Source organism: Dryocola boscaweniae (assembly GCF_025215095.1).
GTDB lineage: Bacteria > Pseudomonadota > Gammaproteobacteria > Enterobacterales > Enterobacteriaceae > Dryocola > Dryocola boscaweniae.
Window position 1 is genome coordinate 1 of sequence record NZ_JALHAP010000064.1, and the last position, 57671, is coordinate 57671.

The following is a 57671-nucleotide window of genomic DNA, read 5'->3' on the forward strand; positions in this document are numbered from 1 at the left end:
CGCTGCCCGAAGGGCGAGTCCTCCGGACGAGTCAATCCCTCCCTCACCGCCATATTTCATAGGAAAGCCTGAACTCACGTTCGGGCTTTTTTTCGTTCTGAATCTCTTATCGCTCAAGGCTTAACCGAACACGCCGTAATGTAAAAATTACGCTTGACCGAATGGGGCTGACTCCCTATAGTAGCGCCCCGTTGCCCCCGTAAGTGGGTGACAAGAAACAATACGGTGAGGTGTCCGAGTGGCTGAAGGAGCACGCCTGGAAAGTGTGTATACGGCAACGTATCGAGGGTTCGAACCCCTCTCTCACCGCCACATTTAAGAAGAGCTCGCATGCAAATGCGGGCTTTTTTTTCGTCTGTTATCCGTGCGCCAACGCTGTAGCAATAAAAAAACCTGAATCTGCATTCAGGCTTTTCTTTGCTTTAAAAAAATCCCGCTATAAATCTTTAAAAGATCCTAAACGATACCCGCGCTCTGCAATCGCATACTTCAGGGATGAAGACGTCAGCACGTCGAGCTCGGTCAGCCGTGGATAGCAGTATTTGCTCGCCAGAATGGTGTTATCGATAAAAGAAGGATGGCACATGACTTCAAGCGACTGCTCCTCACGCGCCATGGCGTTATCCAGCGTATCCAGGAACAGCGTTTGTGTAATGGCATCGCCATAGAAGCCGCTGTCGAATCCCTGGGTGCTGCGCGCCCCACGCAACTCAAGCTCTTCCTTTTTTACCTCATCACGGTCAATGCGCATGGCTATGTCTTTTTCCACCGCAAAGGCTGCAACGAAGGGAAAAATCTGCGGGATCATATGGACATGATGGTGGCTGTCAATATGGGTTGGCGGACGGCCAAAGAGTTCGATAAAGCGCGCAAACTGGCACGCTAACTCCCGGTGGATCTCTTCAAGCGGCAGCGTGCCCGCTTCCGCCATTTCCCAAATCCATTTTCCCAGCTCGCCATTTTCACGCACCAGGCCCGGCATTGCAGAAAGCGGCTTCCCAAGCGTCAGTACAAAATGCATGCCGACGGCAAGTTTTGGGTGAGTCGCGCTTAACGCTGCCGCATGCTCAATGCCCGCCGCGTTAACCATCGCCGTGGTCGACGTCACGACGCCATTATTGAATGCCTCGATAATGCCGTAGTTTTGCGCCTTACACAGCCCAAAATCATCGGCGTTAACTATTAATAATCTTTCCATAAGCGCTCCTTTTAAAGGCCTTCCTCAAAAGAGGAAGGCCTGCGGGTTATTTCAGAGCAGCAATCGTCTGTGCAAAATTAGGCAGCAACGCCTCATGCGCCAGCAGCATATCGCGCGCAAGTTTTTCCGCATCTTTATCGGAGTGAATGAGCGGGCTCAGGTTTAGCGCCAGCAGCACATCGTTAAGCTTGCCGCTTAAAGCGGCTTCACTTGCGGCAATTTCAAACCCTTTGATGGTGTAAATCAGGCCGAGGACTTTTTCATCGAAGTGTTTGATACGCGGATGCGGCGTTGCCCCGTCGCGGCCGATGGTGCAGGTCATCTCGATAGCCCAGTCTGCCGGGATATTATCAATGTGGCCTTTGTGCGGGAAGTTAACGTAATGCTCGGTCTGCTTGTCGTTGTAGATTGCGCTGATGACTTCGCAGGCCGCGTCTGAATAATAGGCCCCGCCGCGCAGCTCAAGCTCTTTTGGTTTCACGTCCAGTTCGGGATTTTTGTACAGTTCGAAGAGCTGCTTCTCTACTTTCTGCACTACGGTTGCGCGCGCACCGCCTTTATAGAATTCACCCATTTCTATAGCCAGCATCTCTTTAGGCTTAAAGTAATAAAGCAGATAGGAACACGGAATTAAATTCAGTGAACGCAGCAGCCCTTCGCTGAACGGCAAATCGAAGATGTTTTTCACACCGCTCGCCTTCAGCGTGCCCGAGGCAACGCCGTCAAGCAGTTCAGCAAAGCGTGACTCGCCGTTAACCAATACATCTTTGATGAACACCATATGGTTCAGACCAAAAAGATCGATCGATAAGTCGTCCTGCGGCTGAACCTTCAGCACGTCCTGGATGAACATTTTCATGCCAACCGGGATGTTGCACACGCCGATGAATTTCTTAAATTTGGTATGGCGGAATACCGCCTCGGTCACCATGCCGGCTGGATTGGTGAAGTTTATCACCCAGGCGTTCGGGCAAATCTCTTCCACATCTTTGATGATGTCGAAAATCACCGGAATGGTGCGCAGCCCTTTGAACAACCCGCCCGCCCCGTTGGTTTCCTGGCCCAGATAGCCGTGGCTCAGAGGAATACGCTCATCAAGCTCACGCGCTTTTAACTGGCCCACTCGCAGTTGAGTGGTGACGAAATCCGCGTCAACCAAAGCTTCGCGGCGATCCAGCGTTTTGTAGAGCGTAATCGGCACGCCTGCACGCTCAACCATCCGCAGGCAGAGATCGAAAATAATATCCTGCTTCTCTTTACCGGCTTCAACGTCTACCAGCCATAATTCCGTTACAGGCAATTCATCATAACGTTTAATAAAGCCTTCGAGTAATTCTGGGGTATAGCTACTTCCGCCACCGATGGTGACGACCTTCAGTTTTTTGCTCATAGGAACTCCCGTACAATCTCATTGCACTGCAAATTAAAGACAGCGATATAAATGAATGAGTGGAGATTAATTTGTAAAATCCACATTCATTCACATACAGGCTAATTGATGCTACACAATTGTTTTCTGTAATGTTTCGGTGTGAATGAAGTTAACTTTTTAAAGTTCTTAATAAACATACTCGGGCTGCTGTATCCTGACTCAAAAGCAATATCCGTGACCGAATAGTTAGTGATTTCCAACTGTTTTTTGGCAAAATCAATACGTATTTCATTGATGATTTGCATGGGCGTTTTCCCATAGTGACGCTGCGTTGCGCGGGTTAAATACTCCTGCGACTTGCCGGACAACGCCACCATATTAGACAACGCTTTGTCGCCAAAACGAGCTTTATCGTGCATCTTTTCCACGGTAACCTTTAGCCAGACCGGGATATCCGTTATCACTTCTGATTCCCGATGGTGGCGCAGCCGGTTGACGATATAAAAAGTCACCACTTCAAGAAATTCGTTAAATTCACCATTTCTGAAATTCAGCGAGGCAATCACAGATTCAATATAAGCCATAAACTCATTTTTGATTTGATACACCTGTGATGCGACAAAGCGCTGCGGTAGCAAAGGTAAATAGTGCTGTTCAAAAAAAGCTTTGCTGATACCTACATTTAATATTCGGGTAGCGCCAAATTCATAAAAACTTTGATGATGGGAACCCAGAGGTATAAAAACAAAATCTCCGCGTTCTAACAGCACACGTTTACCGTTAATATCCTGATAATACCGCCCGGTAAGTACCACGGTAAATTCGTAGTAATCATGCTCATGCAGCCCGGAAATACTTTCTACTTTGTTGTAGATAAAAACGTGGAAATTTTGACCATCGAAGAGTTGATTTTCTCGTGCTGTCTTGATTTCCATGCTCAATACCGGTGGCTGCATTATGGCTTCCTACGTTATTTTATTTTTTCGTGTAGCTCAATGAGTTCTGTCACGAGTTCTCGTGCAAGCATCGAGGTCATCAGGTGGTCCTGCGCGTGTACCAGTACCAGACTGACTTTGGTTTTGCCTTCGCCCTGGTCGCCTTCAATCAGTTTGGTTTGCACCAGATGTGCTTCATTTAGCGCTAAACGAGATTTGGACATCAGGTCGTGGGCCTGTTCAAAATCACCTTCTTTCGCCTTTTTCAGCGCGGCATACGCCAGGCTGCGGGCCTGTCCTGAGTTAATGATCAGCCCCATTACCACTTCTTCAAGGTCCTGCGCTTCTTGTGTTTCGACAACGTTGTCTAAATCAAACATCCTTATCTCCTGTCATTAAGCAGTTAGCGCCGGAGAGACTGTTCTCTCCCCGGCAGCCTTGCAGATTAGAATTTCAGTGCGTTAGCAATATCTTCTTCGGTTTCTTCTTCTTCAATGACGCTCTGCGCCTTGTTGGAGATGGCAACGAAAGGCAGATAGACCAGCGTTGCAATGCCCAGGTTGAACAGGGCCAGCAGCAGTGCGGCAATGCTGCCGTTGGTGTTAAAGAAGGCGCCAAGGCCGGTAGGCATTGTCCACGGTGCGATGTTGGTAATCGGCGGGATAATGCCCAGGTAGTAAGCCACAAGCGTAATCGCGGCCAGAATCGGTTGAATCAGCACGAACGGGATGAACATCACCGGGTTCATGATAATTGGCAGGCCGAACAGAATAGGTTCGTTAATCTGGAAGATGCCGGAAGGCAGCGCCAGTTTTGCCACTTGTCGATGATCGGCACGGCGTGAACCAATAAAAATAGCGATGATTAAGCCAAGCGTTGCGCCGGTGCCGCCGAGGAAGATGTACGAATCAAGCATTGGTTTCGCCCAGACATGGAACGTCTTACCGGCTTCAAGCGCCGCATCCACGGAGCCGTACTGCGTGAAGATGGCTACGTTTTCTAACGCCCACGGGGTCATGATGCCGCTGTCCAGCGCCGCTAACGCCAGCGAACCGTGCACGCCGAAGAACCACAGTAAAGAGGTGAAGATTACGTACGCCCAACCCACTACCGCCCCCATCGACGCAAGCGGCGTTGAGATAGAGTCCATAATAATCTGGTGGAAGTTGCTGCCAAATGACGCCAGCGCCCAGGAAATAATCCCGAAGATAGACAAAATAATAAAGCCTGGAATTAACGCAGAGAAGGAGCGTGATACCGAAGCAGGAACGCTGTCAGGTAAAGTAATGACCCAGTTTCGTCTGATAACAAACGTGAACATTTCAGCGACGACTAAGCCGATAATAATACCTGAGATAATATTTGCGCCGCCTAACCAATTAGCGCCTACGGCATAAGCTTCGCCTACGCTATAAGGCGTGACGGTCATAAAAGCGGCAACGGATAATAAACCTGCGGCGAGCGAATCAACTTTACGCTCTTCGGCCAAAGCCATCCCGATAAAAAAGGGAGCCATCAGAGACATAATGCCCAACGTACCGTTGTACACATTGCCGCCGATAGCTTTTAGCCCATTCAGGGTTTCAATGGTCGAGGGATCTAAACGAATACCTAATGAATAAAAGAAAGATCCTGCGCCAAAACTTAAAAATACGTTATTGATAAGAACAAACATTGCCCCCGTCAGGGTTAACGGCATTAACTTGATAAAACCATTTTTAATTGCGTTAACGTGCGGCTGCTTTCCTATTTTGACGGCAAAAGGAAGGAGTACCTTTTCAAGTGAATCAATGACTTTACTCATTTGCATTTTCCTTTAATGCCGCCAGTGGGCGGCCAGGGTGTGTAAGGTCGTTCTTTGACGGAAAAATAAAACAATAATTAAAATTAACTGTTTGCTGCTTTTTTGATCGACGCAACGGCCGCTTTTAGCACGCCCAGCCCATCAATTTTGCCGTACATGGCGGAATCAATCACTTCCACCGGCTTGCCTGGTAATATTTTTTGAATCTCTGGCAGCATGTAGGCAATTTGTGGCCCGAGCAAAATAAGATCCGCCACGCCGCCCTTTTCGCCCGCCAGGGTTTCAGGAAATGCTTCAATAATGACCGGAACTTCATATTTCGCAGCCTGGGCTTTCATTTTAGAAACCAGCAGCGATGTGGACATTCCAGCGGAACAAAACAGGTAGATGACTTTCTTTTCCATAACGAAATCCTCATATTCCAGATAGGCTTCAGGTTAGACAAAGGTCCTTTTTGTCTGATGTGTTGACGGGCCAATAGCCGAAAAATAAAAAAGTACTGCTTGTCTTTGTCTGAAACGAGTATACGGCATGACATTAGGCGGAGATAATTCTGAAGCAGGCAAAATTGTCTCTCCTTGACCAAGCCTTATGACCCCCTTCACATTTCGGGCAAATAATTCGCGCAAAGAAAAAAGCCCAAACAAGGTTTGGGCTTTTAAAATTATTTACACCAGGAATCAGTCGTAAGCGTTTAACGTCCGCTGGCAAAGGGCCGAACGAACACAATCCTGTTTGCCAAAACGCACCACACCAACCATTTCATCTTCTTCGAAACGCGCCAGCGCATCGCTTAAACCAGACTGCACGCCCGCAGGCAAATCACACTGCGTAATGTCGCCGTTTACGATAACCGTCACGTTTTCCCCAAGGCGCGTCAGGAACATTTTCATCTGCGCTGCGGTAACATTCTGCGCCTCATCAAGAATCACTACCGCATTTTCAAAAGTGCGTCCGCGCATATAGGCGAACGGCGCAATTTCCACTTTACCGATTTCGGGCCGCAGGCAGTACTGCATAAAAGACGAACCCAGTCGTCGCACCAGGATGTCATACACAGGGCGGAAATACGGCGCGAACTTTTCCGAAATATCACCGGGCAAGAAGCCGAGATCTTCGTCAGCTTGCAGGACCGGACGGGTAACAATTATCCTGTCGACATCCTTATGTATCAGGGCCTCAGCGGCTTTCGCCGCGCTGATCCAGGTTTTACCGCACCCCGCTTCCCCGGTGGCGAATATCAACTGCTTTTTCTCTATGGCGTTAAGATAGTGCTCCTGAGCTTCGTTTCGCGCAGCTATTGGTGAGTTGTCGCGGCAATCCCTCGCCATACCAATAGATTCTACGCCGCTCATCTGCACAAGCGTGGTGACCGATTCCTCTTCCCGTTGCCGATGGCTCCGCGAATCTCGTCTCAGCACACGTTTTGCTTCACGACGAGCTTTGATCACTGCTTTCTGTCTTCCCATGGATGGCACCTTACAGTTGGTTTCATTCCCCGCGTCACAAGGTTGGACGCGATTATGCTTACTAACGGATGAGGTTTGGCTTCCTTGTAAGCCATGAACTGCCGGTTGAGATGATGCGCCAGTCAGGCGACAAACGCCGCTTAGCGCAACGTTGACACGTTGAGGTGTTGTGGTATCAGGAAATTTAGCGGTGAAGATAGCGAAGCCGGAGGATATGCCTCCGCGCTGGTTTGTGCGGGTAAGATGTTTTTTGAGCCGTCCAGTACAGGACCCTACCATTCGCGATCTCCATTGTGATTGAACTTCACAGCCGGGAACTACCGCTCGTGCTTTAAGTACATCAAAAATTATCTAAAATGCAACATGGATTTTACTTTAAATCAACATTTACGTTTCGTTCGGTGACTAAAAACGTTATGTCACACTAATATTACATTTTTATATCAACGGGATGCTCATAAGGAATACTGATGTATGACTTTTCTCTCTAATTGTTAGCAAATGAAAAATTAGCGGAGGAAGGATATTATTTAACGAGCGGCGCAGCACTTCGTAGGGCGGGTAAGCGTCAACGTCACCCGACGAATCCGGTGGATAGCGCATTCGCTTATCCACCCTACAAAACCGAACGATGCCGCATTTTCTGTAGCGGATATCCGTTTCAGGCCTCGATCAGCCCCTGCCCCAGATAGCGTTGCTTATCCACCGCGCCCGGCAATGCGAAGAAATATCCGCCGCCGATTGGCTTCACATACTCCTCCAGCGCTTCCCCGTTAAGGCGTTTTTGTACGGCGAGAAAACCTTTCTCAAGGTCGTGCTGGTAGCAAACGAACAGCAGGCCCATATCCAGTTGCCCGGATTTAGTTACGCCCAGCGAATAGCTATAACCACGACGCATCATCAGGTTCGACTGGGTTTCTTTAGTACGCGGGTTGGCCAGACGGATATGAGCATCCAGCGCAATCACGTTGCCATCGGGATCGGCGGCGTAGTCAGGCTCATCGTGCTCGTTTTTCATGCCCAGCGGAGCACCGCTGTGCTTCTCGCGGCCAAAAATCGTTTGCTGCTCTTTAAGCGGGGTACGATCCCAGAATTCCACGTGGAACTGAATGATGCGAATCGCCTGATAGCTGCCGCCAACGCTCCACGCCGGTTCGCCCTGCTCTTTTGTCACCCACACGACATCATTCATAAGCCCGACATTGCTGCTGTCCGGGTTGGCGGTGCCATCTTTAAACCCAAGCAGGTTGATCGGCGTTTCCTTGCCGCGGCTGCGCGCAGCATGATTCGAAATAAAACCTTCGCGTTTCCAGCGCACGCTTAACAGATCCGGCGTGTGCTTGATGATGTCACGCAGGGCGTGAATAACCGTATCGGCGGTATTGGCGCAAATCTGCAACAGCAAATCCCCGTGGCACAGGCTGGCGTCAAGGGAATCGTTAGCAAAACGCTCCATTTTTTGCAGCTTTTTCGGCTTCTGCTCCTGCAGACCAAAACGCTCGTCAAACAGCGTGACGCCTGCCGACAGAGTGATGGTCAGGTTATCAGGGAAAATCTCCGCGCCGAGAATGCCGGAATCCATCGGCGGCATCCGCGGGTTCGGCGTTTCCGGCGCCGCGCCGCCGGTCGTGAGAAAGTCGAAACGCGCCGTCAACAGACGAAACAGCCGTTCAAGATCGGCTTTATCGGAAGCCAGCACGTCAAAGGCCACCAGCATCATCGATGCCTGCTGCGGCGTGAGAATGCCCGGCTGATGCAGCCCGTAGAACGGCTGCTTTTCCATGCGCGCATCGGGAGGAAGCGTGCCCGGCGAGGTTTCCGATTTTGCCGCATGAGCAACCGGGCAGCCGCCAGTAACGGCAAAGGCGCCCCCGAGGGCGCCCAGCGTTTTCAGTAATTGACGGCGTGCAGGTTGATGCACGCCTGATTTGGTTTTCTCTTGCATAGTACTTAGTCCAGACCCAGCACACCACGCAACTGCGACAGATCTTCTGCCAGCGCAGTCACCGGCCCTTTCAGGGCGTTGCGGTCAGCTTCGGTCAGTTTGTCATAGGTTTCATAGCCGTCTTTAGTACGGTATTTCGCGAGGATGGTGTCCACTTTTTTAAAGTTGGCATCAACTTTTGCCAGTAAAGGCGCATTCTCTTTGCTCAACAACGGACGAAGCAGGTTAACGATTTTCTGCGCGCCATCGACGTTTGCCTGGAAGTCCCACAGGTCCGTATGGCTGTAACGGTCTTCTTCACCGCTGATTTTACTGGCTGCAACTTCTTCAATCAGCCCTGCTGCGCCGCCGACAACTTTGCTGGGCGGGAAGGCCAGCTCAGAGATGCGCGTTTGCAGATCCAGTACGTCGGTGTTTAGCTGCTCGGCGTATTTTTCCATGCCTTTAGTGGTGTTGTCGCCAAACAGCGCTTTCTCCAGGCGGTGGAAACCGGTGAATTTCGGATCGTTTGCTTTCTGCTCGTAATCGTCTTCACGGGCATCGATGCTGCCGTCCAGGTCGGAGAACAGCTCAGCAATAGGTTCGATGCGCTCATAGTGCTGACGAGTCGGCGCGTACAGCGACTTCGCTTTTTCGATATCCCCGGCTTTTACCGCATCGGTAAAGGCTTTGGTACCTTTAACCAGCTCGGCTACTTCAGCCGTTACGTAAGCTTTGTATTCGGTAATCGGCCCGGTCAGCGCCATCAGATCGTTCTTCGGCGCCGCCTGCTCGCCGGAGGCTTTCACTACCAGCTTGCCTTTCGGATTGCTAAGCAGGCCGCAGGTCATGTCGTATTCACCCGCCTGCAGATTAGCCGTCATTTTCTGAGTGAAACCCGGCGCGATATTTTCACGCTCTTCAACCACCATTACGCCCTTGAGAATCTCCCACTCCAGCGCTTTTTGGCTGTTGTTCTGAATGATGAACTGCGTCTTACCCGCGTTTACCGTAATGTTCATCGGCTCACACTGCTTGTCGGTGACGGTGACTTTTACCTGGGGAACATCCGCGGCCTGCGCCGCAAACGCGCAGGAGACAAGCGCAAACAGCGCAACGTGCAAAGCCTTACGACGAAAATGTGTAGTCATGGCCAATCCCTTTCAAACATTAGTATGTTGTAACTAAGTGGCAGTATCCCCGCCACAAGCAGATTAACGAACGCTATTTGTCGCCTGATTGTTCAGGCGCGGTGGTATGGCGAACAGCACCAGAGCCGGAACCAGATAGATAAAGTACATCGCCACTTCGCTGACGGTTGGCGCTTCCTGGTAGCCGAAGATCCCTTCCAGCAGCGTTCCGGTGAGGGAATGCGTGGAAAGCACGTTGCTCAGGTCAAACGCAATATCCTGGAAGTGGTTCCACAGCCCCGCTTCGTGAAAGGCGCGAATCGCCCCTGCGGCAAGGCCTGCCGCTACGAGCAAAATAAACAGGCTCGTCCATTTGAAGAAGGCGCCCAGGTTCAAACGAATTCCGCCCCAGTAAATCAGGAAGCCAAGCACGATGGCGGTTGCCAGGCCAAGCATGGCGCCGAGCGGCGGCATCATCCCTACGTCCTGCTGGAAGGCGGCGAGCAGGAAGAACACCGACTCAAGTCCTTCGCGCGCCACCGCGAAAAAGACCATCAGAATCAATGCCCAGCCGTGGCTACCTTTGCTGTGCAGGGCGTTATCTACCGCCTGCTCAAGCTGAACTTTCACGTTGCGTGAGACTTTGCGCATCCAGAACACCATCCAGGTGAGGATCACCACGGCGATAACCGCCACGATGCCTTCAAACAGCTCCTGTTCTTTTTGCGGAAACTCGCCGGTGGTTTCGTTGATGAAAATCCCAAGCGCCAGACAAAGCGCGGCGGCTGCCACCACACCAATCCACATTACGCCAATCCATTGACCGCGCTGGGTGCGCTTTAAGTAGCTGGCAATCAGGCTGACAATCAGCGCTGCTTCCAGGCCTTCGCGTAACATGATGAGAAACGGAACAAACATTCCTGACACCTCAATTGTGAAATCAGGTCAACCGACGTAAAGAAAAGTAAACCAGAACGATAGTGATTATCATTACCGTAAAAAGAAACACAAGAGGATTGTTTAGTTATTTATATCGGGATGTAAAAAAGGCCGGGGAAACCGGCCTTACAGAAAACATATTTGCCCGTGATTAGGGGAAACCCGGGGTCAGGTTCCCGGAGGGACGCCTCACTTCAGGGCCGCCCCGGGTATCTCGGGTTACCCTTGCTCTTTATTCAGCCTGCAACTTAGAAGGTGCTGGCGTGTTGTAGATCTCGTCCGCATCCGCAAAACGCTTGCTCATCTCCGGGGATGGCGCTTTACCTGCCAGGCTAACCACCACAATTCCGATGCTGGCGAAGACGAATCCTGGGATGATTTCGTACAGGCCCAGCCACGCGAACTGTTTCCAGACGATGACCGTCACCGCTCCAATAACCATACCGGCAAGCGCGCCGTTACGGGTCATACGAGACCACATCACAGAGAACAGCACAACCGGGCCAAACGCCGCGCCAAAGCCCGCCCACGCATAGCTCACCAGGCCCAGCACGCGGTTTTCCGGATTAGCGGCCAGAGCAATGGCCACCAGCGCCACCGCCAGCACCATAAAGCGCCCTACCCAAACCAGCTCTTTCTGACCGGCGCCTTTACGGAAGAAGGCCTTGTACAAATCTTCGGTTATCGCGCTGGAGCAAACCAGCAATTGACAGCTCAGCGTCGACATCACCGCCGCCAGAATGGCGGAAAGCAGTACGCCGGCAACCCATGGGTTAAACAGAATCTGCGCCAGTTCGATAAACACACGCTCACCGTTCTGGGTAACCGCCCCAGCCTGCGCCGGGTTATTAGAGAAGTACGCGATCCCGAAGAAACCAACCGCGCACGCCCCTGCCAGGCAGAGGATCATCCAGGTCATACTGATGCGACGCGCATTGACGATGGTATGGTGAGAATCCGCCGCCATAAAACGCGCCAGAATATGCGGCTGACCGAAGTAGCCAAGGCCCCAGCCCATCAGCGAAATGATAGCGACAAAGTTAAGACCCTTGAGCATATCGACGTTTTCGATGCTTTTCTGTTTGATAACCAGCAGGGAGTCATCCAGGCCGCCAACGGCCATGATCACCATGACCGGCGTGAGGATCAGCGCGAAAATCATCAGGCTTGCCTGCACGGTATCGGTCCAGCTTACGGCCAGGAACCCGCCGACAAAAGTATAAAGGATGGTTGCAGCAGCACCCGCCCACAGCGCGGTTTCATAGCTCATGCCGAAAGTGCTTTCGAACAGACGAGCCCCCGCCACAATGCCGGATGCGCAATAAATGGTGAAGAACAGCAGAATGACCACCGCCGAGATAATACGCAGCAGACGGCTTTTATCTTCAAAACGGCCGGTGAAATAATCCGGCAGCGTTAAGGCGTTATTGTTCACCTCGGTATGAACACGCAAACGGCCGGCGACCAGTTTCCAGTTAATATAAGCGCCAACGGTTAAACCAATCGCAATCCAGCTTTCGGAAATGCCGGAAATAAATATCGCACCGGGTAAGCCCATTAATAACCAGCCGCTCATATCAGAAGCACCGGCGGATAACGCCGTGACCAGGCTCCCCAGACTGCGGCCGCCGAGAATATAGTCATCGAAGTTTTTGGTTGAGCGCCAGGCGATAAACCCTATCAATATCATGCCAAAGATATAAACAAGGAAAGTCACCAGCATTGGTGTACTCATGGTCATGCAAGTTCTCCAGATTGTTTACCGGTTTTTTTTTATATGAAATAAACCGTTATCGCCTCACCGGAACGCAGTGCGGCTTGTTGTGGTGTCAGTTCGCGACCGTATCCTGCAGGAAGCTAGTTTTATTCACAAACGATTTAACACGGCATTCACAAGAAATTCACCCCACAAAAAATACCTTTTTCACGGAGGTTGCACTTGCTCACGCTTTTCGAGGTTGCACCTTACGAAAGTGTTAACTATGTCCGTAAATTCCCCCAGTCTGCAATTAATTAGCCAGATCGCTTTCTTATTTTAAATTTAACAAATTGACTCTTTTCCCGGCCTGTTATCTGGCTCACATTTAACACGGTTGCACAAAGTTGCAACATGGTAGATATTGCCGGGTAACTTTTTGCTGTCACTCATTTTAAATCTTGCACAAGGGAGTCTTTGGCATGGGCACCACCACCATGGGCGTTAAACTCGACGAAGCGACTCGCGAGCGAATTAAGCACGCCGCTTCACGTATTGACCGCACGCCGCACTGGCTAATTAAACAGGCGATTTTTAACTATCTTGAACGCCTGGAAAATAACGACGAACTGCCAGAATTACCTGCGTTGCTTGCGGGCGCCGCTAACGAAAACGAAGAGTCCGCGCCGGCCGTAGAAGAAACGCATCAGCCTTTCCTCGACTTTGCCGAACAAATTCTGCCGCAGTCCGTTAGCCGTGCCGCTATTACCGCAGCCTGGCGCCGTCCGGAAACCGACGCCGTTCCCATGATCCTTGAACAAGCGCGCCTGCCGCAGCCTCTTGCCGAGCAAACCCACAAACTCGCATACCAACTGGCCGAAAAGCTGCGCAATCAAAAGAGCGCTTCTGGCCGGGCGGGCATGGTACAAGGTTTACTGCAGGAATTCTCCCTTTCCTCGCAGGAAGGCGTGGCGCTGATGTGCCTGGCGGAAGCCCTGCTGCGCATCCCGGATAAAGCCACCCGCGATGCGTTAATCCGCGACAAAATCAGCAACGGCAACTGGCATTCCCACATCGGTCGCAGCCCGTCACTGTTTGTAAATGCCGCAACCTGGGGATTACTGTTTACCGGGCGTCTGGTGTCCACGCACAACGAAACCAGCCTTTCCCACTCGCTTAACCGCATTATCAGCAAGAGCGGCGAGCCGCTGATCCGCAAAGGCGTGGATATGGCGATGCGTCTGATGGGCGAACAGTTTGTCACCGGCGAAACCATCGCCGAAGCGCTGGCTAACGCGCGTAAGCTCGAAGAAAAAGGTTTCCGTTACTCCTACGATATGCTCGGCGAAGCCGCGCTTACCGCCGCCGACGCGCAGGCCTACATGGTTTCTTATCAGCAGGCCATTCACGCTATTGGCAAAGCCTCTAACGGACGCGGTATTTACGAAGGTCCGGGTATTTCGATTAAGCTTTCCGCTTTGCATCCGCGCTACAGCCGCGCGCAGTACGATCGCGTAATGGAAGAGCTTTACCCGCGCCTGAAATCCCTGACGCTGCTGGCTCGCCAGTATGACGTGGGGATTAATATCGACGCCGAAGAAGCCGATCGCCTTGAAATCTCTCTCGACCTGCTTGAGAAACTTTGCTTCGAGCCGGAGCTTGCGGGCTGGAACGGCATTGGCTTTGTTATTCAGGCCTACCAGAAACGCTGCCCGTTCGTTATTGACTATCTGATAGATCTCGCGACCCGCAGCCAGCGCCGCCTGATGATTCGCCTGGTGAAAGGCGCGTACTGGGACAGCGAAATTAAACGCGCCCAGATGGAAGGCCTGGAAGGCTACCCGGTTTACACCCGCAAGGTTTACACCGATATCTCCTATCTTGCCTGCGCGAAAAAATTACTCACGGTGCCGAACCTGATTTATCCGCAGTTCGCCACCCACAACGCTCATACGCTTGCGGCAATTTATAACCTCGCCGGGCAGAACTACTACCCGGGCCAGTACGAATTCCAGTGCCTGCACGGCATGGGCGAGCCGCTCTACGATCGGGTGGTAGGCAAAATTGCCGACGGCAAGCTGAACCGTCCATGCCGTATTTATGCGCCGGTTGGCACGCACGAAACGCTGCTGGCCTACCTGGTGCGTCGTCTCCTGGAAAACGGGGCGAATACCTCATTCGTTAACCGTATCGCGGACAGCACGCTGCCGCTCGATGAGCTGGTCGCCGACCCGGTAACCGCCACAGAAGCGCTTGCCGGCAAAGAGGGCCAGCTTGGCCTGCCGCACCCGAAAATTGCGCTGCCGAAGGATCTGTATGGCGCAGACCGCAGCAACTCCAGCGGGCTGGATCTGGCGAATGAACATCGTCTTGCCTCGCTCTCCTCCGCCCTGCTTAACAGCGCAGCTCAGAAATGGCAGGCGTTACCGATCCTTGAAGAAGCCGTTAACCCGGGCGAGCTGGTGGAAGTTAAGAACCCGGCCGAGCCGAACGACATCGTAGGTTTCACGCGTGAGGCCACAGACGAAGAAGTTTCGCTTGCGCTGGAAAGCGCGGTAAACAACGCGCCGATCTGGTTTGCGACTCCGCCGCAGGAACGCGCCCTGATCCTTGAACGCGCCGCGGTTATCATGGAAGGCCAGATGCAGCAACTGATCGGCATTCTGGTTCGCGAAGCCGGAAAAACCTTCAGCAACGCTATCGCCGAAGTGCGCGAAGCCGTTGATTTCCTGCATTACTACGCAGGCCAGGTGCGGCATGATTTTGATAATGAAACGCACCGCCCTCTTGGCCCGGTAGTGTGCATCAGCCCGTGGAACTTCCCGCTTGCGATCTTCACCGGCCAGATTGCGGCAGCTCTCGCCGCAGGTAACAGCGTGCTGGCAAAACCTGCGGAACAAACCCCGCTGATTGCCGCTCAGGGCGTGGCGATTTTGCTTGAGGCCGGTGTGCCTGCGGGCGTATTGCAACTGTTGCCCGGCCGCGGTGAAACGGTTGGCGCCCGGCTAACCGGCGATGCCCGCGTGCGCGGCGTGATGTTTACCGGTTCGACGGATGTGGCGACGCTTCTGCAACGCAACATTGCCGACCGTCTGGATCCGCAGGGCCGCCCGACGCCGCTGATTGCCGAAACCGGCGGTCTGAACGCGATGATCGTTGATTCTTCAGCCCTGACGGAACAGGTGGTGGTCGACGTGGTCGCCTCCGCATTCGACAGCGCCGGACAACGTTGTTCCGCCCTGCGCGTGCTGTGCATTCAGGAAGACGTAGCCGAGCACACGCTGCAAATGCTGCGCGGCGCGATGGCGGAATGTCGCATGGGCAATCCTGGCCGACTGACAACGGATATCGGCCCGGTGATCGACGCCGAGGCGAAAGAAAACATCGACGGGCATATTCAGGCGATGCGCGCCAAAGGGCGCAAAATCTTCCAGGCCGCGCGTGAAAACGCTCAGGATATGAAAGAGTGGCAAAGCGGCACTTTCGTTGCGCCAACGCTTATTGAGCTGGAAAGCTTCGACGAGATGCAAAAAGAGGTCTTCGGGCCGGTGCTGCACGTTGTGCGCTACAACCGTAACAACCTTGAAGCGCTGATTGAGCAAATTAACGCGGCAGGTTACGGCCTGACGCTCGGCGTACATACCCGTATCGATGAAACCATCGCTCAGGTGACCGGTTCTGCCCACGTCGGCAACATGTACGTGAACCGCAATATGGTGGGCGCGGTTGTGGGCGTGCAGCCGTTCGGCGGCGAAGGTCTCTCCGGCACGGGTCCGAAGGCCGGCGGCCCGCTCTACCTCTACCGCCTGCTGGCTAACCGTCCGGAAGGCGCGTTACAGAAAACCTTTACCCGTCAGGATGCAGAATTGCCTGTCGATACCACGTTAAAAGCCAGCCTGCAGGAAGCGCATCAGGCGTTAACCCAGTGGGCTGCAAGCCGTGGTGATATCCAGACTGTTTGCGAACGTTTCGCTACGCAGGCGCAAAGCGGTACGCTGCGCCAACTGCCGGGCCCAACCGGCGAGCGTAATACTTACGCGCTGATGCCGCGCGAGCGAGTGCTGTGCGTGGCGGATAACGAACGGGATGCGCTGGTGCAGTTGGCGGCGGTAACAAGCGTGGGCAGTCGCGCGCTTTGGGCCGATGACAAACTGCATCGCGATCTGGCGAAGCAGTTACCTTCTCAGGTGCAGCAGAAGATTGATTTTGCGCAACCAGAAGCGCTGCTCGGCCAGCAGTTTGACGCGGTGATCTATCATGGCGATTCAGATCAGTTGCGTGAACTGTGCGAAAAAGTTGCCGCACGCGAGGGCGCAATTGTCTCGGTGCAGGGCTTTGCTCGCGAGGAAAACAACCTGCTGCTTGAGCGTCTGTATGTGGAACGTTCACTAAGCGTGAACACCGCGGCGGCCGGGGGCAACGCCAGCCTGATGACAATTGGCTAAGGCTTCGCTACGCTTGAAAGGCTCCTCTCTGGAGCCTTTTTTAATTGAGGAATAATGATGAAACGCGTGAGCCTGTTACTGGCAAGCCTGCTGTTAAGCGCTACAGCCTTTGCAAATGAATGCGAAAAAGCAAATACGCAGATTGAAAGCAATGAATGCTATGACGCGCAGTACAAAAAAGACGACCAGCTTCTTAACCAGACCTATAAAAAAGTGCTGAATCTTGCCACGCCGGAACAGCAAAATTTGCTCAAGCAGGCTCAACTGGCATGGATAAAAGTACGCGATGCCGACTGTAAATTTGTCAGCTCCGGCAGCGAAGGCGGCACAATCGGGCCGATGATCTACAGTATTTGTCTCTCAGACCGCACGAAAGAACGTACCGCTTTTCTGGAATCGCTCACCCAGTGTGAAGAAGGTGATTTGAGCTGCCCGTTACCACCGCAGCAGAATTAGCGCACCCGGATCCCTTCGATAATCATCCGCTGCACGTTTTCCACCGTGCGGCGGAAAAAATCTTCATCACTTAAATTACTGCCCGTCACCGCCTCAACCTGGCTTGCGAAATCCGCGTAATGCTGCGTGGTCGCCCACAGCATAAAGATCAGATGATGCGGGTCCACCGCCGCCAGCTTGCCGCTTGCCACCCAACCGGCAACGATCGCCGATTTCTCCTCCACCAGCGTTTTCAAATCCCCGGTTAGCTCTTCTTTTAAAAGCGGCGCGCCCTGCAGCATTTCAAGACAAAACAACCGGGAAGCCTGCGGGTGATCCCGCGACACTTCAAGCTTAAGGCGGATGTACTCGCTGATGGCCACCAGCGGCTCCAGATCCTCACGAAACGCGCGCAGCGGCGCAAGCCAGATATCAAGAATCTGCTTGAGCACGGCAATATAAAGCGCTTCTTTTGAAGGGTAATAATAGAGGAGATTGGTTTTGGACACCTCGGCGCGCTCCGCCACCTTATCAAGGCTTGTGCCGTGAATGCCGTACTGGGAGAAAAACTCCAGGCCCGCCGCCAGGATAGCCTGCTTTTTAGCCGCTACGGCAAGCGTTCGCCGCCCGATTTGTTTGGTTTGTGCTGCGCCTTCCGCCATGTGAGCTCTTCCTGGTGCGATGTGCCTCAAGCATAGCAAAGCCGCATCCGCCCCACGACTACTTTGCACTCTTAGCGCGCAGGGATGCTTAATTTTCGTGCATTCTTTTTGACCAAACAGTCCATTTTTTTATGCGTCAATTTTAAACAACTAATCAACATATTGATAACACTATCTTTTATCACTCTGGCATCGCCTTTGCATTATCTCCGGTGACTAGCTTCCCAACCAGTGAGAGGTCCGTGATGAAAATTGGTGTCTTCGTCCCTATCGGCAACAACGGCTGGCTAATTTCCACTAACGCGCCGCAGTACATGCCGACTTTTGAGCTGAACAAAGCCATTGTGCAAAAAGCGGAACGTTACGATTTCGATTTTGCGCTCTCGATGATCAAATTACGCGGCTTCGGCGGCAAAACCGAATTCTGGGATCATAACCTGGAGTCCTTCTCGCTGATGGCCGGGCTGGCCGCGGTTACCTCGCGAATCCAGATATACGCCACCGCCGCAACCCTTACCCTGCCCCCGGCCATCGTCGCTCGCATGGCCTCGACCATCGACTCTATCGCCCCCGGACGGTTTGGCGTGAATCTGGTGACCGGCTGGCAAAAACCCGAATATGAGCAGATGGGCATGTGGCCGGGAGATGACTATTTCACCCGCCGTTATGACTACCTTGCCGAATACGCCACGGTGCTGCGGGAGCTATGGGGCGCCGGACACAGCGATTTGAAAGGGGAATTTTTCACCATGAACGATTGCCGTCTCAGCCCGCGTCCGGAAAAACCGGTCAAAATGATCTGCGCAGGCCAAAGCGACGCGGGCATGGCTTTCTCCGCCGAATACGCCGATTACAACTTCTGCTTTGGCAAAGGGGTGAACACCCCGACGGCCTTTGCGCCAACCGCCGCACGCATGAAGCTGGCGGCGGAAAAAACCGGCCGAGACGTGGGCTCTTACGTGCTGTTTATGATTATTGCCGATGAAACCGACGAGGCCGCCCGTGCGAAATGGGAACACTACAAAGAGGGGGCGGACGAAGAGGCGCTTGCCTGGCTGACGGAACAAAGCCAGAAAGATACCCGATCCGGAACGGACACCAACGTGCGGCAGATGGCGGACCCTACCTCAGCGGTAAACATCAACATGGGCACGCTGGTGGGCTCATACGCCACCGTCGCACGCCTGCTGGATGAAGTGGCAACCGTCCCGGGCGCCGAAGGGGTGCTGCTGACTTTCGACGATTTCCTCGCCGGAATTGAAGCCTTTGGCGAGCGGATCCAGCCGCTGATGCAGTCTCGCGGCCATCTGTCTCCAACCGCTCGCGAGGTGGCCTAATGAAAGACATCACGCTTGATGCCCGCCCGGAATCCATAACGTTTACGCCGGAGAAGACCGCGCTCATCGTTGTGGACATGCAAAACGCTTATGCCACCAAAGGCGGCTATCTCGACCTGGCCGGATTTGACGTTTCCTCCACCGCGCCGGTTATCGACAACATAAAAACGGCCGTAGCGGCAGCGCGTAAAGCGGGCATGCTGATTATCTGGTTCCAGAACGGCTGGGATAGCGATTACGTGGAAGCGGGCGGGCCGGGCTCGCCCAACTGGCATAAATCCAACGCCCTGAAAACCATGCGCCAGCGCCCGGAATTACTGGGCACCCTGCTGGCGAAAGGCGGCTGGGATTATCAACTGGTGGACGAACTGGTGCCGCAGCCGGGGGATATCGTGCTGCCCAAGCCACGTTACAGCGGCTTCTTTAATACCCCGCTGGACAGCATTCTGCGCTCGCGCGGTATCCGCCATTTGGTGTTTACCGGCATCGCCACCAACGTGTGCGTGGAATCCACCCTGCGCGACGGCTTTTTCCTGGAGTATTTCGGCGTGGTGCTTGCCGATGCCACGCATCAGGCAGGGCCCGCGCTTGCCCAGCAGGCCGCCTTATTCAATATCGAAACTTTCTTTGGCTGGGTCAGCGACGTCGGTTCGTTTTGCCGCGCGTTGTCTCCGCATGTGCTTGCCCGAATTGCCTGATAAGGAGCCTGCTGATGCCTAAATCCGTAATTATTCCACCGGGAACCACGACGCCTATTGCGCCTTTCGTGCCGGGCACGCTGGCTGATGGCGTGGTGTATGTCTCAGGCACGCTTCCATTCGATAAGCAAAATAACGTGGTTCACCTCGGGGATGCCCGGGCGCAGACGCGTCACGTGCTGGAAACCATCAAAGCGGTTATTGAAACCGCGGGCGGCAGTATGGATGACGTGACCTTTAACTCCATCTTTATTACCGACTGGGTTAACTACGCGGCGGTCAATGAAGTCTACGCGGAGTTTTTCGCAGGCGAGAAGCCGGCGCGTTTTTGCATCCAGTGCGGTCTGGTGAAACCGGGTGCGCTGGTAGAAATCGCCTCCGTGGCGCACATCGGGAAATAACCTTATGCACATCGAGCTAACGTCTCCCCCCTTCACGGGCGCGCCGGTGCTGGTGCTGGTTGCCGGACTTGGCGGCACCGGCAGCTACTGGCAGGAGCAGCGGGCGGCCCTTGGCGCACGCTATCAGTTGGTGGTGTATGACCAGCGCGGCACCGGCGTTAACCATGAGCTTTTGCCGAACGATTACAGCCTGGCGGATATGGCGCGTGAGCTGCACGAAGCCCTGCGTGCGAAAGGCATCACGGAGTTTGGCTTACTCGGCCATGCGCTTGGCGGGCTGGTCGGTATGCAAATGGCGCTGGATTACCCCGGGTCGGTAAAAATGCTGATCGTGATTAACGCCTGGCTGCAGCTTAACGCCCACACGCGGCGCTGCTTCGCGGTCCGGGAAACCCTGCTGCGCGACAGCGGCAGCGCGGCGTATTTACAGGCTCAGCCGCTTTTCCTTTATCCGGCCGACTGGATGGCGGCTAACCAGCCGCGTCTTGAGGCGGAAGAGGCCCTGCATAACGCCCACTTTCAGGGAGAAGAGAACCTTACGCGCCGCCTGAAGGCGCTGAAGGCGGCGGATTTTCGCTCTACCGCGCACCTTATCCGCCAGCTGGTGCTGCTGATTTGCGCCCGGGACGATCTTCTGGTGCCCTGGAACTGCTCCGCGGCGTTGCACGACGCCTTGCCCAACAGTCGGCTGCAGATCCTGCCCTGGGGCGGCCACGCCTGCAACGTCACCGCCGCGAGCGCCTTTAACGAATGGCTGCTGGGCGAACTGGCCACGCTATTACCCTTCCCCGAATATCATGAGGAAAACGTATGAGTTCTGCAGTTGATACCCCGGCCCTGGAGACGCTGTTTACCCGTGCCCGCACCCACAGCGCCTGGCAGGATACCGGCGTGAGCGATGCGCAGCTTGAAGAGATTTATAACCTGGTTCGCCTTGGCCCTACTTCGGCCAACTGTTCACCGGCGCGCTTTCTTTTTGTGCGCAGCAGTGAAGGGAAAGCGCGTCTTAAACCCGCGCTCTCCAGCGGTAACGTCGATAAAACCATGCGCGCGCCGGTGACGGCCATCGTTGCCTGGGATCCGGCTTTCTATGAGCATCTGCCTGCGCTATTTCCCTATGCAGACGCTCGTGCATGGTTTACTTCAAGCCCTGAACTGGCGCAGGAAACCGCCTTTCGCAACAGCTCAATGCAGGCGGCCTATCTGATTTCCGCCTGCCGGGCGCTGGGCTTAGACACCGGGCCAATGTCAGGTTTTGATCGACAGAAAGTGGATGCAACGTTTTTCCAGGCCAGCGGCTGGAAAAGCAATTTGCTGATCAATATCGGCTATGGCGACACCACCAAAGCACATACTCGCCTGCCGCGTCTGGCCTTTAATGACGCCTGCGAGCTGGCTTAAGGAGCATGCATGGTTGAAAAACAAAACTTCCGCGATGCCATGTCCCGACTCGGGGCTGCGGTCAACATTATCACCACCGACGGGCCTGCCGGACGGGCAGGTTTTACTGCCTCAGCGGTATGTAGCGTCACCGACGATCCGCCAACTTTGCTGGTCTGCCTTAATCGCAGCGCGTCGGTATGGCCGATTTTCAGTCAGAACGAGGCGCTTTGCGTGAATACCCTGGCCGCCGGTCACGAATCGCTCTCCAACCTCTTTGGCGGCAAAACGCCCATGTCAGATCGCTTTTCCGCAGCGCGCTGGCGACAGGGCGTAAGCGGCTGCCCGCAGCTTGAAGGCGCGGTGGCCTCTTTCGACTGCCGCATCAGCCAGGTGGTGAGCGTGGGAACGCATGACATCCTGTTTTGCGAGCTGGTGGCTTTGGAACGTAACGACGATACCCACGGTCTGGTGTGGTTTGACCGTGGGTATCACCAACTGATGCGGCCTGCCTGTTAGCCGAAATTCCTGCGTGGAGATGAAAATGGCAAATTCCTGGTTCCCTCAATGGCGTAAGAAATCTGCACTAACGGAAAGCGGCGTCGTGGCGCCGGATGAAATGCTGCCACTGGGGCAGACGCTGGTGATGGGCGTGCAGCACGCGGTGGCCATGTTCGGCGCGACGGTGTTAATGCCGCTGCTGATGGGCCTCGACCCGAATCTTTCAATCCTGATGTCGGGCATTGGCACGCTGCTGTTTTTCCTGGTCACCGGGGGGCGCGTGCCGAGCTATCTTGGCTCCAGCGCGGCATTTGTCGGCGTGGTAATAGCCGTAACGGGTTTTAACGGCCAGGGGCTGAACCCTCATCTGAGCGTGGCGCTGGGCGGAATTATCGCCTGTGGCGCTGTCTATACCGCGATTGGATTTATCGTTATGAAGGCCGGCACCCGCTGGATTGAACGCCTGATGCCGCCGGTCGTCACCGGCGCCGTGGTGATGGCGATTGGTCTTAACCTTGCGCCGATTGCCGTGCGCGGCGTCTCGGCCAGCAGTTTTGATAGCTGGATGGCGGTGATGACCGTGCTGTGTATCGGTCTGGTAGCGGTTTTCACTCGCGGAATGATCCAACGCCTGCTGATCCTGTTAGGCCTTGTCGTTGCCTGCGCGCTTTACGCGATACTGGCGAACGGTTTGGGCTTTGGCAAACCCGTAGACTTCTCTCTTATCCAGCAGGCCGCGTGGTTTGGCCTGCCCCAGCTCACCTCGCCGACCTTTAACGCCCAGGCCATGATGTTAATCGCACCCGTAGCCGTTATCCTGGTGGCGGAAAACCTCGGGCACCTGAAAGCCGTGGCGGGCATGACCGGCCAAAATATGGACCCTTATATCGGCCGCGCTTTTGTGGGAGACGGGCTGGCGACAATGCTTTCAGGTTCGGTAGGCGGGAGCGGCGTCACAACCTATGCGGAGAATATCGGCGTAATGGCCGTGACGAAAGTCTATTCCACGCTGGTGTTTGTGGCCGCGTCGGGCATCGCTATGCTGCTTGGCTTTTCACCGAAGTTCGGGGCGCTTATTCATACCATCCCGGCCCCGGTTATCGGCGGCGCTTCAATTGTGGTGTTCGGGCTGATTGCCGTGGCGGGCGCGCGCATCTGGATACAGCATCGCGTGGACCTGAGCCAGAACGGCAATTTGATTATGGTTGCGGTGACGCTGGTGCTGGGAGCGGGCGACTTCGCCCTGACGCTGGGCGGCTTTACGCTTGGCGGAATAGGCACCGCCACCTTTGGCGCCATTATTCTGAATGCGATATTGAGCCGTCGCCCGGCCCCGGTGAGCGACGCCGAAATAGCCCATCAGGATCCCTGACGGCGTAACGCTTCCTTCGGCACCGAAACCGGTGCCGCTTTCTTACGTTTGAGTTTTAATTCGCTGACCAGCACGCCAAGCACAATCAGCGCGCCGCCTAAAAGGGCCAGCACCGGCAAACGCTCCCCGGCGATACGTCCGAAAATACCTGCCCATACCGGCTCGCCGGTATAAATAACCGTGGCGCGGGTCGGTGAAACGCTGCGCTGCGCCCAGTTCATCGTCACCTGGATAATGGCGCTGAAAATCCCTAAACCCAACGCTATTACTGCTAATCCGGCGCTGAAGGGGGGCACGCTCTCCCCTGCCGGGACCATGGCGGCGAAAGCCACAATTGACGCGGTTGCCAGTTGCACAATGGTCACACGCTTAATATCCACCTTACCGGCCCAGAGGCTTATCATGATTATCTCGGCTGCAATCGCCAGAGCGCTTATCAGAGTGATGATTTCCCCCGCTCCCAGCGTCAGCGATGTGCCTTCCGGCCCTGCCAGGAAAATCAGTCCCACAAAGGCCAGCGCCACGCCCACCCAGGACATAACCCCCGGCATTTTGCCCAGGCAAACCCACTGCAGCAGCGGCACCAAAGGAACATACATAGCGGTAATGAATGCGGATTTACTGCTCGGAATGGTCTGTAAACCCCAGGTCTGCATGCTGTAACCCAAAGCGATAGCAATCCCGATGGCGATGCCCGCTTTCACTTCAAGCCAGGTCAGGCCGCGCAGGGATTTTATCGACAGCAGCCCTACGGCCAGCGCTGCGGTGGCAAAACGCAGGCCGACAAAGAAAAACGGCCCGCTCAGGGTCATCGCATACTGCACGGCCAGAAAAGTGCCGCCCCAGAACATGGTTATCAGAATCAGAATCGCTTCCTGAGGCTTTACGGAGAATTTATAGCGGCTTAATAAGGCGGACATGAGATACCAGCAAGCATTCAGACAATAAATGAAAGAGCTGACTATAGTGCGACGCGCCGGAATACGGCGCAATGGGCGACGAAAAATAAAAAACCGCCGGTAAAAACCGGCGGTCGGGACTGGCTATTAGCTATTAATAATCAGACGACAGCTAATCGCACTTAGCTACGGCTATTTACTTTTGCTGCTACCGCTGCCGTGGCTATTTTTGCCCCCTTTCTGGCCTGCTTCTGATGCACGCTGCGGGTCATTTTTAAAATTCCCGCCGCTGTGCTGGCCACCTTTACGACCTGCTTCTGATGCTCTTTCACGGTCTTCAGCGAAATTACCTGAACCACCACGATGGTTTGCCATTTCTAACCTCCAGATTGGTGAAATCAATAAGTCATCATTCTGCATTAAGTAAAAGAGTGATTCTTTCACCTCACGGCTTTTGGCTTGCGCCATCATCGTTGCCGCGTGAAATTAAGCTTAGTGCAGCGGGCGTAATTGACCAGTTAACCGTAATATTTTGCAACATGTAATCGCCAGAACGGGTGATTTTTTCGCGCTGCGATTCATAAGATATTCTTATATTTGGCAAAATATTTGCCAAACGAAACTGTGACCTAATGCTACATCCCGGGGCGTTCACCGCGGATTGTGATGAATCAAGGAAACGGCACTCTGGTTTGCACTCTGGGACACAGGGCATATCTTTAAAGGAGGGCAGCAAAACGCTGCGGTTTAATCCAGGAGTAAAGCAAGATGGCAAAAGTACTGGTGCTCTATTATTCCATGTATGGACATATCGAAACTATGGCTCACGCCGTGGCGGAAGGCGCCCAAAAGGTTGACGGCGCTGAGGTAGTGATAAAACGAGTACCGGAAACCATGCCGGGCGACGCCTTCTTAAAAGCCGGGGGCAAAACGCAAAACGCTCCGCAGGCCACGCCGCAGGAGCTGACGGAGTACGACGCCATCATTTTTGGTACCCCAACCCGCTTTGGCAATATGTCAGGGCAGATGCGCACTTTCCTCGATCAAACCGGCGGCCTGTGGGCATCCGGCGGACTTTACGGCAAGCTTGCCAGCGTGTTCAGTTCAACCGGCACCGGCGGCGGGCAGGAACACACGATTTCTTCAACATGGACTACGCTTGCACATCACGGGATGGTTATTGTCCCGATTGGCTATGCGGCGCAGGAGCTGTTTGATATTTCGCAGGTGCGCGGCGGCACGCCTTACGGCGCCACGACCATTGCCGGAGGCGATGGCTCTCGTCAGCCAAGCCCGGAAGAGCTGGCCATTGCTCGCTATCAGGGTGAATACGTCGCCGGTCTGGCAGTAAAACTTAACGGTTAATTTCTGGAGGAGCACATGCCAACTCAAGAATCCAAAGCACATCACGTCGGTGAATGGGCAAGTTTACGTAACACTTCACCTGAGATAGCGGAAGCTATTTTTGAAGTGGCTAAATATGACGAAAAGCTCGCAGAAAAAATCTGGGAAGAAGGCAGCGACGAAGTGCTGCTCAAGGCGTTTGAGAAAACCGACAAAGACTCGCTGTTCTGGGGAGAGCAAACCATAGAGCGCAAAAACGTTTAGATTGTTCAAAAAGCCCCCGCCACGGCGGGGGCTTTTTGCTTTATTTGCCCGCCACCGTTTTGTCTAACACTTCGGTAAATTTATCCCACGGACAAAAACCGTTCGCATCAATCGGGCAGCCGTTGAGCTGCAGCGTTACGCGCTGCGGCGGCTGTTGCAGGCTCAGCACCTCGCCGTTCCTTAACTGCTCGCTGCTCTGATAGACGTACTCGACTTTCATTAATTCGCGATTGGCCTTGCTGTCATGCCAGCGCTGGAACATGATTTTGCCGCCGATAGGCGTACGCTCGTTCTGCTTCGGCAACTGATACTCTTTAAAATCCAGCGCGGTCAGTAGAGAGGCGATGTTGGAATCATGCCCCACCAGCAGGGTGATTTTCGGCGCCTTTTCCTCGCTACCCGCCAGCACTTTTTGAATGTATTTCACCAGCGGCGCGGATACGTTGCGCGCAACTTCAGGCGAGGTGAACAACGTGTCCTGATAGCCGTTTTTCAACTGCGACAGCACGCGCCACTGCTGCTCGGTTTTGATCTGCCCCCAGGCGACCTGGTCGAGCGGGAAGCCCTCGTAGTATTGCAGCGTAAAAGCATCCACCAGCGAGTTACCCACTTTTAGCGGCCCGCTTACGCCCGGCTCCTCGGTCGCGTTGGCGCTGAATTTATCCTTCGACGCGGTTAAATCGCACTGCTGTTTTTCTTTGCAGGTGGGCGAATCGCTAAACGCCGTCACCTGCTCAAGCAGTTTATAACTGTCGTCGAGTTTATAGTGCTCGCGCTGGGCCTCCATCGCTTTCACCGCCGCCTGCTGGAATTCTGGCGAATCATTAGTGATAACCGGGTTAAACGTCGGGTCCATGGTGCCCATTTTATCCTGATGATGGACAGGCACGTCGCAGCCTGGGAAAGCGCCGGTGATAAAGAACTGCGCGGTCGCTACGGTTCGTTGCAGGCTATTAGCGTAGGCGTAAACGCTTTGCGGAGTCGGACATTCGCCGCTTTTCACCAGCCCCTGCTCCGCCAGCCATTCACGCAGATAGTGCCCCATGTAGATTTCCAGCACGCCACCTTTAGTGGTTAGCTGCCCGCCAGGCACGTCCCATTCAGGCCAGGATTGCGCGGTGGATTGCTCAAGCACGCTGCCGTTATTCGCCAGCGGCGCGCGCAGGTTGTGGCGGCTCATCAACAGAACCTGCTGAAGTTGATAACCTTCCAGAGCAGCTTCGGCATTCGCCATTCCCGGTGCAAAACAGGCCACGGCCAGCAATGAGGCGACGATTTTCTTATTCATTCCTTATTCCTCAAGAGGTTATTGCAGCAAAAGCGCCGAGGAATAGTGTGGCAGAAAAACCGTCATGCACCCGGTAACAGGATCGCAAAATGGCAGATTAGTGATCCTGTGCGCTAAAAAATGGCGGATTTCGTTGCCTGGAGGTTCAATCGACGATCTTTTGGGAGGCGGTTGAGGAGTTGATTATGCATTACGGACAATTAAAAGAGCCTCGCTGAACGGATGCCCGGTTAATGAAGATTATTAATAAAATACGAGCCTCACAGAAAGTCTCGAATCAGGCTGCGGACATTACATTTCCGGGCATTCCACTTTGCCGATAGCATCCCAGTAATTTTGAGTATTGTTGCGCTCGATTGCCACAGTAGCTTCGCGGACATGGCGCTGATTGTCTTCTGAAGACAATATGCTGTTTGCCCAGGCGGTATCTGTCATCCCTTTTGGCTGATGGCAGACTTTTTTCAGCTCGGTCATGACCTGCTGTTTATGCTGCTCAAACTGTAACGACTGAAACGCAGACTCAGCGGCTGCGCTGGCAGAAGCCGTCAGGCAGATCAGCAAGGGAAGAATTTTGGTCAGAGCCATTGGGATTTCCTTAAGGCGCAACGCTGTGAAAGATGATTTAACTATATGTTCCCGCCTGGTAATGCGCAAATAACCCCGCCGGGAGTAAATTTGCCCTTTCGCGAAGAAAGATACGACTATTTTTTATTGCCGAAGCTTGAGCCGAAAGGTATTCGAACGCCATTCGTTATTGTCCTCAGGTGCTTTTATTTCTGCGTTGTCAGTAAGGCGATAAGGACTTACAGCCCGGCCCCGACGTTGAAATAAAGCGCTTGTTCGTTATCGCTAAAAGCGATGTCAACGCCAGTATGCAGGCCAAACTGACGCGCGACCAGGTAGCGGAATCCTCCGCCCCAGGCGACCTCGGTTTGCTGATAGAGATCTTCTTGCTCTTTGCTGGCGCTCCCCGCCCCGACAAATCCCTGCAACGTCCAGCGCGGCGTCATCTGCCACTCTAGCTGCGTTTGCACCGTGCTGACATAGTCTGCCTGATAACGATAACGCGAGATGCCGCGTAACTGGATATAGGGCCGTGCCATCGGCGGCAGATGGCTGCTTTGATGCGAAAGCGACTGGTAATTCCCTGCCAGAGCCAGAGTGAAATCGTTACCTAACGGGTGAAAATACTTGCCGTTAAGCGTCAGGAGATTGTAACGATAATCGCCGCCCAGAAAGCTGGTGTAAAACTGGTATTCACCGGTGACGGACAGCCCACGGCGAGGATAAAAGAAATTATCCGTCGTATCGTATTCCATCAGCAGCCCGACGCCTGATGTGGCGCTTTTCTCCCCGAGCACGCGCTGTAACGCGCGGTTGATAAAGGGATTATCGGCAGAAATTTCCATGCTGGCGTAAAACTGCGAACCGCCGACAAAGAACGGCGTATCGGCCACCCGAAACAGCAGCTTTTGCATCCCGCCGTACCCTTTCGTTTGCGTGCTCACGCCCTTCCCCCGGTCGAACCCCGAAATATCGCCAGAATAGATATCAAGATTGATATCGGCATAACCGAGTGCGGCAAGGTAACGGATGCCGTCGTTATTCCAGGTATGACGATGCCCGCCGCCGACAAACCAGGTGCCATTTTGGGTTGCTCCTCCGCCAAACGCCGTCATGGCGGGTGGAATGGTCCTGCCATCATGGCGGGATTTGGCTGCCAGGCTGTCGGGCGAATCATGTAAGAAAAGGCCAACTACCCCACCGCCGTAGCCGACCGCGGGTTCCGTAATCACAACGGGGACAGGTAAAAAGCCGTAACGATTGTCGCTAAGGTCATCGCTCATATCAAACTGCCCCGTATCGTCAGCAAGCCCGGCAGCGCTGGCTGACAGTGGCTGCAACCCCAGAATTAAAAGCGCAACCCATGAACCGGCTGGTGACTTCATGGTTGTTTATCGGGGGGGACGGCCGGCGCTGCAAACCAGTTGTCTCGCGTCACCATTACGGCGTTTTCCGGCTGGTTAACAAAGTTTGGCGACATAATCTGCACGTTAAATTCGTTAAACACGTCCTGAATATGACTGTGCAGTTCACTTTTTACGCTGGCGAGCGACTCTCCTGCGCGCAGCCTGACCTGCAATTCATAAGCGATATACCAGTCCATCAGATTAAGCTGGCGCACCAGCGGCGATGTCCCCGGCTCAATTCCTTTCGTGCGGCTGGCGGCCAGTTCCAGCATGGCGTGAACCTGCCGCCAGGGCGTATCGTAGCCGATGGTTACGCTGGTGGTCAGATTCACGCCGCCGCCGGGATTCTGCGCGCTGAGATTGGTGATTTTGCCGCTGACCACTACGGCGTTGGGTACGGTCACCACGTAGCTTTCTCGCGTAAGAATCTTAGTGGCAAGCATGCCCACTTCGCTCACCAGGCCTTCGTTATCGCCGATGCGTATAACGTCACCTTTGCGTAACGCACGCGAATAAATCAACACCAGCCCGCTCATCGCATGGTTCATCACTCCTGCCGAGCCGAGCGTTAACATCAGGCCGAAAAATACGCTGATGCCTTTAAACGCCAACGAATTCGCGCCGGGTAAAAACGGGTAAGCGGCGGAAAGAGCAAACAGCCAAACCATGACCGAAATAAGTTTACGCGTAGCGCCGACGGTTTCCGGGTGCAGGCCCGGCATCTGCAACTTGCCCTGCTCGACGCGCTTTAACAGCATCTTCAGCAGCTTGAGAATAAAAGCGGTGAGTAAAAAGATAATGGCGACAATTAATAATCCGGGAAACGCCGAAGCAATTGAAAGCGCGATTTTTTGCAGCAGGTTTATCGACCAGGAACCCAGAGACTCTCCCCAGACTCGCGTCCAGGGATAAAGGCGAAAAAGCCAGCTAAGCCAGATATAAAACGCCGTTATGCCCAGCAAAACCATCAGCAATCCAAACAGATAAACCTCGAGCGCGCCAAATACCTCGCGCCAGCGTTGGGGAATTAACCTGCGATTCTGCGCCCGCTCGGTTTGAAAATACTGTTTAAACTTTTGCCAGCATTTAAAAGCGCCATAAAACAACAGCAACAGCACACAGGTGCCCGCCAGCATTTTTGCCGTGGCGATGAGTAAATAAGAAGAAGAATACTGATCCATTAAAGACGTGCGCTGCGCGTTTAATCTCGCCAACACCCGCTGCGCCGCCTGGTCGAGCGTCAGATCGTCGCCTTCATCCAAATCGCCCTGCATCAGCAACATGACAGGTTTATCGTTAATGGAAAATAGTCGTCCTTGCTGGTTATATCGCTTAATGTTGATGATTTTTACCGGCTGGCGAATATCCTCTTCGGTCAGGGAACGCAGGGTATTTCTGATGCGTAAAACGCGCTCTTCAGGCGTCGTCATGCCGAATTTCGCCTGCAGCATAACGATTGGCTGATGAAAAATATAAACCGTACGGGCTTTATCCTGTTCGGAAGGCAACTGACGCGGTTCGGCGGCATACAGCGCTACAGAGGAACACACAGACATCCATGCTAAAAAAAATATCAGCAGCCTTTTCATATGCGTTACCCGGGGAATAATGAGATTTGTTTTATTATTCAATCACGCACGAGCGTGAGAACGTTTAAACATCTGCTTTGAGCATAGAGCAACCTTAAGCATATTCAAGGCACGCTACTCTCTTTTAAGGAGTTGATATTCTTAGCAGACGATAAATTTTTTATTTCTGGTTCTGTTTGTTAAATCAGTTGCCTGGCGCCTCTCCGGTTAAGGCTTGATCGTGCGTAGAATTGACCACTTTGATGCTGTAAAAAAATCATTTAATGCTCGGAAATTCCTTCTCTTCAGCAAATTATTCCCCATGCTGCGGGGGTAATCACGTTCGTAATAAATTCATAAAAGGATTTTTCCTTAATACTATATTCACCTCTTTTTTTTAAAAAAACTTTTCTTTCAATAAGTTATTAAAGGGAAGCGAACTAATCATCCAAAATCTTATTGGCTGCGCTTTAATTTTGAGCTTTTACTGGTAATTCAAAATGTAATAGCTAATTTCAGCTCTTTACTATAATCACTGGGTCCCTCAAATGAACGGAGTCCCAAAGATGCTTAACAATGTCCCTTTTAAAAGGACAATGCTGGCCAGCATGCTTACCTTGATGACTGGCGCCGTGTCCGCTGTTAACGCTGCTCCTGCTACACCCCCGCTTGCTAACACGCAGAATCAGGATGCCTCCCAGCCGAATCAGGATGCTTCCAAACCTAATATCGTGGTGATTTTTGGCGATGATATTGGTTACTGGAATTTAAGTACTTATAACCAGGGCATGATGGGTTATAAAACGCCGAACATTGACAGTATTGCTAATGAAGGCGCCAAATTTACCTCCTATTACGCGGAACAAAGTTCTACAGCGGGCCGCTCTTCGTTCATTACCGGGCAAATGCCGTTCCGTACCGGGATGAGTAAAGTCGGTATGCCGGGCGCGCCGCAGGGCCTGCAAAAAGAAGACCCGACTATCGCGAATATCCTCAAACAGCTTGGCTACGCCACCGGGCAGTTTGGTAAAAACCACCTCGGCGACCGCGATGAATTCCTGCCAACCGCGCACGGTTTTGATGAGTTCCTCGGCAATCTTTATCACCTGAATGCGGAAGAAGAACCGGAAAACCCGGACTACCCGAAAGATCCTGAATTCCGTAAACAATTTGGCCCACGCGGCGTGATTAAGAGCAGCGCGGACGGCAAAATTGAAGACACCGGCCCGCTTACGGTCAAACGTATGGGCACCGTTGACGAAGAAACGCTCGCCGCCAACAACGACTTTATGGAACGCCAGACCAAAGCCGGTAAGCCATTCTTTACCTGGTTTAACACCACGCGTATGCACAATAAAACCCACCTCAAGGATGCCAGCATTGGCGTAACCGGACTCGGGACTTATGCAGACGGCATGGTTGAGCATGACAAGATGGTCGGCGAGGTGCTTAAGAAAATTAAAGATCTCGGCATCGAAGATAACACCATCGTGCTCTACACCACCGATAACGGCCCGATGACGGCAACCTGGCCTGATGGTGGCATCACACCGTTCCGCGGTGAGAAAAATACCAACTGGGAAGGCGGTTTCCGCGTACCGGCAATGATCAAGTGGCCGGGCCATATCAAACCGGGCACCCTGATTAACGATATTTTCGGCAGTAACGACTGGTTCCCGACGCTTGTCGCGGCAGCCGGCGTGCCGGACATCAAAGAACAGCTATTGAAAGGCTACAAAACGCCGTCAATCACCTACAAAGTGCATCTGGACGGTTACAACCAGCTCGACTTCATTCAGGGCAAAGGCGAAGACCCGCGTAAAGAGTTCTTCTACTGGAGCGATGACGGCGACCTGCTGGCGATGCGTTACGGCCGCTGGAAAGCGCACTTCATGATTCAGGAGCACACCGGACTCGATCTGTGGCGCTACCCGTTCGTGAAACTGCGTGCGCCGATGATCTTCGATCTTGAAGTAGATCCGCTGGAGAAAGGTTCCGACGGGATGGGCTACCAGAGCTGGTTCTACGACCGCATGTTCCTGATGGGCGGCGCGCAGAAATACGTCACTGAGATGCTGGCCACCTTTAAAGAGTTCCCACCGCGTCAGAAACCCGGCTCGTTCACCGTTTCCGACGCTGCTGCGATGATCGAAGAAGGCTCCAACATCAACAAATAATGACCGTTTATGGTCCGTACGCCGGGTGGATACCCACCCGGTTTTTTAGGGGTTCGCCATGAAATACAGCACAACATTGCCGGTCAGAGCATTACCGTCAGCAGAAAAATATGATGGCAAAGGCCCCGAATATAAACGCCGTTTTCACGTAATGGCCAAGCCTACCGGCTCAACCTGTAATCTTGATTGTTCCTACTGTTTTTATCTGCATAAAGAAGAGCTGCTGCATCAGGACCGCCACACCGGCATGAGCGATGAGGTGCTGGAAAACTTTATTCGCCAGTACATCGACGGGCAGGACGGCGAGCAGGTGGTTTTCTCCTGGCAAGGCGGTGAACCGACCCTGATGGGGCTGGAGTTTTTCGAAAAAGTTATAAAATTCCAGAAGCAGTATCAAAAGCCCGGCCAGCGCGTCGAAAACGACTTACAAACCAACGGCGTGCTGATTAACGATAAATGGGCCGAATTTCTTAAAGAACACCGTTTTCTGGTGGGCCTGTCTATTGATGGCCCGCGAGAATTACATGACCGCTATCGTGTCACGCGCAGCGGCAAACCTACTTTCGACAAGGTGATGAAAGGCGTTGAAGCGCTTAAAAAATACAAAGTGCCTTTTAACGCGCTGGTCACCGTCAACCGCACCAATGCCCGTTTTCCGCTGGAAGTTTACCGTTTCGTTACCCGTGAACTGGGCGCAACCTACGTGCAGTTCAATCCGTGCGTTGAACCTGTGGATTTCAAAGTCACCGCTCCCCAGTTCTGGCGCGATGACACTATTCCGGTAACCGGTACAAGGCGTGCCCGACCGGGCGATCTGGACTCTATCGTCACCGACTGGTCCGTCGATCCCGACGACTGGGGCACCTTCCTGAAAGCCGTTTTCGAAGAATGGGTGAACAACGATTTAGGTCGCGTGCAGGTCAATCTTTTCGAAACCGCCGTGGCCCAGACGATGGGCATGCCTGCGCAGATTTGTACCGCATCGGAATTCTGCGGTAAGGGGCTGGCTGTAGAGAAAAACGGCGATATTTATTCGTGCGACCACTACGTCTACCCGGAATACCAGTTAGGCAACATCGAAGAGACGAAGCTTGCCCATATGGCGTTTTCCGAGCGCCAGAAAGCCTTCGGCATGGGCAAAAAAGAGACCCTGCCGACCTATTGTAAGCAGTGTCCGTACCTGAAGCTTTGCTGGGGAGAATGCCCGAAAAATCGCCTTGTCCGCACGCCGGACGGCGAGCCCGGACTTAACTATCTCTGCCCCGGCATCAAAGCCTTTTTCAATTACGCCGAACCGATTCTCGTCGGGATCGCCACTCTTTTGAAACGTGACTTTGCAGGATTGCGCAAATGAATAACACCGAGAAACTGCTTGCGCTTGAGCAGCGCATGAACGAACAGGTGCTGGGGCAGGAATCGCTGGTACGCATGCTGATTATCGCGCTGCTGTGCGACGGACACGTGCTGCTTGAAGGCTTGCCGGGACTGGCTAAAACCCGTGCGGTACGCGAACTGGCCCGTCACGTTGAGGGGGATTTTCGGCGCATCCAGTTCACGCCGGATCTTCTGCCTTCGGACATTACCGGCAGCGAAATTTACCAGCAGAACGCCACCCGGGAAGAAGATCAGTTCCGTTTTCGTCCCGGCCCGGTATTCGGCAACATCATTCTTGCCGATGAGATAAACCGCGCTTCGGCCCGCGTGCAATCGGCGCTGCTCGAAGCGATGGAAGAACGTCATGTCACCGTTGCCGGGAAGTCCTGGCCCCTGCCCGGCGTTTTTATGGTGCTGGCCACGCAAAACCCGGTCGATCAGGAAGGCACCTGGCCGTTGCCGGAAGCCCAGCTTGACCGCTTTTTGATGAAGATTCTGGTGGATTACCCGTCCAGAGAAAACGAGCAAAAAGTGATGCAGTTGGTTCGCGCCGAACAACAGCAAAAATACCGGGCAGATTCAATCGCAACCCCGGAACTGTCGCCTGAAACGCTGATGCTGTCGCAGCAGGAGATCGCAACCTGCTGGCAGGAAATTTCCGCGGTTTACGTTGCGCCGACCATTGAGAATTACATCGTCAACCTTGTGGAAATGACCCGCCATCCGCAGGGCGTAAGCGATCGGCTTGCAAGCTACATCACCTTTGGCGTCAGCCCTCGCGGCACGCTGGCGCTCGACAGATGCGGACGCGCGCTGGCCTGGCTTGAAGGCCGTGACGCAGTGCTGCCGGAAGACATTAAGCGAGTTGCGCCCGCCGTTCTGCGTCACCGCCTGATGCTGAGCTATCAGGCCAACGCGGACAACTGCTCTGCGGACGATGTGATTCGCATGCTGCTCGACGCGGTGGTGGCCTGATGGACGGCGCGTTGCAGGTCGATAAGAAAATGCTGATGGCGCTTGCGGGCGCGGCACGGCTGCTCTCAAACCCTCCGGGGCAAATTCCCCCGGGCGCGCTTGCGGGCGAGCGCGTCTCACGCCAGCAGGGCCGCGGCCTTAACTTTGACAGCCTTCGCCGCTATCAGCCCGGCGACGATGTTCGCCTGATTGACTGGCAGGCTACGGCACGCCTGCGCGCGCCGTGGATACGAATGTATAACGAAGAGCGCGAGCGGCCGGTTTTTCTTATCGTCGATCAGCGGCTGGATATGTTTTTTGCCACCCGCGGTCAGACCAAATCCGTCGCCGCCGCAAAAATTGCCGCCCTGCTCGCCTGGCGAAGCTGGCACGATGGCGATCGCATCGGCAGCGCCGTGTTTAGCGACACGGAATACAGCCTGCAAAAATGCCGCTCCCCGGCGAAAAACCTGCCTGCGGTGCTGGACGATGTGCTCACCTACAACCAACAACTGCCCGAGCGCTATCCCACGGAAACGTCTGCCAGCGTATCTCTGTCCTCGGTTTTGCAGCACGCGAGCCGGTTGATCCCCAGCGGAGCATGGGTGGCGCTGCTTAGCGATTTCCACGATCTGGATGCAGGTTCGGAAGCCCTGCTCGCCGCGCTGAAACGCCGATGTGAAATCAGCGCGTTTGTCATTCTTGACGATCTCCATCTCACGCTTCCCGCGCAGGGAAATCTGGCGGCCCGCTATCAGGGACACGAGGCGGCGTTTTCGTTATCGCCTGGATTAAAAGATGAAATCCAGCAAAGCATTACGGTTCGTCTGGGTCAGCAGAAGAACCGGCTCACACGGCTTGGCATCCGCGTAAATCATATTGTGGTCGCGCAGGATCTCATCAAGCAGTTACAAAAAGGAGTCTGAATGCTTGAGAAAGGATTTAGCGTGCCGGAGTTGCTGCAACCCGCACTGCCTCAGAGTCCCTCCTGGTTCCCGTTGCCTCCCGGCTGGTTTGTGCTGGCCGCCGTGCTGCTCATCGCCCTGCTCCTGTTCGTGTTGTTTCGCTTTGCGCGCAGGCGTCGCAACCTGTGGCGTCGCCAGGCGCAGGCGGCTCTGCAACAGCCGCACAGCGTTGATAGCTGGCTTGCGTTGATCAAACGCATTCTCCTCATGCATCAACCGCGCGCCGATGTCAGCCGCTTGCTCACGCCGGAACAGCTTCTTGAGCAGGTGAACATCGATAACGATTTGCGCCGCCAGCTCAGCGAAAAATATTGTCAGCCGGATAACCAGCTCGATGCCAGCCACAATGCACGCCTGAGTGCTCAATTAAAAAGCTGGCTGGAGAAACTGCCCTATGTCTGAGTTCCTGACCCGCGTCGATTTCGCCTGGCCCTGGGCGTGGCTGCTCATTTTTCTGCCGCTGCTTGCCCGTTATTTTCTTCCCCAGGATCGGCAGGTAAAAGAACAGGTGCGCGTGCCGTTTTTACCGGCGCTCATTGAAGAACTGAAACTCAACAGCCAGCCCGTGCGCAACAGCAAACTTTCCAGCGCCTTATTCTGGCTCATCTGGTTATTGCTGGTCATCGCCCTTTCTCGCCCGGAATACCTGACGCCGCCGCAGCATATTCAAAAGCCGATGCGCGATGTGGTGCTGATTCTGGATGTCTCAGGTTCGATGGCGAAAAATGATGTTCAGGGAGGGATGACCCGTTTGCAGGCCGTGCAGGCATCGGTGAGAAAATTTGTCGCCGCGCGAAAATCCGACCGCATTGGGCTGGTTATTTTTGCAAGCCAGGCCTGGCCGTTCGCGCCCATCAGCGAAGATAAACAGGCTTTGCAAACCCGTATTAACCAGCTTTCACCGGGCATGATCGGCGAACAAACCGCCATTGGCGATGCGCTCGGCGTAGGCGTGAAACTGCTCGACAGCAGCACGAACAAAGACGCCAGCAAGCTGGCGATTTTGCTTACTGACGGTAACGATACCGCCTCGCAGCTTGCCCCGCCGCTCGCGGCGCAACTGGCGGCGACGCATCACGTTCAGGTGCACACCATCGCCTTTGGCGATATCAACAGCACCGGCGATGACAAAGTTGATCTTTCCCTGATGCAGGACATCGCCCGCATTACCGGCGGCAAATCCTGGACTGCGGCAAATTCAGGCGCGTCGCTGGACAGCGTCTGGCAGGAAATCGACGCCATCACGCCGGTTCAGGTGAAAAGTATCGGCTGGTCCTGGCATCTTCCGCTCTTCCAGTGGCCGCTGCTCCTCGCGCTGGCGCTGCTGATATTGCTCACTGTGGGACGTTTTGTAAGGGAGAAAACGGCATGAGCGATTTCCATTTTGTTTATCCCTGGCGGCTGCTCGGCCTGCTGCTTTGCGCCCTGCTCTGGTTTGTCACAACCCGCAAGCGTAGCGCCTGGCACAGGATTATGGAAAAGCCCTTCGCGAAGGCGTTGATTATCGGCCAGCAAAAACGACTCACGCAGGTTTTGCCCTGGCTATGCGCGCTGGGCGTTTTTGCCCTTGCCGGTCCGACCTGGCAACGTGAACTGCCCGCAGCGCTGACGCAGCAGGGCAATATGATGATTGTTTTGCAACAGGACCCGGCGATGCTGGCGCAGGATCTTGCACCCAGCCGCCATCAACGGATGCAAAGCAAAATCATGGACTTAATGTCGCGTTCGCCGGGAACGCGTTTTGGCCTGGTGGTTTATAACGCGCAGGCCTGGCTGACTACGCCGCTAACGCTGGACCCGACGTTTTATTCGCTATTTTTACATGCTCAAACTCCGGAACTTCTGCCGCAAGGGGAAGGTTCAGGCCTGAAACAGGCCATCAATCTGGCGCTGAAAAATATGCCGGAAACGCCGCAGATGCCCCGCAATATTCTGCTGGTTGCCGATACCGTTTCACCGGCGGACGCAGGCTGGCTGGCGCAGCTTAAAGCGCCGGTTCAAATCTGGGTGCCCGGCACCGCGCGCGGCGGTGAATTACCCGAAGCTTACGCCCAGCGCGGGATTGATACCCGGCTTAACGTCGAGCGTTTTAGCAGCATCCGTGACGGCGGCATTCCCGTGACGCTGGTCACCAGCGATGACAGCGATTTATCGGTGATAGCCAGCCACATTCAGCAGTCGGTTGCCGCGCAAAATAACGCGCGCGGCGATTTGCACTGGAAAAATAGCGGCTACCTGCTGGTCATCCCGATGCTTCTTCTGTTGCTGTTGGGGCGAGCTCAGCTTATCTGCTGGCTGATTGTGCTGGTGCCGCTGCTCTGGCTGCCCCAAAGCCAGGCCGCCTGGCAGGATGCATGGATTAGCCCGGATATGCAGGGCCAGCTCGCCTTCAAAAAAGGCGACTACCAAAAAGCGGCGGAGCGTTTCCAGGACCCGCTCTGGCAGGGCATTGCTTATTACCGCGCGGGGGATTTTGTCTCCGCCGCTTCCGCATTCCGCCAGGCGCCGCAAACTGCTGAAACGCTGCTATGGACCGGCAACAGCTACGCGCAGCAAAAGCAGTGGCAGCAGGCGCTAAACAGCTATGACCGGGCGCTTAGCCTGCGCCCTGACTGGAAAATGGCCCAGCAAAACCGGGCGCGGATTGCCAGCATCATTATGGAACTGCGGCAGAAAGAACGCGACCGACAGGCGGCCCAGGGCAAAGAGCAGGATTATAAGCCTGACGAGATTAAACACGATTTGAAGAAAGATCAGGGCGTGAACCAGAAAGATATTCAGCCCGTCGCCAGCAGCAGCCCGCAGGTTAACCAGTGGTTTGAAAATCTGAACGTTTCACCCGCGGGCCTGCTGGAGAATCTCTATCGTTCGAATACGGAGGAGACGCCATGAAAGCCCTGCTGCTTCTCATCCTGCTGGCGGTCATTCCCGCCCGTGCGGCGATGGATATCACGCGCGAACTCGTCGCGCCGGACCAGGTGGTGCCGGGGCAACCATTGCGAATTGCCGTCACTTTCTGGACGGATAGCTGGTTTAACCCCCCACCGCAATGGCCTGATTTTAAAATAGAAAACGGCTCATTGCTTACCACGCCGCTGCCAAATCAGTTGCTGAGCCGCCAGAAAAACGGCATTAGCTGGAGCGGCGTGCGGCTGGAAAGACAGGTGATGGCCTGGGATCAGGGTTTATTGCGCCTGCCCGCCGTGGAAGTTACGTTATCGTCGCCCAACCAGGCGCCTGTCACCGTGCAGCTCCCTGAACTGGAAAAACCGGTGGCCTGGCCTGAAGGCGTTGAGCAACCGGATCGGTTCTTACCCGCCAGCAACCTTACTCTGAGCCAGAAAATCACCCAGTTTCACGCGGGCGACGACGGCAAGCTGCACGCGGGAGACGTGATTGAGCGAACCGTCACGGTTAAAGCCAGCGGCGTTCTGGCAAATCAAATTCCACAATTACTTTACGCCATTCCAGGCACTGACACGCAGCGGCTCACCCCGGTTAATACCCTGCTGAAATCAGGCCGGGGTGACGTTGAAGGCGCTTTGCGAGAAGAACGCCTGCGCTACCTGCCCTCGCAGGCGGGAACCGTTACCCTTCCGCCAGTAAAATTAAGATGGTGGGATACCGCTCGTCAGCAATGGCAAGTCGCAGAATTGCCGGGTTCTTCACTACAGGTTATGGCTGCGCGAGCCGCCGGCAGCGAAGCAGCTTTGCGCGGAACCACGGATGACGGGATATGGCGTATGGCCCTGCTTATCGGCGCGCTCGTTATCATTGCGCTGCTCATCTGGTTTACTCGCCGCCTGCTATGGCGCAGCCTTAAATACCTGCGTTATCTCTGGCGACGCTTCTGGGAACCTGTAGCGCTTCCCGAACTGACTCCCACCAAAAGGGGTGAACGATGAAATCTAAGATCTTAATCAGCGCCCTGTTGCTGAGCTATGTTTGCTCAGCCCAGGCCGACCCGCTTTCCGCCTGGAACGACAGCGCCTCTAAACAGGCCATTGAACAATGGGTGCAAAACGCGACTAACCAGGACCGTTCAACCTTTATTCCGCCAGACAAACGCTATGTGGTCTTTGATAACGACGGCACCCTGTGGCCAGAAGCGCCTTTAACGTTCCAGCTACGGTTCGCGGTCGACGAGATTAAACGCCTTGCGCCGGAACACCCTGAATGGAAGAACGATCCCGTAGTGAGCGCGGTACTAAAGGATGATTTCAGGACCGTCGCCCAGTCTGGCGAAAAAGGGTTGATGCAGCTTTTAGAACTGACGCACAGCAATATCACCACCGATGAGTTCGCGCAGCGCGTCAGCAACTGGGTAGACAGCCATCAGGATCAGCGGTTTGGCTGTCGTTACGACCAGATGGGCTATCAACCCATGCGACAACTCCTTGATTATCTTCGCGACAACGGCTTTAAAACGTGGATCATTTCCGGAGGCGGAATAGATTTTATGCGTGTGCTGGCGCAAAAGATGTACGGTATCCCTCCTGAGCAGGTTGTGGGCTCGTTCTCGCTAAGCGAGTTTTCGCTGACGGACAACGGCACGCAGTTGCGTAAGACCATGAAAGGCGCATTTAACGATGATGCTGCCGCCAAACCGGTGGCAATCCACTTGTTTATGGGCCAGCGTCCGGTTGCCGCTTTTGGCAACAGCGACGGCGATCTCGCCATGTTGCAGTACACCGCGGCGAATCCTGATTTCAGAACCTTTGGCCTGCTGGTGCACCATACGGACGCCGAGCGGGAATATGCTTATGACAGCCATCCACCGGCTAGCGGTAAGCTGATTGAAGGGCTAAAAATGGCGCAGGAAAAAGGCTGGACGGTAGTGGATATGAAGCAGGACTGGAAAACCGTTTTTGATCCGGCGTTGTGCAAGTAAGTATCTTTCAGCTATTTGTCATCAGTCTCACGGGCTCCGTGCCGGAGCCCGTTGTCGTATTACCGGGCGAGAATTCGCGCAATGCTGCTAAGCTGCTCCGCAATGGCCTGCAAATTCTGGCTTTTCTCCTGTTTCGGCCCTGTGGAGTTACGAATAACCAGCCGCGCGGGCAGAATAGAAGAGCTGCGTTCGCCGTCATTATGACTGCTGTCGAGAATGCGTCGCACGGCCTCTTTTCCCTGCAAATCTAAATCCAGTGACACGGTGGTCAGCGCCGGATGGAAGAAGGAACTTTCGTAGGTATCATCGTAGCCAATAACCGATTTTTCGCCGGGAATCGAGATTTGATGTTGATGAAACGCGCTCAGCACGCCCAGCGCCATCTGGTCGTTTGCCACTAAGACAGCGCTAAAATTCGGCGTTGATCGCAGCATTTGCAAGGCGCCTGCGTATCCGCTCTGGGCATCCCAGTTTCCCTTCACCACCGCAGCCGGTTGCAGGCCGTAACCGTCGAGCGTTTCTATCCAGCTTTTCAGACGCAGCTTCGCGGATACCGAGCTGTCCGGTCCCGAAAGCAAGGCTATTTCCCGGTGCCCCAGCTCATAAAGATACTTCACGCTCGAACGGGTTCCATCCGCCGGATTGAAGGAAACATTGAAGACAGAACTGTAGGGATCGACATCAAGGAACAGGCACTGAACGTTAGTGTTATCCGCGACGATTTTTTCAGCATATTCGGTCTCCAGCGGCACATTAATAATGACCTTATCAACTAGCTGTGACTTGAGTTCATTGATGGAATCCTTAATGCCATTGTGGACGTTCTCATCAATCATGGAAATCAGCACCTGGTAGTTCTCCAGATTCGCATAGCGTTTTACCGCAGCGGCCACCTGAGAAGGCGCATGCAGCGCAAGCGACGTCGTCACCAGTCCAATGGTTTTGCTCGTCTTTCCAACCAACTGCTGTGCGAGTCTGTTGGGCACATACCGCAATAACTCTATGGACTTCTCTACCTTACTACGCGTGGCTTCGGATACATTGGCTGACTTATTCAGTACCCTTGACACAGTCTGGTAAGAGACGCCCGCATGGTGAGCAACATCCTCTAACGTCGCGCTTTTAGACTTCATGGTCCGGTTCCTTATGTTGTTATGCGTTGATTTTAACAGGGGCCATTTAAAAAACGCACGCCATGATAAAAAACCGCAGCTATCACACCAATAAAGTATTACGTTCACATAAAAACAAATGTGAACAACCTCACCTGTCGTTACAAACAAGCCTGATTTATTTGCAGTTAATCACACATTGGAAATCATTTGTTTGCCTGATTTTACATTTAGGCATTTTATGACACCGCATTATGTGAACGTAATACAAAACAATAAGAGGATAACATGAAAACTACGCTACGCACTGTATCCGTTGCGTTAGCCGCTGCGCTGACCTCCCCCTCGCTTCTGGCTGCCGTTAACTCCATCGATTTCCATGGCTATCTGCGCTCCGGTATTGGTGTGTCGCGGGATGGAGGAATGGAGGAGTGGCAAAAGAATAAAGTCGGCCGTTTAGGTAACGAAGCTGACACTTACGGAGAACTGGAACTGGGCTCCGAGGTGTATAAGAAAAACGATGTCAGCTTTTACCTGGACAGCATGGTCAGTATGGTTTCAGACGGCTCAAACGACAGTGAAACCACCTTTGGCGACGACGCTGAATTTGGGCTGCGCCAGCTTAATTTGCAGATTAAAGGGCTAATCCCGGGCGATCCTGGCGCGGTGATTTGGGGCGGGAAACGCTACTATCAGCGTCACGATCTGCACATCATCGATACTAAATACTGGAATATCTCCGGTTCCGGCGCCGGCATTGAGAACTACAGCGTCGGGCCGGGCGCAGTCTCCTTTGCCTGGATTCGCGGTGACGCGAACGACGTTGACTACCGTGTCGACGGTGACAGCGATGTGAATATTAACTACCTCGATCTGCGTTATGCGGGCTGGAAGCCCTGGGCAGGCACCTGGACCGAGTTTGGCATCGACTACGCCATGCCTAACCCTACTAATAAACAAAAAGAGTATGGCGGACTTTACGATGCCGATAACGGCGTCATGCTGACCGGTGAAATTTCCCAGGATATGCTCGGCGGCTATAACAAACTGGTTTTGCAGTATGCAAACAAGGGGCTTGCACAGAACATGATTTCGCAGGGCGGAGGCTGGTATGACATGTGGAATTACGTCAACGACGCCACCGGTTACCGCGTTATTAACACAGGCCTTATTCCCATTACCGACAGATTCTCGTTTAACCACGTGCTGACTTACGGTTCAGCAGATGACATCACTGAGTACACCGACAAGTCGCGCATGGTTTCACTGGTTGGTCGCGCGCAATATCAGTTCACCGAATATGTACGTTTAATTGGTGAAGTGGGCGGTTTCTATCAGAAAGATACCTACAACAACGGCACGCACTATAAGCAAAGCGGTGAAAAATATACCGTGGCGTTAGGTCTCGCGGACGGTCCGGACTTTATGTCGCGCCCGGAACTGCGTGTTTTCGCTTCGTATCTTAACGATTCAGAAGACGGAAAATCTTTCCAGGACGGTACCGCGAGCGATACCTGGAATTTTGGCGTACAGGTTGAAGCCTGGTGGTAAGCACCACGGATTAAATTAAGTAAACAGTAATATCTTCTGTATATTTAGACGCACTATCTCCGGACTGGCATTTATTCCTGAAATTGAATAACTTCTTAATGCCATTGCTTTTGTTTTATTTTGGGATGACCTATTCCGGGTCATCCCATTTTTATTATTCAGCGTGAAGAGAAATGCTCTTCCAGTAATTTCCTTAGCGCATCTGATTGCTTGCCAAAAATAGCATGCACCTCCTGTCCCAGAATAATAACCCCAAGCGCCCCCTGCGCCTGTAATGCTTCGGAATTAACCAGCGCCAGGTTTTTAACCGTAACACGCAGGCGGGTAATACAGGCATCTACATGGTCAATATTTTGCTCACCGCCAAACGCGTTAATAAGCGTGGTAATTTGTTGTTGCTCCTGTTCGGTTAAGGTCACCGTTAGTTTGGGTTGGGAGAAATAATGCAGAAATGATTTTAAGCTCACCATAATTGTCTCCTGATAGTCGACGGATAAAAAAACGCCTGCTCGTCAGAACAGGCGTCAGGGTATTGCAATTATGCTTTACGTTTAACGACGCGGCAGTCGCACGGCATTAGCTGGAGCGCGCCGTTGATATCCTTACCGTTCAGCGCGTCGCTGTAGCCTTGCGGCAGAGTTACTATCTGCTGCTGGGCGGTGAAGTTCTGAATAAACACCCAGCATGATTCCCCGTCAGTTCGCGAAGCGGCGACGACGCCCGGTGGGAAATCCGCCTCGATGGCGCGCGGCAGTTTTAGTTCCTGGATGATGCCTGCGAAGAAGTCTCGCTGGAACGCAAGGTCGTTGCGCGACGCCACATACCAGGCTTTCCCCTGACCGAAGCGATTCACCGTGACCGCCGGGCGGCCGGCATAGAAATCGTCCCGGTAGGTCGCAAGAACCTGCGCACCTTCCGCATGGATCAGATCGCATAAATGGCGAACCTGATACGGCCCTTGTAATCCCGCCGCGTTCCCCGCAAGCCCCTGAATCAGATTGCGTTCGCCCTCGCCCAGACAGTCAATCTCTTCGGCCCAAATCCCCAACAGTTCGCGTAGCGGTCCCGGGAAGCCGCCAGGATGGCAGAGGTCGGATTCGTTGACGATCCCGCTCCAGTAGGTTGTAACGAACTGGCCGCCTGCGGCAACAAAGGCCTCGGCGCGTGCGGCAAAGCCCTCGCGCACCATATACAGCATTGGCGCGATTACTAATTGATAGCCGCTGAGATCGCAGTCAGCGTTGATAACATCTACCGCAACGCCCTTCTCCCAGAACGGACGATAGTGTTCGGCGACCGTTTTTTCGTACTCCATCCCCATATTGCGCGGGCCTTCGGCGTCGTCCATCGCCCAACGGTTTTCCCAGTCAAAAACAATAGCGACTTTTGCTTCAGTGCGGCAGCCCGCCACATCTTTAAGCTGGTTGAGCATCTCGCCAAGCTTTGTGACTTCACGCCCTACCCGGGTATCAATATGCCCCACGTGATCCACTACCGCGCCGTGGAATTTCTCCACTGAGCCACGGCTTTTGCGCCACTGGAAGTACTGCACCGAATCGGCGCCGTGCGCCACCGCCTGCAATGACGAAAGAATGTGCATGCCCGGTTTTTTCAGCTTGCTGGTAGGTTGCCAGTTGGTCACGCTGGGGGTCGATTCCATCAGTACAAACGGTTTGCCCCCTTTCAGGGTACGCATCAAATCGTGGTACATGGCGGTGTAGCAGGCGAGCGTGGTTTCATCTTTCTCGTGATGCCACATCGGGTAGCTATCCCAGGAGATGAAATCCAGCTCTTCGGCAAGCTGCCAGTAGTTGTAATCGTAGAAGTACTCCATAAAGTTCGTGGTGGCCGGTAGCTGCGGGTTCACGGCTTTAAGAGGAGCGATTTCATGGCGATAGAAATCCGTAACCTGCGCGGTATTAAACCGCCGCCAGTCAAGATTCAGACCATGAATGGAGACCTCTCCCTGCGGAGACGGGGACTGGATCTGCGACCAGTCGCTGTAGGTGTGGCTCCAGAAGGTGCTCCACCAGGCGTGGTTGAGATTGTCCAGCGTCTGATAACGCGCCTTCAGCCAGTCGCGGAAGCGTTCCTGGCAAAGGTCGCAGTGGCATTCGCCGCCGTATTCATTAGAAACATGCCAGCCGAGCACCGCCGGATGTTGTGAATAGCGTTCAGCCAACAGGCGGTTAATCTTCAGCGTTTTTTCCCGATAAACAGGAGAGCTCATACAGTGATTATGGCGCCCACCGTGCAGCGCCGGTACGCGGTCGCGTCCCACGCGCAGCACTTCCGGGTATTTCTGCGACATCCAGGCCGGACGCGCGCCGCTCGGCGTCGCCAGGAAAACATGAATGTCCGCCTGATAAAGCCTGTCCAGAATCGTATCCAGCCAGGCGAAATCAAATTCACCTTCGCGAGGTTCAAGTTTAGCCCAGCTAAAAATGCCGACCGACATGACATTACAATTTGCCTGCGACATCATGGAAATATCTTTATCAATAATACCGGGATAGGCTTCCCATTGTTCCGGATTATAGTCCGCGCCGTGCAAAAGCCCGGCTACCTTTGGACTTAAAGGCAGAAATTTTTTCATATTTACGGTCCTGAAAATAACGTCGAAAATTAATTAAAGACTTTTATCGATGGCAGCACTTTTCCCTGGCAGTTAAATAACGCCTGATTTTCACGTGCATTACCTTCTTTCCACGGGTCTTCGGTATATTTCATTCCAGCGGGCGTAGCCCAGGTATTTCCCGGCACCGCAATCCAGCTCGGCTCCCAGTAAAAAATACCTTTACCACGCTGGTTCGGCACATTAATAACCGCCTGCATTAAATCGTGGACATAATCATATTGTCCCTGCACGGTGGCTGGATAACCGCCGTCTTTCTCTTCTTTTTGCTGGAAACTATTTTCCGTGTTATCGCAATCTTCCAGCGTCCAGGCATAAGCCGCTTCAACCACAATAACGTCTTTGTTATAGCGCTCGCTGATATCATCCATATTGGCTTTTAAGGCGCTAATCGGGCCGTTCCAGTAGGTGTACATCGACAGGCCAATTACATCGAAGGGCACCTTGCGTTTGGTTATCTCATCAAACCACCAGCGGAAGGTGTCGTTCTTAGTGCCTTCGGCCAGATGCAGCATGATTTTCACCTGCTCTCCGGACTTGAGGTTTTCTCTCATACCGTTGATGGCGGCGTTCAACAAGCCGGCCAGCCGGTCAAACTCACCGCCGTCCTGCCCCCAGCTTTTGCCTTCGGGCCACAGCATGCCGCCGTTAATTTCATTACCAATTTGCACCATATCCGGCAGCGCCCCTTCCTGTTTGAAGCGGGCGATGATGTCGCGGGTATAGTCATGAATCGCGATTTTTAACTGCGGGTAGTCCATTTTTTGCCAGGCTTTCGGCTTAAACTGTTTACCCGGATCGGTCCAGAAGTCGCTGTAATGGAAGTCCAGCAGCAACTTCATTCCCTGCGCCTTAGCCCGTTTCGCCAGCGCCAGGGTAACGGCAAGATCGTTCTCCCCGCCGCCGTAGCTATTGCCCTGCTCATCTTTTGGATCAACCCACAGGCGCAGACGCACGTAGTTCACACCGTTCTCTTTCAGAATGACGAGCGCGTCTTTTTGCTGGTTATTAGCGTCATAAAATTTACCGCCGTGTTTTTCGACGTCCAGCAGCGTGGAGATGTCCGCCCCTTTGATAAAGTCGGCGGGCATTTTGTCGAAAGCGCGCGTTTTAAGGCTATCGGCGGCAAACAGGCTGGCGGAAAAACTGCATGCCAGACAAACAGCAAGCACCGTTGGTGTCACTCTTTTCATGGGATTATCCTTTCGTACTGCCAGAGGTGAGGCCGGAAACAAAGTATTTTTGTAATGCCAGATAGAAGACGGCCACCGGCACCGCAATCAGGACTGCGCCTGCGGCATAGGTGGTGTAGCTGGCGCCCATTTTTTGCGCCACCAGATTATACAGCCCGATGGGCAGCGTGTACTTGTCCGGGGTGCGCAGGATGGTGCTTGAGAGAATGAAATCCCCCAGCGGGCCGGTAAACGAGAACAGCGCCACCACCGCCACAATCGGCTTTGACAGCGGCATGATTATCTCGATGAATATACGGAAGTTACTGGCTCCGTCCATGCGAGCCGACTCGTCCAGATCCTTAGGAATGGCATCGAGATAGCCTTTCATCAGATAAGTGTTCATCGGGATCATGCCGGCAACATAAATCAGCACCAGCGCAAGATGGCTGTTGATAAGCCCCAGCAGTTGAGACAGAACGAAAATCGCAATCAGCGCCGAAAACTGCGGGATCATCTGCAGCAGCAGGAACAGCATCAGGCCGTTTTGCCGCCCTTTAAAGCGAAAGCGTGAGAAGGCATAGGCGGTGAAGCTCACGCTAATCAGCGTCAGGATCATGGTAAGGAAGCTGATTTTCATCGAATTCCAGTACCACGTCAGGTAATTGACCTGCCCGTTAAACAAGTCTGCATAGTGCTGAAACGAGAGGTTTTCCGGGATTATCGAGGTGCTCAGCAGGCTGTTGCCCGCGTTAAGCGATGCCCCTACGGTCCAGATAAGCGGATAGATAATGATTGCCGATACCGCCAGGATAACCATCCAGGAAAGAGAGAGGCGAATCCATTTATCACGTTTAATGCTTGGTGATTTAGCCATAATTCTCCCCTTATGCCATGTCATCATTTTTGAATGATTTCGTGGCGCGGAACTGCCACAACGCCAGGCCAACCACGAAGATCGACAGCAGGATGGTGATAGTTGCCGCAATGGCATATTGCGAAGATGACATCGTCAGCTTGTAGATCCACGAGACCAGGATGTCAGTGCCGCCTGCGTTCGATCCCACCACGGCCGGACCACCGTTGTTAAACAGATATATGATATTGAAATTATTAAAGTTAAATGTGTACTGCGTGATGATGATTGGCGCAATGGAGTAGAGCACCAGCGGCAGCGTAATAGTCCGCAGCTTCGTCCCGGTACTGGCACCGTCCATGGTGGCCGCCTCGTAGAGATCGTCAGGAATAGCCTGCAGTACACCGGTTGTCATCGCAAAGACAAACGGGAAGCCCAGCCAGGTTTGCATCAGGATTAGCGCAGTTTTGGTCCAGAACGGATCGGTCATCCACGCTTTCGGGCTGATGTTAAAGAAGGCCAGAATCGCATTATTGATAACCCCAAAGGTGTCATTAAACATCCCGGCGAATACGAGGATGGTCACGAAACCCGGAACCGCCCACGGCAGGATGAAGATGGTTCGAATCAGCGGCTTAAAGCGCAGATCTTTCTGATTAACCAGAATCGCCAGCATTACGCCAACGGTGCATTGCAGCGTTGTGGCAAGCAAGGTCCAGACCACCGTCCATTGCAGGACGTCAAAGAAGGTCGAGCGCCAGATAGACAGGGTGAAAATATTGACGAAGTTTTTAAACCCCACCCAGTCCACAAGCTTAGCGGGCGGCGTGTGGTAGAGGTTGTAGTTGGTAAAGGCGATGGCAAAACCGAACAGGATGGGGAAGATAACCACGAACACCAGCAAAATAAAGCCGGGAGTTATCATCAAATAAGGAAACCCTTCGCTCAGCAACAGTTGATACTGTTTGCGCACGCTGTTGAGCTGCTCGCCGTCGTCGCGCTTTTTACCGTTAATCCACGCGTCGCGCAGCGACAGATAATATACGCTGACGCCAAAGCCCATAATCAGCAGGCTGATGATGCCTTCCGCCAGTAAAAAGATTGAGTTATCTCGCGGCACTTCTTCACCAAGCGTATACAGCCCCCACAGGCCCTCACGCAGGAAATCAGTAAAAATGCCCATAAAGCTGCTCAGCAGCACCAGGAAGACTCCCCCTTTCAGCCACTGGCGGTGATAAAACTGACCAAACCCCGGCACGATAGCCAATAACAGGCCACACCAGGCGTGGCGGCCTGCGCTACGCGCTTTCGCAATATTTCCGCTGGGACTGATAATCACACATGACTCCTTCTGAAAACGGGAGGCCTCCCTCCCATTTTGTTACTACAAAGCGATTACTGATTGCTGGCCTGCATGGCTTCGATTTGCATTTTGATTTGCTTTTCTGCGCTGTCGAGCGCGGCCTTCGGCTCCTGTTTGCCGGTCAGGCTTAGCTCCAGCGCGGCGTTGGTCGGCCCCCACACTTCACCCATTTCCGGAATACCGGGCATCGGTGTCGCACGGGCAGACTGCACGGCAACCGCGCTTGCCTTCTCGTCATTTTTAATCATCGGCTCGTCAATCATGGCCGTCATCGGCGGGATTTCACGGGTAGAGATGTAACGCGTTTTCACATACTGAGGCTGGTTGATGAACTCAATAAACTGCTGCGACAGTGCCTTATCTTTGCTCCAGGTCGAGACCACATACCCTTTCACGCCGAGGAAAGAGCTCATCGGCTTGCCATCCGGCAGCAGCGGTAATGGCGCAACGCCAAAGTTAATTCCGGCTGCTTCATAGGGCTGGAACGCCCACGGGCCGTTAATCACCGCCGCCGCTTTTTTCTCGGTAAACAGCGAGTCGATGGCGTTCAGGCCGTTATCGCCAACGATCCCCGCTGGGAAAACTTTCTCGCTATAGAACTTTTTCAGGAAGGTGACGGCTTCTACTGCGCCGGGCTTGTTAAGGCCCACATCCTGCGCGTTTAAGCCGCCTTTACCGTTGTCGCCAAAGATGTAGCCGCCCATTGGGCCGATTGCGCCCCAGCTATAGTAAATCTGGTCAAACTTGGCCAGAAGACCGTATTTATCCTGCTCACGTTGTTTTTTCGAGTAATCGAACCACTCCTGCAGGGTGTTGAGCGGCTTGTCGATGAGGTCTTTGTTATAGATAAGCACCAGCGTCTCAACGGCTTTCGGCAAGCCGTACTGAGCGTTATCCATATTGAATGCGCGAACCGAGGCCGGCGTGAAAGCGTCAAGCTTTTTCTGGTCCAGATTCAGGGGGGCCAGCAGCCCTTGCACAACGGCACCGCCAAGCTGATCATTAGGAATCACCAGCACGTCCGGCCCGATGCCCGCCGGGCCATCAAGCCTCAGCTTTTCCAGTTGCTGCGCGTAAGGCATTTCCTGCACGTTGACCTTAACGTTGTACTGTTTTTCAAAGTCGCTAACGGCATCTTTGATGCCCGGGGATTTTTTGATGTCTTCCCACACATTAAGCTGCTGCGCGCCGTGAGCGGACAGACTAAAAAGCTGTCCACCGGCCAGGGTTGAGAAGATTAGTGCAGTAAGGATGTTCTTTTTCATTATCAATCTCATGTGAAGGTATAACAATTTAGTGATTTTAATGGTTTCTTTTTTGCGGATCTGTGGGCATAAATCGTGATAACAAGGCACTCACCTGCTGCACTGCACAGCGTTTCGCATTTGTTATACGCTACACTTGATGGTGATTTAACACGATATAAAACTGCTAGTTGTGTGATCCTCTTTGCAGAAATGAAACATACCTGTAGGGCGCTAATAGGCTGAAAGTTATAGTCGCACCATGAATTAAATGCTGTTGAGCATTCACTGACTGAATTGTTATACGTAATACACAAATAGCATCAGCCCCCGTCAAATCCCAACGGCAAACAACGGCTAATTACTTCGAGGAACGTTGATGTCCAATATCAGACTTAGAAATGTCACCAAGCGATTCGGCAAAACCGAGACGCTGCATAATGTTAACCTTGACATTGAAGACGGTGAATTTGCGGTATTTGTCGGCCCGTCCGGCTGCGGTAAATCTACGCTGCTGCGCATGATTGCGGGTCTGGAAGAAGTAAGCGACGGCGAAGTGCTGATTGGCGATGAGGTGATGAACGACGTTGCGCCCGCGCACCGCGGCGTGGCGATGGTGTTTCAGTCCTATGCGCTCTACCCGCACATGACGGTCGCGGAAAATATGGGCTACGGCCTGAAGGTTAATAAAGTGCCGAAAGACGAGATCCGCCATCAGGTGGAGATGGTGGCGAAAACCCTGCAGCTTTCTCATCTGCTCGACCGTAAACCAAAGCAACTTTCCGGCGGCCAGCGTCAGCGCGTGGCGATTGGCCGCGCCATCGTGCGTAATCCGCAGGTGTTTATGTTTGATGAACCGCTCTCAAACCTGGATGCCGAACTGCGCGTGGATATGCGTCTGCATATCGCCAAACTGCATCAGGAAATGAAAGTCACCATGGTGTATGTGACTCATGACCAGATCGAGGCGATGACGCTTGCGGATAAAATCGTGGTGATGAACTACGGTAAGGTCGAGCAAATCGGCGCGCCGATGAGCCTTTACTACAATCCGGTGAATAAATTTGTGGCGGGTTTTATTGGCTCACCAAAAATGAACTTCCTGCCGGTTACCGTTATGGCCTGGCAGCCTGGTGAACTCACCGTTAGCATGGCGCAAAACCAGACGTTAACGCTTGCACTTGATACCACCCCGCTCCAGCCAGGTGACAGCATCACCCTGGGTATCCGCCCCGAGCATTTATCCACCAACGTTACCAACGGTACGGCGCTGGAATTCAACTGTGAGGTTGTGGAGCGGCTGGGTAATAACACCTATCTGTTCGGGCAATGCTACGGACACGATAACGTTAAAATTCTGCTGCCCGGCGATGTTCAGTTCAAACCGTGGCAGAAAATCAGCGTGGCGTTTGACTCGAAGCACTGCATGGTTTTTGATGAAAATGACCTGCGTATTAACAGCGCGATCCCCTTCCCCGCCAGCCAGTAAATATAGCGCTCCCGGTAAACGGGAGCGCTTGTTTTTCCCGACATCTTTCTTTTAGGGCGAAGCCAGAAGCAACTTAACCTCGCACCAACCTGCTTAAGCGGTATCAACCGGTGAGTTAGTCTTTCTGCATAATTATCTGAGTATATATCGTTGTCTTAGCTGGGTTCCGTGATGTCATAGAACCTGCACGTTCGGCAATCAGCACAATTTCTCCTCCTTCCTCGGGCCAATCCGGAGATAGGGCCTTTTACACCTGCTCCACAGGTTAATACGATATTTAATTATCTTCACCAGCAACTAGATAAACCATGCGAAGCCGATAACCATACCGATGAGCAAAGATCGCTCCAGGCAATAACAACGACAAACCCCATCCAGGATAGTTTAATTAATTTAAACAGTTGGAATGTTCAGTTTCAAAAGAGCTGGCGTTGATGCTGTTGACATAAGCCAGACTGTAATGATGACCGGAAGAACAAACAGAAAAAAGCCGTTTATGCAGCCTTTTCGGCGTTATCAACGCGCCAGGATAACTCACACCGGCTTTATCTGCCGCCGCTGCTGGCTCAGTTTGCGATATTGCTGAGGCGACATGCCGACATATTTAGCGAACGTGCTGTAAAAACGGCTGCTGGAGCGGAATCCGGCGATGAGAGCAACATCAAGGATGGTCTTGTCAGTATCGCTCAGCAGGGCGCGAACGTGATTGATGCGCATCGCCGTAATGTATTGCTTCATGGTCAACTGCATCACCCGCTGGAAAATGCCCATCGCATAGTTGGCGTTGAGCTTCACATGTTCTGCGACATCGTTGATCGTCAGCGCCTGATCGTAGTTATCGGCAATAAATCCCAGCATCTGGCTGACGTAAAACTGCGCATGGCGCGAGACGCTGTTTTTATGCGTGCGGGAGGTTTTGTTAACCAGAATGGGCTGCCAGCCAGAAAGACTAAAGCGTTTAAGCATCAGGCCGATTTCATCCATTGCGAGCTGGCGAATTTGCTCATCCGGATTGCTCAACTCCTGCTGCCAGCGCTGAACTTCGAAGGTGCTAAGTTGCTGGGTGGCCAGCGATTTTATAACCATCCCGTGAGTGACGTGGTTTATCAAATCCCGGTCAAGCGGCCAGGAGAGAAACAGGTGCATCGGTAGATTGAAAATCGCCATAAGCTGGCAGTCGCCAGGGCTTGTAAGCTGATGCGGAGTACAGGCCCAGAACAGCGTGATGTGCCCCTGTTTTATCTGCACGACTTCGTTGTTGATCAGATATTCCACGTCGCCATCGAACGGAACGTTGACTTCCACCTGCCCATGCCAGTGGCTGGCGGGCATGCTGTGCGGCGGACGCAGCTCGATTTCCATCCGCTGATATTCCGAGTACAGCGACAGCGGACTGCGGGTCTGCTTTTCGTCGCTGCTGCACATGTACGGGTCGGACGGAAGAGAAGATGCCGGCAGCGTATTCATAGTTACTCCATTTCCTGAATTATCAGAATCCTGCTCTTCTCCTTAAAGCAGGTGCGGGAATGCGGGCACAAAACCAACCTTTATTATTGATAGTAGCCTGGCTGTCAGGCCAGATACTCTGCTTTTCACGTTATTTTGTCCCAAAAACTCAGATCGCCTGTTAGCCAGCATAGGATCAGAGTTTATGGGAATAGTCATCAGGGAAGACGGAGGTTTTCATCAGGGCGGCGTGCCACTATCACCTTGTTCAACAACCTTCTGGAGAGTCATGATGTCTGCACCCAAAATTACTTTTATCGGCGCCGGTTCGACGATTTTCGTAAAGAATATTCTCGGCGATGTTTTTCACCGCGAGGCGCTGAAATCGGCGCATATCGCCTTGATGGATATCGACGCTACTCGTCTTGAAGAGTCACATATCGTCGTGCGCAAGCTGATGGATTCCGCGGGAGCATCCGGCCATATTACCTGCCATACCGACCAGAAAACCGCGTTGCAGGATGCAGACTTCGTGGTGGTTGCCTTCCAGATTGGCGGCTATGTGCCGTGCACCGTCACTGATTTTGAAGTCTGTAAGCGTCACGGCCTTGAGCAGACTATCGCCGATACGCTCGGCCCAGGCGGTATTATGCGTGCGCTGCGTACCATCCCGCATCTGTGGCAGATTTGTGAAGATATGACCGAGGTCTGCCCGAACGCTACGATGCTTAACTACGTTAACCCGATGGCGATGAATACCTGGGCGATGTATGCCCGTTACCCGCATATCAGGCAGATAGGCCTGTGCCACTCCGTACAGGGAACGGCTGAAGAACTGGCGCACGACCTGAATATCGATCCCGCTTCCCTGCGCTACCGCTGTGCCGGAATCAACCACATGGCGTTCTATCTTGAACTGGAGCGTAAAACGGCCGACGGCACCTATGTGAACCTCTATCCGGAGCTGCTGGCGGCGTATGAATCCGGACAGGCGCCGCAGCCGAACATTCACGGCAATGCACGTTGTCAGAACATCGTGCGTTACGAGATGTTTAAAAAGCTGGGTTATTTCGTAACGGAATCCTCGGAGCATTTTGCTGAATACACGCCGTGGTTTATCAAACCGGGGCGTGAAGATCTGATTGAGCGCTATAAGGTCCCGCTGGATGAGTATCCGAAACGCTGCGTGGAGCAACTGGCTAACTGGCATAAAGAGCTGGAGGAGTACAAAACCGCAGATCGAATTGATATTAAACCGTCGCGGGAATACGCCAGCACCATCATGAATGCCATCTGGACAGGCGAGCCAAGCGTAATTTATGGCAACGTTCGTAACGATGCGCTGATCGATAACCTGCCGCAGGGCAGTTGCGTGGAAGTGGCCTGCCTGGTCGATGCGAACGGCATTCAGCCGACGAAGGTGGGAACGCTCCCTTCGCACCTGGCGGCGATGATGCAAACCAATATCAATGTGCAGACGCTGCTTACCGAAGCCATCCTGACGGAAAACCGCGACCGCGTTTATCACGCGGCGATGATGGACCCTCACACGGCCGCCGTGCTGGGCATTGAGGAGATTTATGCCCTGGTAGACGACCTGATTGCCGCGCATGGCGACTGGCTACCGGCCTGGCTCCATCGCTAATACTCTACAACGCCGGGCTGCGAGTCCGGCGTTTAACCTCTTACGTTTCCCATTACAGAAGGCGGGCGCTGGCAACAGCGACCCGGTACCCTATGAGCATTTCAGTAAAAACAAAACTCAGTTATGGATTCGGAGCGTTTGGTAAGGATTTCGCTATCGGCATTGTGTATATGTACCTGATGTATTACTACACCGATGTCGTGGGATTATCGATGGGGCTCATCGGGACGCTATTTTTGGTCGCACGGATCTGGGATGCGATAAACGATCCCATTATGGGCTGGATTGTTAACGCCACGCGTTCGCGATGGGGGAAATTTAAGCCGTGGATTTTTGTTGGCACTTTAACTAACTCGCTGGTGCTGTTTCTGCTCTTTAGCGCGCATCTGTTTGAAGGTACCGCCCAGGTTGTCTTCGTTTGCGTAACCTACATTCTGTGGGGCATGACCTACACCATTATGGATATTCCGTTCTGGTCGCTGGTGCCGACCATTACTCTCGATAAACGTGAACGTGAACAACTGGTGCCGTTCCCACGCTTCTTCGCAAGCCTGGCAGGTTTTGTAACCGCCGGGGTGACGCTGCCTTTTGTGAACTATGTCGGGGGAGCGGATCGGGGATTTGGCTTTCAGATGTTTACGCTGGTGCTGATTGCGTTCTTCATCGCCTCGACTATCGTCACGCTGCGCAACGTGCATGAAGTCTATTCCTCTGACAGCGACGCCACCGCCGACAGTTCCCGGCTCACGCTAAAATCCATTATCGGGCTGATTTATAAGAACGATCAGCTTTCATGCCTGCTGGGCATGGCGCTGGCCTATAACATTGCTTCCAATATTATCAGCGGCTTTGCTATCTACTACTTCACTTACGTTATCGGTGATGCCAGCCTTTTCCCGTATTACATGTCCTACGCAGGCGCGGCAAACCTGTTGACGCTGATCCTCTACTTCCGCTTCTACCGTCTGAATGGCGACACGCTGCGTAAGATTCAGATCCTCCTGCTGGATAAATACCGAAAAGTGCCGCAGGCCGAAGTACAGCCTGAAGCACCCGCTATTGCTACTGTCGCGGTTGGCGATGCGAAGGCGTAACCATGGACTGGATTTCGACGATTGGTTATCTCGCGGCAAGCCTGACGACGCTGTCTTTTTTGCCGCAGGCGTTTAAAGTCATCACCACCCGAAATACGCAGGGAATTTCCGGCCTGATGTATGTGATGTTTATGGCAGGGCTGGTGATGTGGCTGATTTACGGGGTATTGATTGAAGATGCGGCAGTGAGTATGGCGAACTTTTTAACGCTGGTGTTCGCTTTGCCAATTCTGGTAATGAAATGCCGTAAAGGGTAAGGCTGCTTAGCGAGGAAACCCGGTTAGGGCAGCTTATGGTTTAAGCGACAAAAACGAAAAAGCCCGAGCTTGTAACAAGCTCGGGCTTAAATGTTGGCGGAAGCGCAGAGATTCGAACTCTGGAACCCTTTCGGGTCGCCGGTTTTCAAGACCGGCCTTATAACCTTTAATATCAATAAGTTAATTTGCATGGATGGTATATTCAAAAGATTTTTCCTTTATAAAAATCAGCAAATTACACATATCAAACCATTTCATATACCAACAATTTTTCGCCTTTTTTTCCTTAAATTCTTTGAGCCGAAACTAACGCACTACCAGCAGATCGGAATAACGGGTCGTGTACCGCGGCGAAAGCATCTCGCGCTTCATGTGCCAGGGCTGCTGTATGCCCTGTCCGGCGAAATACAGCGTG

51 protein-coding genes, 1 tRNA gene and 1 pseudogene (1 of these 53 running past the window's edge) are annotated in these 57671 nt (G+C 53.4%); 26 read left to right on the top strand and 27 right to left on the bottom strand.

Going from position 1 to position 57671, the window contains the following annotated elements:
- The first annotated feature begins 224 nt into the window (after positions 1-224).
- Positions 225-312, top strand: a tRNA-Ser gene (locus tag MUA00_RS00800).
- Between the two features lie 124 nt (positions 313-436).
- Here MUA00_RS00800 and chbG read toward each other — a convergent pair.
- The 11 genes from chbG to putP all read right to left on the bottom strand — a co-directional run bounded on the left by chbG (position 437) and on the right by putP (position 12512).
- Positions 437-1198 (bottom strand): chitin disaccharide deacetylase, encoded by a 762-nt coding sequence (gene chbG / locus MUA00_RS00805; RefSeq protein ID WP_271124947.1) that lies wholly within the window; start codon positions 1196-1198, stop codon positions 437-439.
- Between the two features lie 46 nt (positions 1199-1244).
- Positions 1245-2588, bottom strand: a complete 1344-nt coding sequence (locus MUA00_RS00810; protein WP_271124948.1) for a 6-phospho-beta-glucosidase — start codon at positions 2586-2588, stop codon at positions 1245-1247.
- A 101-nt stretch (positions 2589-2689) separates the two neighbouring features.
- Positions 2690-3526, bottom strand: a complete 837-nt coding sequence (chbR, locus tag MUA00_RS00815) for a transcriptional regulator ChbR (RefSeq protein ID WP_271124949.1) — start codon at positions 3524-3526, stop codon at positions 2690-2692.
- Between the two features lie 14 nt (positions 3527-3540).
- Positions 3541-3885, bottom strand: coding sequence for a PTS N,N'-diacetylchitobiose transporter subunit IIA (gene chbA, locus MUA00_RS00820; protein ID WP_271124950.1), 345 nt, complete (start codon positions 3883-3885; stop codon positions 3541-3543).
- Positions 3886-3950: 65 nt separating this feature from the next.
- A complete protein-coding gene (chbC, locus tag MUA00_RS00825; RefSeq protein WP_271124951.1) occupies positions 3951-5309 on the bottom strand; it encodes a PTS N,N'-diacetylchitobiose transporter subunit IIC in 1359 nt (452 codons plus the stop codon).
- Between the two features lie 83 nt (positions 5310-5392).
- Positions 5393-5713, bottom strand: a complete 321-nt coding sequence (locus MUA00_RS00830) for a PTS sugar transporter subunit IIB (RefSeq protein WP_271124952.1) — start codon at positions 5711-5713, stop codon at positions 5393-5395.
- Positions 5714-5989: 276 nt separating this feature from the next.
- Complete coding sequence (phoH, locus tag MUA00_RS00835; protein WP_271124953.1) at positions 5990-6778, bottom strand: phosphate starvation-inducible protein PhoH; 789 nt, start codon at positions 6776-6778, stop codon at positions 5990-5992.
- 661 nt (positions 6779-7439) lie between these two features.
- Entirely contained in the window at positions 7440-8723 is a 1284-nt protein-coding gene (gene efeB / locus MUA00_RS00840; protein ID WP_271124954.1) for an iron uptake transporter deferrochelatase/peroxidase subunit, read from the bottom strand.
- A 5-nt stretch (positions 8724-8728) separates the two neighbouring features.
- Complete coding sequence (gene efeO / locus MUA00_RS00845) at positions 8729-9853, bottom strand: iron uptake system protein EfeO (protein ID WP_271124955.1); 1125 nt, start codon at positions 9851-9853, stop codon at positions 8729-8731.
- Between the two features lie 63 nt (positions 9854-9916).
- Positions 9917-10750, bottom strand: coding sequence for an iron uptake transporter permease EfeU (efeU, locus tag MUA00_RS00850; RefSeq protein WP_271124956.1), 834 nt, complete (start codon positions 10748-10750; stop codon positions 9917-9919).
- Positions 10751-11003: 253 nt separating this feature from the next.
- A complete protein-coding gene (gene putP / locus MUA00_RS00855) occupies positions 11004-12512 on the bottom strand; it encodes a sodium/proline symporter PutP (RefSeq protein WP_271124957.1) in 1509 nt (502 codons plus the stop codon).
- Positions 12513-12949: 437 nt separating this feature from the next.
- On the opposite strand from putP, the gene putA reads away from it, so the two are divergent.
- Entirely contained in the window at positions 12950-16912 is a 3963-nt protein-coding gene (gene putA, locus MUA00_RS00860; protein ID WP_271124958.1) for a trifunctional transcriptional regulator/proline dehydrogenase/L-glutamate gamma-semialdehyde dehydrogenase, read from the top strand.
- Positions 16913-16969: 57 nt separating this feature from the next.
- On the top strand, positions 16970-17368 hold the full coding sequence (locus tag MUA00_RS00865) for a lysozyme inhibitor LprI family protein (protein WP_271125036.1): 399 nt from the start codon (positions 16970-16972) through the stop codon (positions 17366-17368).
- On the opposite strand, the gene rutR is transcribed toward MUA00_RS00865, so the two are convergent.
- A complete protein-coding gene (rutR, locus tag MUA00_RS00870) occupies positions 17365-18009 on the bottom strand; it encodes an HTH-type transcriptional regulator RutR (RefSeq protein WP_271124959.1) in 645 nt (214 codons plus the stop codon). The genes MUA00_RS00865 and rutR overlap by 4 nt on opposite strands.
- 245 nt (positions 18010-18254) lie before the next feature.
- Between rutR and rutA the strand changes: the two genes are divergently transcribed.
- Genes rutA through rutG form a run of 7 tightly spaced genes read left to right on the top strand, consistent with a single transcriptional unit; the run spans position 18255 to position 23698 of the window.
- Positions 18255-19346, top strand: a complete 1092-nt coding sequence (gene rutA / locus MUA00_RS00875; RefSeq protein ID WP_271124960.1) for a pyrimidine utilization protein A — start codon at positions 18255-18257, stop codon at positions 19344-19346.
- Complete coding sequence (rutB, locus tag MUA00_RS00880; RefSeq protein WP_271124961.1) at positions 19346-20044, top strand: pyrimidine utilization protein B; 699 nt, start codon at positions 19346-19348, stop codon at positions 20042-20044. The genes rutA and rutB overlap by 1 nt, the downstream gene beginning before the upstream one ends.
- 14 nt (positions 20045-20058) lie before the next feature.
- Positions 20059-20445 (top strand): pyrimidine utilization protein C, encoded by a 387-nt coding sequence (gene rutC / locus MUA00_RS00885; RefSeq protein WP_271124962.1) that lies wholly within the window; start codon positions 20059-20061, stop codon positions 20443-20445.
- A 4-nt stretch (positions 20446-20449) separates the two neighbouring features.
- Positions 20450-21259 (top strand): pyrimidine utilization protein D, encoded by an 810-nt coding sequence (gene rutD, locus MUA00_RS00890; RefSeq protein ID WP_271124963.1) that lies wholly within the window; start codon positions 20450-20452, stop codon positions 21257-21259.
- A complete protein-coding gene (locus MUA00_RS00895) occupies positions 21256-21846 on the top strand; it encodes a malonic semialdehyde reductase (RefSeq protein ID WP_271124964.1) in 591 nt (196 codons plus the stop codon). Before rutD ends, MUA00_RS00895 begins: the two co-directional genes overlap by 4 nt.
- A 9-nt stretch (positions 21847-21855) precedes the next feature.
- Entirely contained in the window at positions 21856-22344 is a 489-nt protein-coding gene (gene rutF, locus MUA00_RS00900) for an NADH-dependent FMN reductase RutF (RefSeq protein ID WP_271124965.1), read from the top strand.
- Positions 22345-22369: 25 nt separating this feature from the next.
- Positions 22370-23698 carry a pyrimidine utilization transport protein G gene (rutG, locus tag MUA00_RS00905; protein ID WP_271124966.1) on the top strand — a complete coding sequence of 443 codons (1329 nt, stop codon included), beginning with the start codon at positions 22370-22372 and terminating at the stop codon, positions 23696-23698.
- Here rutG and MUA00_RS00910 read toward each other — a convergent pair.
- Both MUA00_RS00910 and MUA00_RS00915 read right to left on the bottom strand, forming a co-directional pair.
- Positions 23686-24618 carry a DMT family transporter gene (locus MUA00_RS00910; protein ID WP_271124967.1) on the bottom strand — a complete coding sequence of 311 codons (933 nt, stop codon included), beginning with the start codon at positions 24616-24618 and terminating at the stop codon, positions 23686-23688. The genes rutG and MUA00_RS00910 overlap by 13 nt on opposite strands.
- Positions 24619-24789: 171 nt before the next feature.
- Complete coding sequence (locus tag MUA00_RS00915) at positions 24790-24972, bottom strand: con-10 family general stress protein (RefSeq protein WP_121267345.1); 183 nt, start codon at positions 24970-24972, stop codon at positions 24790-24792.
- Between the two features lie 393 nt (positions 24973-25365).
- Between MUA00_RS00915 and wrbA the strand changes: the two genes are divergently transcribed.
- Positions 25366-25962, top strand: coding sequence for an NAD(P)H:quinone oxidoreductase (gene wrbA, locus MUA00_RS00920; protein WP_271124968.1), 597 nt, complete (start codon positions 25366-25368; stop codon positions 25960-25962).
- Positions 25963-25977: 15 nt separating this feature from the next.
- Complete coding sequence (locus MUA00_RS00925) at positions 25978-26205, top strand: YccJ family protein (protein WP_121267343.1); 228 nt, start codon at positions 25978-25980, stop codon at positions 26203-26205.
- A gap of 40 nt (positions 26206-26245) precedes the next feature.
- On the opposite strand, the gene agp is transcribed toward MUA00_RS00925, so the two are convergent.
- From agp to MUA00_RS00945, 4 genes are all read right to left on the bottom strand, one after another.
- On the bottom strand, positions 26246-27493 hold the full coding sequence (agp, locus tag MUA00_RS00930; RefSeq protein WP_271124969.1) for a bifunctional glucose-1-phosphatase/inositol phosphatase: 1248 nt from the start codon (positions 27491-27493) through the stop codon (positions 26246-26248).
- Between the two features lie 291 nt (positions 27494-27784).
- Positions 27785-28078, bottom strand: coding sequence for a YicS family protein (locus MUA00_RS00935; RefSeq protein WP_271124970.1), 294 nt, complete (start codon positions 28076-28078; stop codon positions 27785-27787).
- 218 nt (positions 28079-28296) lie between these two features.
- Positions 28297-29442 carry a BamA/TamA family outer membrane protein gene (locus tag MUA00_RS00940; protein WP_271124971.1) on the bottom strand — a complete coding sequence of 382 codons (1146 nt, stop codon included), beginning with the start codon at positions 29440-29442 and terminating at the stop codon, positions 28297-28299.
- Entirely contained in the window at positions 29439-31052 is a 1614-nt protein-coding gene (locus tag MUA00_RS00945) for a mechanosensitive ion channel family protein (protein WP_408639681.1), read from the bottom strand. The genes MUA00_RS00940 and MUA00_RS00945 overlap by 4 nt, the downstream gene beginning before the upstream one ends.
- 545 nt (positions 31053-31597) lie before the next feature.
- On the opposite strand from MUA00_RS00945, the gene MUA00_RS00950 reads away from it, so the two are divergent.
- From MUA00_RS00950 to MUA00_RS00990, 9 genes are read left to right on the top strand one after another with little or no spacing between them, the layout of a single operon-like run.
- Positions 31598-33208, top strand: coding sequence for an arylsulfatase (locus MUA00_RS00950; protein WP_271124972.1), 1611 nt, complete (start codon positions 31598-31600; stop codon positions 33206-33208).
- 58 nt (positions 33209-33266) lie between these two features.
- Positions 33267-34562 (top strand): anaerobic sulfatase maturase, encoded by a 1296-nt coding sequence (locus tag MUA00_RS00955; protein WP_271124973.1) that lies wholly within the window; start codon positions 33267-33269, stop codon positions 34560-34562.
- Entirely contained in the window at positions 34559-35557 is a 999-nt protein-coding gene (locus tag MUA00_RS00960; protein WP_271124974.1) for an AAA family ATPase, read from the top strand. Before MUA00_RS00955 ends, MUA00_RS00960 begins: the two co-directional genes overlap by 4 nt.
- Positions 35557-36462 (top strand): DUF58 domain-containing protein, encoded by a 906-nt coding sequence (locus tag MUA00_RS00965; RefSeq protein WP_271124975.1) that lies wholly within the window; start codon positions 35557-35559, stop codon positions 36460-36462. The genes MUA00_RS00960 and MUA00_RS00965 overlap by 1 nt, the downstream gene beginning before the upstream one ends.
- Positions 36463-36903, top strand: a complete 441-nt coding sequence (locus tag MUA00_RS00970) for a DUF4381 family protein (protein ID WP_271124976.1) — start codon at positions 36463-36465, stop codon at positions 36901-36903.
- Positions 36896-37873 carry a vWA domain-containing protein gene (locus tag MUA00_RS00975; protein ID WP_271124977.1) on the top strand — a complete coding sequence of 326 codons (978 nt, stop codon included), beginning with the start codon at positions 36896-36898 and terminating at the stop codon, positions 37871-37873. Before MUA00_RS00970 ends, MUA00_RS00975 begins: the two co-directional genes overlap by 8 nt.
- Positions 37870-39393 (top strand): vWA domain-containing protein, encoded by a 1524-nt coding sequence (locus tag MUA00_RS00980; protein ID WP_271124978.1) that lies wholly within the window; start codon positions 37870-37872, stop codon positions 39391-39393. The genes MUA00_RS00975 and MUA00_RS00980 overlap by 4 nt, the downstream gene beginning before the upstream one ends.
- Complete coding sequence (locus MUA00_RS00985) at positions 39390-40406, top strand: oxygen tolerance domain protein (protein ID WP_271124979.1); 1017 nt, start codon at positions 39390-39392, stop codon at positions 40404-40406. Before MUA00_RS00980 ends, MUA00_RS00985 begins: the two co-directional genes overlap by 4 nt.
- Complete coding sequence (locus MUA00_RS00990; RefSeq protein WP_271124980.1) at positions 40403-41392, top strand: HAD family hydrolase; 990 nt, start codon at positions 40403-40405, stop codon at positions 41390-41392. The genes MUA00_RS00985 and MUA00_RS00990 overlap by 4 nt, the downstream gene beginning before the upstream one ends.
- A gap of 59 nt (positions 41393-41451) precedes the next feature.
- Here MUA00_RS00990 and MUA00_RS00995 read toward each other — a convergent pair whose 3' ends face one another.
- Positions 41452-42525, bottom strand: coding sequence for a LacI family DNA-binding transcriptional regulator (locus tag MUA00_RS00995; protein ID WP_271124981.1), 1074 nt, complete (start codon positions 42523-42525; stop codon positions 41452-41454).
- A gap of 267 nt (positions 42526-42792) precedes the next feature.
- Between MUA00_RS00995 and MUA00_RS01000 the strand changes: the two genes are divergently transcribed.
- Positions 42793-44055: a maltoporin gene (locus MUA00_RS01000; RefSeq protein ID WP_271124982.1), complete on the top strand. Its 1263-nt coding sequence runs from the start codon at positions 42793-42795 to the stop codon at positions 44053-44055.
- Between the two features lie 158 nt (positions 44056-44213).
- Here MUA00_RS01000 and MUA00_RS01005 read toward each other — a convergent pair whose 3' ends face one another.
- The 6 genes from MUA00_RS01005 to MUA00_RS01030 form a co-directional block, all read right to left on the bottom strand.
- Entirely contained in the window at positions 44214-44525 is a 312-nt protein-coding gene (locus MUA00_RS01005; RefSeq protein ID WP_271124983.1) for a glucose PTS transporter subunit EIIB, read from the bottom strand.
- 68 nt (positions 44526-44593) lie between these two features.
- The gene (locus MUA00_RS01010) at positions 44594-46651 is read right to left on the bottom strand and encodes a beta-galactosidase (protein ID WP_271124984.1); all 2058 of its coding nucleotides are present in this window, start codon (positions 46649-46651) and stop codon (positions 44594-44596) included.
- Positions 46652-46680: 29 nt separating this feature from the next.
- Positions 46681-47883, bottom strand: a complete 1203-nt coding sequence (locus tag MUA00_RS01015; RefSeq protein WP_271124985.1) for a glycoside hydrolase family 53 protein — start codon at positions 47881-47883, stop codon at positions 46681-46683.
- A gap of 4 nt (positions 47884-47887) precedes the next feature.
- Entirely contained in the window at positions 47888-48739 is an 852-nt protein-coding gene (locus MUA00_RS01020; protein WP_271124986.1) for a sugar ABC transporter permease, read from the bottom strand.
- Between the two features lie 10 nt (positions 48740-48749).
- A complete protein-coding gene (locus MUA00_RS01025) occupies positions 48750-50057 on the bottom strand; it encodes a carbohydrate ABC transporter permease (RefSeq protein ID WP_271124987.1) in 1308 nt (435 codons plus the stop codon).
- A 56-nt stretch (positions 50058-50113) separates the two neighbouring features.
- Positions 50114-51346 carry an extracellular solute-binding protein gene (locus tag MUA00_RS01030; protein ID WP_271124988.1) on the bottom strand — a complete coding sequence of 411 codons (1233 nt, stop codon included), beginning with the start codon at positions 51344-51346 and terminating at the stop codon, positions 50114-50116.
- 358 nt (positions 51347-51704) lie between these two features.
- Between MUA00_RS01030 and MUA00_RS01035 the strand changes: the two genes are divergently transcribed.
- The gene (locus MUA00_RS01035; protein WP_271124989.1) at positions 51705-52814 is read left to right on the top strand and encodes an ABC transporter ATP-binding protein; all 1110 of its coding nucleotides are present in this window, start codon (positions 51705-51707) and stop codon (positions 52812-52814) included.
- A gap of 534 nt (positions 52815-53348) precedes the next feature.
- On the opposite strand, the gene melR is transcribed toward MUA00_RS01035, so the two are convergent.
- Positions 53349-54281: a transcriptional regulator MelR gene (gene melR / locus MUA00_RS01040; protein WP_271124990.1), complete on the bottom strand. Its 933-nt coding sequence runs from the start codon at positions 54279-54281 to the stop codon at positions 53349-53351.
- A 268-nt stretch (positions 54282-54549) separates the two neighbouring features.
- Here melR and melA point away from each other — a divergent pair, with 268 nt between their 5' ends.
- From melA to MUA00_RS01055, 3 genes and pseudogenes are all read left to right on the top strand, one after another.
- The gene (gene melA, locus MUA00_RS01045; protein ID WP_271124991.1) at positions 54550-55905 is read left to right on the top strand and encodes an alpha-galactosidase; all 1356 of its coding nucleotides are present in this window, start codon (positions 54550-54552) and stop codon (positions 55903-55905) included.
- Positions 55906-55997: 92 nt separating this feature from the next.
- Positions 55998-56870, top strand: a pseudogene (gene melB, locus MUA00_RS01050) (melibiose:sodium transporter MelB); the annotation flags it as partial.
- Positions 56871-57001: 131 nt separating this feature from the next.
- Entirely contained in the window at positions 57002-57256 is a 255-nt protein-coding gene (locus tag MUA00_RS01055; protein ID WP_271124993.1) for a SemiSWEET transporter, read from the top strand.
- Between the two features lie 306 nt (positions 57257-57562).
- Here MUA00_RS01055 and MUA00_RS01060 read toward each other — a convergent pair whose 3' ends face one another.
- Positions 57563-57671, bottom strand: the 3' portion of a protein-coding gene (locus MUA00_RS01060; RefSeq protein ID WP_271124994.1) for a Y-family DNA polymerase. It continues 1160 nt past the right edge of the window; 109 of the gene's 1269 nt are visible here — the last part of the coding sequence; its start codon lies beyond the right edge, outside the window — the gene reads right to left on this strand; the stop codon is at positions 57563-57565.

Excerpts from the sequence above, each read along its gene's own strand:
- chbG (WP_271124947.1), bottom strand. The coding sequence starts at position 1,198 with ATGGAAAGATTATTAATAGTTAACGCCGATGATTTTGGGCTGTGTAAG.
- MUA00_RS00810 (WP_271124948.1), bottom strand. The coding sequence starts at position 2,588 with ATGAGCAAAAAACTGAAGGTCGTCACCATCGGTGGCGGAAGTAGCTAT.
- chbR (WP_271124949.1), bottom strand. The coding sequence starts at position 3,526 with ATGCAGCCACCGGTATTGAGCATGGAAATCAAGACAGCACGAGAAAAT.
- chbA (WP_271124950.1), bottom strand. The coding sequence starts at position 3,885 with ATGTTTGATTTAGACAACGTTGTCGAAACACAAGAAGCGCAGGACCTT.
- chbC (WP_271124951.1), bottom strand. The coding sequence starts at position 5,309 with ATGAGTAAAGTCATTGATTCACTTGAAAAGGTACTCCTTCCTTTTGCC.
- MUA00_RS00830 (WP_271124952.1), bottom strand. The coding sequence starts at position 5,713 with ATGGAAAAGAAAGTCATCTACCTGTTTTGTTCCGCTGGAATGTCCACA.
- phoH (WP_271124953.1), bottom strand. The coding sequence starts at position 6,778 with ATGGGAAGACAGAAAGCAGTGATCAAAGCTCGTCGTGAAGCAAAACGT.
- efeB (WP_271124954.1), bottom strand. The coding sequence starts at position 8,723 with ATGCAAGAGAAAACCAAATCAGGCGTGCATCAACCTGCACGCCGTCAA.
- efeO (WP_271124955.1), bottom strand. The coding sequence starts at position 9,853 with ATGACTACACATTTTCGTCGTAAGGCTTTGCACGTTGCGCTGTTTGCG.
- efeU (WP_271124956.1), bottom strand. The coding sequence starts at position 10,750 with ATGTTTGTTCCGTTTCTCATCATGTTACGCGAAGGCCTGGAAGCAGCG.
- putP (WP_271124957.1), bottom strand. The coding sequence starts at position 12,512 with ATGACCATGAGTACACCAATGCTGGTGACTTTCCTTGTTTATATCTTT.
- putA (WP_271124958.1), top strand. The coding sequence starts at position 12,950 with ATGGGCACCACCACCATGGGCGTTAAACTCGACGAAGCGACTCGCGAG.
- MUA00_RS00865 (WP_271125036.1), top strand. The coding sequence starts at position 16,970 with ATGAAACGCGTGAGCCTGTTACTGGCAAGCCTGCTGTTAAGCGCTACA.
- rutR (WP_271124959.1), bottom strand. The coding sequence starts at position 18,009 with ATGGCGGAAGGCGCAGCACAAACCAAACAAATCGGGCGGCGAACGCTT.
- rutA (WP_271124960.1), top strand. The coding sequence starts at position 18,255 with ATGAAAATTGGTGTCTTCGTCCCTATCGGCAACAACGGCTGGCTAATT.
- rutB (WP_271124961.1), top strand. The coding sequence starts at position 19,346 with ATGAAAGACATCACGCTTGATGCCCGCCCGGAATCCATAACGTTTACG.
- rutC (WP_271124962.1), top strand. The coding sequence starts at position 20,059 with ATGCCTAAATCCGTAATTATTCCACCGGGAACCACGACGCCTATTGCG.
- rutD (WP_271124963.1), top strand. The coding sequence starts at position 20,450 with ATGCACATCGAGCTAACGTCTCCCCCCTTCACGGGCGCGCCGGTGCTG.
- MUA00_RS00895 (WP_271124964.1), top strand. The coding sequence starts at position 21,256 with ATGAGTTCTGCAGTTGATACCCCGGCCCTGGAGACGCTGTTTACCCGT.
- rutF (WP_271124965.1), top strand. The coding sequence starts at position 21,856 with ATGGTTGAAAAACAAAACTTCCGCGATGCCATGTCCCGACTCGGGGCT.
- rutG (WP_271124966.1), top strand. The coding sequence starts at position 22,370 with ATGGCAAATTCCTGGTTCCCTCAATGGCGTAAGAAATCTGCACTAACG.
- MUA00_RS00910 (WP_271124967.1), bottom strand. The coding sequence starts at position 24,618 with ATGTCCGCCTTATTAAGCCGCTATAAATTCTCCGTAAAGCCTCAGGAA.
- MUA00_RS00915 (WP_121267345.1), bottom strand. The coding sequence starts at position 24,972 with ATGGCAAACCATCGTGGTGGTTCAGGTAATTTCGCTGAAGACCGTGAA.
- wrbA (WP_271124968.1), top strand. The coding sequence starts at position 25,366 with ATGGCAAAAGTACTGGTGCTCTATTATTCCATGTATGGACATATCGAA.
- MUA00_RS00925 (WP_121267343.1), top strand. The coding sequence starts at position 25,978 with ATGCCAACTCAAGAATCCAAAGCACATCACGTCGGTGAATGGGCAAGT.
- agp (WP_271124969.1), bottom strand. The coding sequence starts at position 27,493 with ATGAATAAGAAAATCGTCGCCTCATTGCTGGCCGTGGCCTGTTTTGCA.
- MUA00_RS00935 (WP_271124970.1), bottom strand. The coding sequence starts at position 28,078 with ATGGCTCTGACCAAAATTCTTCCCTTGCTGATCTGCCTGACGGCTTCT.
- MUA00_RS00940 (WP_271124971.1), bottom strand. The coding sequence starts at position 29,442 with ATGAAGTCACCAGCCGGTTCATGGGTTGCGCTTTTAATTCTGGGGTTG.
- MUA00_RS00945 (WP_408639681.1), bottom strand. The coding sequence starts at position 31,052 with ATGAAAAGGCTGCTGATATTTTTTTTAGCATGGATGTCTGTGTGTTCC.
- MUA00_RS00950 (WP_271124972.1), top strand. The coding sequence starts at position 31,598 with ATGCTTAACAATGTCCCTTTTAAAAGGACAATGCTGGCCAGCATGCTT.
- MUA00_RS00955 (WP_271124973.1), top strand. The coding sequence starts at position 33,267 with ATGAAATACAGCACAACATTGCCGGTCAGAGCATTACCGTCAGCAGAA.
- MUA00_RS00960 (WP_271124974.1), top strand. The coding sequence starts at position 34,559 with ATGAATAACACCGAGAAACTGCTTGCGCTTGAGCAGCGCATGAACGAA.
- MUA00_RS00965 (WP_271124975.1), top strand. The coding sequence starts at position 35,557 with ATGGACGGCGCGTTGCAGGTCGATAAGAAAATGCTGATGGCGCTTGCG.
- MUA00_RS00970 (WP_271124976.1), top strand. The coding sequence starts at position 36,463 with ATGCTTGAGAAAGGATTTAGCGTGCCGGAGTTGCTGCAACCCGCACTG.
- MUA00_RS00975 (WP_271124977.1), top strand. The coding sequence starts at position 36,896 with ATGTCTGAGTTCCTGACCCGCGTCGATTTCGCCTGGCCCTGGGCGTGG.
- MUA00_RS00980 (WP_271124978.1), top strand. The coding sequence starts at position 37,870 with ATGAGCGATTTCCATTTTGTTTATCCCTGGCGGCTGCTCGGCCTGCTG.
- MUA00_RS00985 (WP_271124979.1), top strand. The coding sequence starts at position 39,390 with ATGAAAGCCCTGCTGCTTCTCATCCTGCTGGCGGTCATTCCCGCCCGT.
- MUA00_RS00990 (WP_271124980.1), top strand. The coding sequence starts at position 40,403 with ATGAAATCTAAGATCTTAATCAGCGCCCTGTTGCTGAGCTATGTTTGC.
- MUA00_RS00995 (WP_271124981.1), bottom strand. The coding sequence starts at position 42,525 with ATGAAGTCTAAAAGCGCGACGTTAGAGGATGTTGCTCACCATGCGGGC.
- MUA00_RS01000 (WP_271124982.1), top strand. The coding sequence starts at position 42,793 with ATGAAAACTACGCTACGCACTGTATCCGTTGCGTTAGCCGCTGCGCTG.
- MUA00_RS01005 (WP_271124983.1), bottom strand. The coding sequence starts at position 44,525 with ATGGTGAGCTTAAAATCATTTCTGCATTATTTCTCCCAACCCAAACTA.
- MUA00_RS01010 (WP_271124984.1), bottom strand. The coding sequence starts at position 46,651 with ATGAAAAAATTTCTGCCTTTAAGTCCAAAGGTAGCCGGGCTTTTGCAC.
- MUA00_RS01015 (WP_271124985.1), bottom strand. The coding sequence starts at position 47,883 with ATGAAAAGAGTGACACCAACGGTGCTTGCTGTTTGTCTGGCATGCAGT.
- MUA00_RS01020 (WP_271124986.1), bottom strand. The coding sequence starts at position 48,739 with ATGGCTAAATCACCAAGCATTAAACGTGATAAATGGATTCGCCTCTCT.
- MUA00_RS01030 (WP_271124988.1), bottom strand. The coding sequence starts at position 51,346 with ATGAAAAAGAACATCCTTACTGCACTAATCTTCTCAACCCTGGCCGGT.
- MUA00_RS01035 (WP_271124989.1), top strand. The coding sequence starts at position 51,705 with ATGTCCAATATCAGACTTAGAAATGTCACCAAGCGATTCGGCAAAACC.
- melR (WP_271124990.1), bottom strand. The coding sequence starts at position 54,281 with ATGAATACGCTGCCGGCATCTTCTCTTCCGTCCGACCCGTACATGTGC.
- melA (WP_271124991.1), top strand. The coding sequence starts at position 54,550 with ATGATGTCTGCACCCAAAATTACTTTTATCGGCGCCGGTTCGACGATT.
- MUA00_RS01055 (WP_271124993.1), top strand. The coding sequence starts at position 57,002 with ATGGACTGGATTTCGACGATTGGTTATCTCGCGGCAAGCCTGACGACG.